The 54,064-nt window shown below is 69.9% G+C and carries 59 protein-coding genes (1 of these 59 only partly in view); 20 read left to right on the forward strand and 39 right to left on the reverse strand.

The features are described from left to right. Nucleotides 1–16 carry the 5' end (the start) of a hypothetical protein gene (locus V6S85_RS17130; RefSeq protein ID WP_334349680.1) on the reverse strand. Its footprint begins 746 nt before the window's first position, so only the first 16 of its 762 coding nucleotides appear in the window; the start codon lies at nt 14–16; the stop codon falls past the left edge of the window. Nucleotides 17–102: 86 nt separating this feature from the next. Then, nucleotides 103–603 (reverse strand): winged helix-turn-helix transcriptional regulator, encoded by a 501-nt coding sequence (locus tag V6S85_RS17135; protein WP_116569605.1) that lies wholly within the window; start codon nt 601–603, stop codon nt 103–105. 125 nt (nt 604–728) lie between these two features. On the opposite strand from V6S85_RS17135, the gene V6S85_RS17140 reads away from it, so the two are divergent. Continuing rightward, the gene (locus V6S85_RS17140; protein ID WP_334349681.1) at nt 729–1,526 is read left to right on the forward strand and encodes an SDR family NAD(P)-dependent oxidoreductase; all 798 of its coding nucleotides are present in this window, start codon (nt 729–731) and stop codon (nt 1,524–1,526) included. Between the two features lie 79 nt (nt 1,527–1,605). Next, nucleotides 1,606–1,797, forward strand: coding sequence for a hypothetical protein (locus V6S85_RS17145; RefSeq protein WP_116488223.1), 192 nt, complete (start codon nt 1,606–1,608; stop codon nt 1,795–1,797). Nucleotides 1,798–1,996: 199 nt separating this feature from the next. On the opposite strand, the gene V6S85_RS17150 is transcribed toward V6S85_RS17145, so the two are convergent. After that, nucleotides 1,997–2,914, reverse strand: coding sequence for a M20/M25/M40 family metallo-hydrolase (locus tag V6S85_RS17150; RefSeq protein WP_334349682.1), 918 nt, complete (start codon nt 2,912–2,914; stop codon nt 1,997–1,999). Nucleotides 2,915–3,104: 190 nt separating this feature from the next. On the opposite strand from V6S85_RS17150, the gene V6S85_RS17155 reads away from it, so the two are divergent. The 5 genes from V6S85_RS17155 (at nt 3,105) to V6S85_RS17175 (ending at nt 5,388) form a co-directional block, all read left to right on the forward strand. Beyond that, entirely contained in the window at nt 3,105–3,341 is a 237-nt protein-coding gene (locus tag V6S85_RS17155) for a BolA family protein (protein ID WP_101718828.1), read from the forward strand. 6 nt (nt 3,342–3,347) lie between these two features. Beyond that, nucleotides 3,348–4,238, forward strand: a complete 891-nt coding sequence (locus V6S85_RS17160; protein ID WP_334349683.1) for an aldo/keto reductase — start codon at nt 3,348–3,350, stop codon at nt 4,236–4,238. A 53-nt stretch (nt 4,239–4,291) separates the two neighbouring features. Continuing rightward, entirely contained in the window at nt 4,292–4,633 is a 342-nt protein-coding gene (gene grxD / locus V6S85_RS17165; RefSeq protein WP_101718826.1) for a Grx4 family monothiol glutaredoxin, read from the forward strand. Continuing rightward, a complete protein-coding gene (locus V6S85_RS17170; RefSeq protein WP_116566477.1) occupies nt 4,630–5,049 on the forward strand; it encodes an acyl-CoA thioesterase in 420 nt (139 codons plus the stop codon). The genes grxD and V6S85_RS17170 overlap by 4 nt, the downstream gene beginning before the upstream one ends. A 63-nt stretch (nt 5,050–5,112) precedes the next feature. Continuing rightward, a complete protein-coding gene (locus tag V6S85_RS17175; RefSeq protein ID WP_334349684.1) occupies nt 5,113–5,388 on the forward strand; it encodes a hypothetical protein in 276 nt (91 codons plus the stop codon). Between the two features lie 5 nt (nt 5,389–5,393). Here V6S85_RS17175 and V6S85_RS17180 read toward each other — a convergent pair whose 3' ends face one another. Further along, nucleotides 5,394–5,768 carry a hypothetical protein gene (locus V6S85_RS17180; RefSeq protein ID WP_334349685.1) on the reverse strand — a complete coding sequence of 125 codons (375 nt, stop codon included), beginning with the start codon at nt 5,766–5,768 and terminating at the stop codon, nt 5,394–5,396. Between the two features lie 53 nt (nt 5,769–5,821). Here V6S85_RS17180 and V6S85_RS17185 point away from each other — a divergent pair, with 53 nt between their 5' ends. Then, nucleotides 5,822–6,958 (forward strand): serine hydrolase domain-containing protein, encoded by a 1,137-nt coding sequence (locus tag V6S85_RS17185; protein ID WP_334349686.1) that lies wholly within the window; start codon nt 5,822–5,824, stop codon nt 6,956–6,958. Here the strand turns inward: V6S85_RS17185 and V6S85_RS17190 are convergent. After that, entirely contained in the window at nt 6,955–7,869 is a 915-nt protein-coding gene (locus tag V6S85_RS17190; protein WP_116566485.1) for an EamA family transporter, read from the reverse strand. The two genes, V6S85_RS17185 and V6S85_RS17190, sit on opposite strands and share 4 nt — an antisense overlap. A gap of 84 nt (nt 7,870–7,953) precedes the next feature. On the opposite strand from V6S85_RS17190, the gene V6S85_RS17195 reads away from it, so the two are divergent. Beyond that, the gene (locus tag V6S85_RS17195; RefSeq protein WP_116566487.1) at nt 7,954–8,436 is read left to right on the forward strand and encodes an Lrp/AsnC family transcriptional regulator; all 483 of its coding nucleotides are present in this window, start codon (nt 7,954–7,956) and stop codon (nt 8,434–8,436) included. Nucleotides 8,437–8,745: 309 nt separating this feature from the next. Here V6S85_RS17195 and V6S85_RS17200 read toward each other — a convergent pair whose 3' ends face one another. Beyond that, complete coding sequence (locus V6S85_RS17200; RefSeq protein ID WP_334349687.1) at nt 8,746–9,918, reverse strand: sialidase family protein; 1,173 nt, start codon at nt 9,916–9,918, stop codon at nt 8,746–8,748. Between the two features lie 156 nt (nt 9,919–10,074). Between V6S85_RS17200 and V6S85_RS17205 the strand changes: the two genes are divergently transcribed. Next, nucleotides 10,075–11,391: a cation:proton antiporter gene (locus V6S85_RS17205; RefSeq protein WP_334349688.1), complete on the forward strand. Its 1,317-nt coding sequence runs from the start codon at nt 10,075–10,077 to the stop codon at nt 11,389–11,391. A gap of 228 nt (nt 11,392–11,619) precedes the next feature. On the opposite strand, the gene htpX is transcribed toward V6S85_RS17205, so the two are convergent. The 6 genes from htpX to V6S85_RS17235 all read right to left on the reverse strand — a co-directional run bounded on the left by htpX (nt 11,620) and on the right by V6S85_RS17235 (nt 15,955). Continuing rightward, a complete protein-coding gene (gene htpX, locus V6S85_RS17210) occupies nt 11,620–12,552 on the reverse strand; it encodes a zinc metalloprotease HtpX (RefSeq protein ID WP_334349689.1) in 933 nt (310 codons plus the stop codon). A 34-nt stretch (nt 12,553–12,586) separates the two neighbouring features. Next, a complete protein-coding gene (locus tag V6S85_RS17215) occupies nt 12,587–12,949 on the reverse strand; it encodes a TFIIB-type zinc ribbon-containing protein (protein WP_334349690.1) in 363 nt (120 codons plus the stop codon). 412 nt (nt 12,950–13,361) lie between these two features. Next, nucleotides 13,362–13,979 carry a 30S ribosomal protein S4 gene (rpsD, locus tag V6S85_RS17220; RefSeq protein WP_101712483.1) on the reverse strand — a complete coding sequence of 206 codons (618 nt, stop codon included), beginning with the start codon at nt 13,977–13,979 and terminating at the stop codon, nt 13,362–13,364. Nucleotides 13,980–14,362: 383 nt separating this feature from the next. Beyond that, nucleotides 14,363–14,779 carry an ExbD/TolR family protein gene (locus V6S85_RS17225; protein ID WP_334349691.1) on the reverse strand — a complete coding sequence of 139 codons (417 nt, stop codon included), beginning with the start codon at nt 14,777–14,779 and terminating at the stop codon, nt 14,363–14,365. Between the two features lie 12 nt (nt 14,780–14,791). After that, a complete protein-coding gene (locus tag V6S85_RS17230; RefSeq protein WP_334349692.1) occupies nt 14,792–15,448 on the reverse strand; it encodes a hypothetical protein in 657 nt (218 codons plus the stop codon). Between the two features lie 114 nt (nt 15,449–15,562). Next, nucleotides 15,563–15,955, reverse strand: coding sequence for a hypothetical protein (locus tag V6S85_RS17235; protein WP_334349693.1), 393 nt, complete (start codon nt 15,953–15,955; stop codon nt 15,563–15,565). Nucleotides 15,956–16,133: 178 nt separating this feature from the next. Between V6S85_RS17235 and V6S85_RS17240 the strand changes: the two genes are divergently transcribed. Continuing rightward, the gene (locus tag V6S85_RS17240) at nt 16,134–16,937 is read left to right on the forward strand and encodes a peptidoglycan-binding domain 1 protein (protein WP_116566504.1); all 804 of its coding nucleotides are present in this window, start codon (nt 16,134–16,136) and stop codon (nt 16,935–16,937) included. On the opposite strand, the gene V6S85_RS17245 is transcribed toward V6S85_RS17240, so the two are convergent. From V6S85_RS17245 to V6S85_RS17260, 4 genes are all read right to left on the reverse strand, one after another. Further along, a complete protein-coding gene (locus tag V6S85_RS17245; RefSeq protein WP_334349694.1) occupies nt 16,934–17,224 on the reverse strand; it encodes a hypothetical protein in 291 nt (96 codons plus the stop codon). The two genes, V6S85_RS17240 and V6S85_RS17245, sit on opposite strands and share 4 nt — an antisense overlap. Before the next feature lie 7 nt (nt 17,225–17,231). Continuing rightward, nucleotides 17,232–17,528, reverse strand: coding sequence for a hypothetical protein (locus tag V6S85_RS17250; protein ID WP_334349695.1), 297 nt, complete (start codon nt 17,526–17,528; stop codon nt 17,232–17,234). A 10-nt stretch (nt 17,529–17,538) separates the two neighbouring features. After that, the gene (fghA, locus tag V6S85_RS17255; protein WP_334349696.1) at nt 17,539–18,372 is read right to left on the reverse strand and encodes an S-formylglutathione hydrolase; all 834 of its coding nucleotides are present in this window, start codon (nt 18,370–18,372) and stop codon (nt 17,539–17,541) included. Nucleotides 18,373–18,529: 157 nt separating this feature from the next. Continuing rightward, nucleotides 18,530–19,639, reverse strand: coding sequence for an S-(hydroxymethyl)glutathione dehydrogenase/class III alcohol dehydrogenase (locus V6S85_RS17260; RefSeq protein ID WP_058350041.1), 1,110 nt, complete (start codon nt 19,637–19,639; stop codon nt 18,530–18,532). 114 nt (nt 19,640–19,753) lie between these two features. Here V6S85_RS17260 and V6S85_RS17265 point away from each other — a divergent pair, with 114 nt between their 5' ends. Then, nucleotides 19,754–20,623 carry a LysR family transcriptional regulator gene (locus V6S85_RS17265; protein ID WP_334349697.1) on the forward strand — a complete coding sequence of 290 codons (870 nt, stop codon included), beginning with the start codon at nt 19,754–19,756 and terminating at the stop codon, nt 20,621–20,623. A gap of 137 nt (nt 20,624–20,760) precedes the next feature. Here V6S85_RS17265 and V6S85_RS17270 read toward each other — a convergent pair whose 3' ends face one another. Beyond that, nucleotides 20,761–23,514 carry a TonB-dependent receptor gene (locus V6S85_RS17270; RefSeq protein ID WP_334349698.1) on the reverse strand — a complete coding sequence of 918 codons (2,754 nt, stop codon included), beginning with the start codon at nt 23,512–23,514 and terminating at the stop codon, nt 20,761–20,763. Nucleotides 23,515–23,681: 167 nt separating this feature from the next. Further along, nucleotides 23,682–24,485, reverse strand: a complete 804-nt coding sequence (locus V6S85_RS17275) for an RNA methyltransferase (protein ID WP_165828786.1) — start codon at nt 24,483–24,485, stop codon at nt 23,682–23,684. Between the two features lie 96 nt (nt 24,486–24,581). Here V6S85_RS17275 and V6S85_RS17280 point away from each other — a divergent pair, with 96 nt between their 5' ends. Continuing rightward, on the forward strand, nt 24,582–25,613 hold the full coding sequence (locus V6S85_RS17280; RefSeq protein ID WP_334349699.1) for a serine hydrolase: 1,032 nt from the start codon (nt 24,582–24,584) through the stop codon (nt 25,611–25,613). 172 nt (nt 25,614–25,785) lie between these two features. Here V6S85_RS17280 and V6S85_RS17285 read toward each other — a convergent pair whose 3' ends face one another. Further along, nucleotides 25,786–26,106, reverse strand: coding sequence for a DMT family transporter (locus tag V6S85_RS17285; protein ID WP_116566518.1), 321 nt, complete (start codon nt 26,104–26,106; stop codon nt 25,786–25,788). A 113-nt stretch (nt 26,107–26,219) separates the two neighbouring features. After that, nucleotides 26,220–28,709: an ATP-binding protein gene (locus V6S85_RS17290; RefSeq protein WP_243410517.1), complete on the reverse strand. Its 2,490-nt coding sequence runs from the start codon at nt 28,707–28,709 to the stop codon at nt 26,220–26,222. A 261-nt stretch (nt 28,710–28,970) separates the two neighbouring features. Between V6S85_RS17290 and V6S85_RS17295 the strand changes: the two genes are divergently transcribed. From V6S85_RS17295 to V6S85_RS17305, 3 genes are all read left to right on the forward strand, one after another. Then, entirely contained in the window at nt 28,971–30,185 is a 1,215-nt protein-coding gene (locus tag V6S85_RS17295) for an NADP-dependent isocitrate dehydrogenase (protein ID WP_058350047.1), read from the forward strand. 124 nt (nt 30,186–30,309) lie between these two features. Next, a complete protein-coding gene (locus V6S85_RS17300; RefSeq protein WP_334349700.1) occupies nt 30,310–30,639 on the forward strand; it encodes a DUF2322 family protein in 330 nt (109 codons plus the stop codon). A gap of 122 nt (nt 30,640–30,761) precedes the next feature. Beyond that, a complete protein-coding gene (locus tag V6S85_RS17305) occupies nt 30,762–31,568 on the forward strand; it encodes a hypothetical protein (protein ID WP_334349701.1) in 807 nt (268 codons plus the stop codon). On the opposite strand, the gene arsC is transcribed toward V6S85_RS17305, so the two are convergent. Genes arsC through V6S85_RS17320 form a run of 3 tightly spaced genes read right to left on the reverse strand, consistent with a single transcriptional unit; the run spans nt 31,558 to nt 33,007 of the window. Next, nucleotides 31,558–31,965, reverse strand: coding sequence for an arsenate reductase (glutaredoxin) (arsC, locus tag V6S85_RS17310; protein ID WP_334349702.1), 408 nt, complete (start codon nt 31,963–31,965; stop codon nt 31,558–31,560). The two genes, V6S85_RS17305 and arsC, sit on opposite strands and share 11 nt — an antisense overlap. Continuing rightward, a complete protein-coding gene (locus tag V6S85_RS17315) occupies nt 31,962–32,636 on the reverse strand; it encodes an MIP/aquaporin family protein (protein ID WP_334349778.1) in 675 nt (224 codons plus the stop codon). Before V6S85_RS17315 ends, arsC begins: the two co-directional genes overlap by 4 nt. Nucleotides 32,637–32,638: 2 nt before the next feature. Further along, nucleotides 32,639–33,007, reverse strand: a complete 369-nt coding sequence (locus V6S85_RS17320) for an ArsR/SmtB family transcription factor (RefSeq protein ID WP_334349703.1) — start codon at nt 33,005–33,007, stop codon at nt 32,639–32,641. A gap of 54 nt (nt 33,008–33,061) precedes the next feature. Between V6S85_RS17320 and arsH the strand changes: the two genes are divergently transcribed. After that, entirely contained in the window at nt 33,062–33,790 is a 729-nt protein-coding gene (gene arsH / locus V6S85_RS17325; RefSeq protein ID WP_334349704.1) for an arsenical resistance protein ArsH, read from the forward strand. Nucleotides 33,791–33,793: 3 nt separating this feature from the next. On the opposite strand, the gene V6S85_RS17330 is transcribed toward arsH, so the two are convergent. The 3 genes from V6S85_RS17330 to V6S85_RS17340 all read right to left on the reverse strand — a co-directional run bounded on the left by V6S85_RS17330 (nt 33,794) and on the right by V6S85_RS17340 (nt 37,034). Beyond that, nucleotides 33,794–34,987 (reverse strand): patatin-like phospholipase family protein, encoded by a 1,194-nt coding sequence (locus V6S85_RS17330; RefSeq protein WP_334349705.1) that lies wholly within the window; start codon nt 34,985–34,987, stop codon nt 33,794–33,796. A 95-nt stretch (nt 34,988–35,082) separates the two neighbouring features. Beyond that, nucleotides 35,083–35,439, reverse strand: coding sequence for a PilZ domain-containing protein (locus V6S85_RS17335; protein ID WP_116566534.1), 357 nt, complete (start codon nt 35,437–35,439; stop codon nt 35,083–35,085). 170 nt (nt 35,440–35,609) lie between these two features. Continuing rightward, complete coding sequence (locus V6S85_RS17340; RefSeq protein ID WP_116566536.1) at nt 35,610–37,034, reverse strand: amino acid permease; 1,425 nt, start codon at nt 37,032–37,034, stop codon at nt 35,610–35,612. Between the two features lie 183 nt (nt 37,035–37,217). On the opposite strand from V6S85_RS17340, the gene V6S85_RS17345 reads away from it, so the two are divergent. Next, complete coding sequence (locus V6S85_RS17345) at nt 37,218–37,790, forward strand: DUF2939 domain-containing protein (RefSeq protein ID WP_334349706.1); 573 nt, start codon at nt 37,218–37,220, stop codon at nt 37,788–37,790. Between the two features lie 12 nt (nt 37,791–37,802). On the opposite strand, the gene V6S85_RS17350 is transcribed toward V6S85_RS17345, so the two are convergent. After that, on the reverse strand, nt 37,803–38,909 hold the full coding sequence (locus tag V6S85_RS17350) for a serine hydrolase domain-containing protein (protein ID WP_334349707.1): 1,107 nt from the start codon (nt 38,907–38,909) through the stop codon (nt 37,803–37,805). Nucleotides 38,910–39,094: 185 nt separating this feature from the next. Then, on the reverse strand, nt 39,095–39,469 hold the full coding sequence (locus V6S85_RS17355) for a glyoxalase superfamily protein (protein WP_334349708.1): 375 nt from the start codon (nt 39,467–39,469) through the stop codon (nt 39,095–39,097). Between the two features lie 133 nt (nt 39,470–39,602). Here V6S85_RS17355 and V6S85_RS17360 point away from each other — a divergent pair, with 133 nt between their 5' ends. Further along, on the forward strand, nt 39,603–41,129 hold the full coding sequence (locus V6S85_RS17360) for an esterase-like activity of phytase family protein (protein WP_334349709.1): 1,527 nt from the start codon (nt 39,603–39,605) through the stop codon (nt 41,127–41,129). 93 nt (nt 41,130–41,222) lie between these two features. Further along, the gene (locus tag V6S85_RS17365; protein ID WP_334349710.1) at nt 41,223–42,158 is read left to right on the forward strand and encodes an AEC family transporter; all 936 of its coding nucleotides are present in this window, start codon (nt 41,223–41,225) and stop codon (nt 42,156–42,158) included. 3 nt (nt 42,159–42,161) lie between these two features. Here V6S85_RS17365 and V6S85_RS17370 read toward each other — a convergent pair whose 3' ends face one another. The 11 genes from V6S85_RS17370 to V6S85_RS17420 all read right to left on the reverse strand — a co-directional run bounded on the left by V6S85_RS17370 (nt 42,162) and on the right by V6S85_RS17420 (nt 53,787). Continuing rightward, entirely contained in the window at nt 42,162–45,173 is a 3,012-nt protein-coding gene (locus tag V6S85_RS17370) for a sensor histidine kinase (protein ID WP_334349711.1), read from the reverse strand. Beyond that, nucleotides 45,170–45,820: a response regulator transcription factor gene (locus V6S85_RS17375; protein WP_334349712.1), complete on the reverse strand. Its 651-nt coding sequence runs from the start codon at nt 45,818–45,820 to the stop codon at nt 45,170–45,172. The genes V6S85_RS17370 and V6S85_RS17375 overlap by 4 nt, the downstream gene beginning before the upstream one ends. A 91-nt stretch (nt 45,821–45,911) precedes the next feature. Next, nucleotides 45,912–46,709 (reverse strand): alpha/beta fold hydrolase, encoded by a 798-nt coding sequence (locus V6S85_RS17380; RefSeq protein WP_165828790.1) that lies wholly within the window; start codon nt 46,707–46,709, stop codon nt 45,912–45,914. Between the two features lie 17 nt (nt 46,710–46,726). Continuing rightward, entirely contained in the window at nt 46,727–47,338 is a 612-nt protein-coding gene (locus V6S85_RS17385; RefSeq protein ID WP_334349713.1) for a helix-turn-helix domain-containing protein, read from the reverse strand. Between the two features lie 144 nt (nt 47,339–47,482). Further along, nucleotides 47,483–48,160 carry a YoaK family protein gene (locus V6S85_RS17390; protein ID WP_116566646.1) on the reverse strand — a complete coding sequence of 226 codons (678 nt, stop codon included), beginning with the start codon at nt 48,158–48,160 and terminating at the stop codon, nt 47,483–47,485. A 2-nt stretch (nt 48,161–48,162) separates the two neighbouring features. Continuing rightward, nucleotides 48,163–49,464 (reverse strand): alginate export family protein, encoded by a 1,302-nt coding sequence (locus V6S85_RS17395; protein ID WP_334349714.1) that lies wholly within the window; start codon nt 49,462–49,464, stop codon nt 48,163–48,165. Next, nucleotides 49,461–49,895, reverse strand: coding sequence for a DoxX family protein (locus V6S85_RS17400; RefSeq protein ID WP_334349715.1), 435 nt, complete (start codon nt 49,893–49,895; stop codon nt 49,461–49,463). The genes V6S85_RS17395 and V6S85_RS17400 overlap by 4 nt, the downstream gene beginning before the upstream one ends. Continuing rightward, entirely contained in the window at nt 49,895–51,769 is a 1,875-nt protein-coding gene (locus V6S85_RS17405) for an amidohydrolase (RefSeq protein WP_334349716.1), read from the reverse strand. Before V6S85_RS17405 ends, V6S85_RS17400 begins: the two co-directional genes overlap by 1 nt. A 52-nt stretch (nt 51,770–51,821) precedes the next feature. Continuing rightward, nucleotides 51,822–52,109, reverse strand: coding sequence for a XapX domain-containing protein (locus tag V6S85_RS17410; protein ID WP_334349717.1), 288 nt, complete (start codon nt 52,107–52,109; stop codon nt 51,822–51,824). Nucleotides 52,110–52,173: 64 nt separating this feature from the next. Then, the gene (locus tag V6S85_RS17415) at nt 52,174–52,827 is read right to left on the reverse strand and encodes a hydrolase (protein WP_165256709.1); all 654 of its coding nucleotides are present in this window, start codon (nt 52,825–52,827) and stop codon (nt 52,174–52,176) included. Nucleotides 52,828–52,938: 111 nt separating this feature from the next. Next, a complete protein-coding gene (locus V6S85_RS17420) occupies nt 52,939–53,787 on the reverse strand; it encodes an alpha/beta hydrolase (RefSeq protein ID WP_334349718.1) in 849 nt (282 codons plus the stop codon). Nucleotides 53,788–54,064: the final 277 nt, after the last annotated feature.

The raw sequence follows: 54,064 nt of genomic DNA on the forward strand, positions 1-54,064 counted from the left end.
CGGTGATGGTGTCCATGGTCGCGCCTCCCCGGCGAAGGCGCTCCCGCCCTTCGCAATCCTGGGAAGCATACAACCTTGCGAAGATTACCCAAAGGCGCCGTTTCAGCCGCGCCCGCGCCGGGCCTCGATCCGGGCGACCCGCTGGCGCACCACCTCGCCGGCGGCGGGGCCGGCCGCGTAGGTGAAGCCCTCGCCGTCGATCGGCCGGCCGCTGCGGGCGTCGACCACGATCGGCACGGCCGCCTCGCCCGTGGCCACGTCCACCAGCTGGCCGGCGATCCCCTCTTCGGCGAAGTGGCGGTTGCCGAAGGCCAGCAGCGCGGTCAGCACCGGCGCGAAGTCCCGCCCCCGCGCCGTCGGCACGTACTCGTGGCGCACCGGCCGCTCCTGATAGGGCCGCCGCTCGAGAAAGCCGGATTGTACTAGTCCGGCCAGGCGCTTGGTGAGGATGTTGGGGGCCACGCCGAGGCTCTTCTCGAACTCGTCGAAACGGGTCAGCCCCTGCAGGGCGTCCCGCAGGATCATCAGGCTCCAGGTGTCGCCGACGCGTTCGAGCGTGCGGCCGACGGGGCACTGTCCGGGGTCGAAGGCGCGCGTGGTCATGAGATGAAGATAGGCGGTCGATAGCAAAATGAAAGCCAGTCACTTGCAATTCGAAAGTCACTAGCCATCTGCAAGTCACCCCGCCACGACGAGCGTGGCGGCCAGCATCCCGAGGGGATCCAGACATGAGCAAGAAGCAGTTTCCCGGCGCGGCCCTGGTCACCGGCGCCTCCACCGGCATCGGCGCCACCTATGCCGACCGCCTGGCCCGGCGCGGCCACGACCTGGTGCTGGTGGCCCGCGACGCGGCGCGCCTAGCCGCCATCGCCGAACGCCTGCGCGGCGAGACCGGCGTCAAGGTCGACATCCTCCAGGCCGACCTGACCAACGCCGTCGACCTGTCCCGCGTCGAGGCCCGCCTGCGCGACGACGCAGCCATCGACATCCTGATCAACAACGCCGGCGCGGCGCTGGGCGGCGACTTCGTCGACCAGGACCTCGACAAGGTCGACAACCTGATCCAGCTGAACGTGGTCTCGGTGACCCGCCTGGCCCACGCGGCGGCCGGCGCCTTCAAGGCCCGCGGTCGCGGCGCCATCGTCAACATCTCGTCGGTGGTGGGCCTGCTGCCCGAGTTCCGCTCGCCGGTCTACGGCGCGACGAAGGCCTATGTGACCTACTTCACCCAAGGCCTGCGCAGCCAGCTGCCGGACGCGGTCAAGCTGCAGGCGGTGCTGCCCGGCGCCACCCGAACCGAGATCTGGGACCGCTCGGGCGGCAGCGTCGACGCGCTGGATCCGTCGACCGTGATGGAGGTCGGCGATCTCGTCGACGCGGCGCTGGCGGGCTTCGACCAGGGCGAGCTGGTGACCATCCCGTCGCTGCCGGAAGCAGGCGACTTCGCCGCCTATGACGCCGCCCGGTTGAACCTCGCGCCCAACCTGTCGCGCGACCGGCCCGCGCCCCGCTACGGCGTGGCCTGAACCCTATGTCGGCGGCGGCCAGATCGCGGAACGAAAGCCGCCGCCGGCCGCTCCCCTTGTGAAGCCCGGGAGGCGCAACATGGCCGTCATCGCCAATCTCGACGAGTTCATCCTGGAGGAGACCGAGCACGGCATCTTCCTGACGCTCACCGCCGACGACGACCAGACCATGCGTGTCAAGGTCACGCTCGACGACCTCGAGGAGATCATGGAGATCATCGACGAAGTGTTCGGCGTCGAGGTCGAAGCCGCCAACGACGAGGCGGAGTGAGAAGATCCTCCCCCTGAAGGGGGAGGTGGCCCGGAGGGCCGGAGGGGGAAGTGCCTGATGAGGTCAGTGCATCCCCCAAATCAGCAATCACTTCCCCCTCAGTCGCTCCGCGACAGCTCCCCCTTCAGGGGGAGCATGTGGGAGGACGGGCCGGAGTGGGGACCTTTTCAGCCGTCCGCTATCCCAGGATCGAGACGCCCTAACGCGCCACTTCCCCCAGTCGCTCGTCGAACGCCCGCGTCGCCAGGACGACCGTCGCCACCGAGGCCTTGAAGAAGGGCTGCGGGATGGTCTCGAAGTCGTCGGTGGGCTGGTGGTACTCGGGGTGGTCCTCCACCCCGAAATAGACCCACGGCACGCCCTTCTCGGCGAAGGCGCCGTGGTCGGACTGGCTGGTCCAGTTGTTGTCCTTGCCGTCGGCGTCGGTGTCGTGGCCGAGCTTCAGCTTGACCGGCGCGGCCTTGGCCACGGCTTCGAGGATCGGCTTGAGGGCCGGCTGCGGCGAAGCGCCGGCGGCGTAGAGCTCGCCCTTGGCGTTCTTGCTGAGCATGTCGAAATTGACGTTCAGCCCGATCGCCGACAGCGGGATCGGCGGCTGGGCGACGAAAGCCCTGGCGCCGCGCAGACCGCCCTCCTCGGCGTCGAGCGCCACGATCAGCACGTCATGCTTGGGCGGATCGGCCCTGAACGCCTCGGCCACCGCCAGCAGGCCGGCCACGCCCGAAGCGTTGTCGTCGGCGCCATTGTAGATCTGGCCGTTCTTCACGCCGACATGGTCGTAGTGGGCGGTGACCACCAGGGCCTTGCCGTCGGGCGCCGTCCCCTTGATGCGGGCCGCCAGGTTGACGCCGGTGATCGTCGCGCCGTCCTTGCGGGTGAAGCGGAACGGCTGCTCGAAGCCCTCCCCGATGGGCGCCAGGCCGATGCCCTTGAAGCGCTCGAGGATGTAGGTCCGGGCCAGCTGCGAGCCCGGCGTGCCCGGCGCGCGGCCCTGCATGGCGTCGGCCGACAGGATCTTCACGTCGTCGAGGGCCAGGTCGCCGGGACCGGCCAGGGCGGGCGCGGCGAGGCTGGTCAGGAAAATCGCCAGGACGCTGGCCACGGACGTCGAACGCATCGCAACTCCCTACCCACGCGCACGGTCTGCGCCGTCACGGAACGTGGCTTCCGCCTGTTTTGATCATCACGACGTTGCGCGCGCAACCGGGCCGCCTCTCGACGATTGCTTCCGGGCGCGACGCCCGCCATATGCGCGATCTTAAGGTTTACGGGGCATACAGCCCCTTCGAGGATCGGAGAATCCGCCCATGCCCATGTCGCCCGACGTGCTCGAAGCTCGCCTGAACGCGGCCTTTCCGGATTCCGAGATCGTGCTGACCGACCTGGCCGGCGACGGCGATCACTACAAGGCGCGCATCGTCTCGCCCGCCTTCCGCGGTCTGACCCGCGTCAAGCAGCACCAGATGGTCAACCGCGCCCTGGCCGACGTTCTGGGCGGCGAGTTGCACGCCCTGGCGCTCGAAACCGCGGCCCCGGCGGAGTAACGCACCTTGCGCTATCGTCCATTCGGCAAGGCGGGCATGGCGATCTCGGCGGTGACGCTGCGGCTCGCCGACCACCCGCGCATGAGCGGCAAGGACTGGCGCAACCTGATCTTCACGGCCCTGGAAGCGGGCATCAACAGCTTCGAGGTCCACGGCTCGTCCAACGCCCTGCTGGAAGGCGTAGGCGAGTCGCTGACCACGATCGAGCGACGGCTGCTGTTCGTCGGCTGGCGCCTGCGCAGCGGCGGCGAGCTCCTCAGCGCCCAGGCGATCCACGGCCTGGTGGACACCGCCATCGAACGCTGCGGCCTGTCCTATGTGGACCTCATCACGGTCGACGACCCGGGCTCGGCCTTCCCGCCGACGGCGATGGCCGCGCTGCTGGGCCTGCGCCAGTCCGGCCTGATCCGCTCGCTGGGCCTGGCCAGTCGCGGCGAGAGCCAGGACCGGCACCTGGCCGGCGGCGTGTTCGACGCCCTGGCCGCGCCGTTCAATCTGTCGTCCGGCTGGGCCGACCGCCACCGCATCCGCAACGCCATGGCCCACGACGTGGCCGTGATCGGCGAGGACTTCTGGCCGCAGAGCATCCGCGAGCGCGAGGCCAAGCCGATCTTCAAGAAGCCGTCGCTGTGGCGTCGTCGCACCGACCCCCTGACCAATCTTGGCGGCTACGACTTCCTCGACAACACCACCGGCTGGACCGGCCAGGAGCTGTGCCTCGGCTACGCCCTGACCGAACCCTCGCTGGCCACGGTGCAGATCATCACCACCAAGCGCGACAAGCTCGAGGCCCTGGCCGCCGTGGTCGAGCGCGACCTGCCGACCGGCTGCGCCGCACAGATCGAGATGGCGCGGTTTTCGGCTGAACAGGCCGCCGGGACCAAGCGCCGCGCTTGACCGGGGGCCTTCCGGCGCCTAGCTGAGGGGTTACCGCCAAGGAATTCCTCCCCATGACCGAAGTCGCCGCCTCCCCCGCCCTCGAATTCATCGCCAAGACGGTGGCCGAACACCCCGTCGTGCTGTTCATGAAGGGCGTGCCCGACCAGCCGCGCTGCGGCTTCTCGTCGGTGGCCGTGCAGATCCTCGATCACCTGGGCGTCGAGTTCGTCGGCGTCGACGTCCTGCAGGACGACGAACTGCGCCAGGGCATCAAGACCTTCACCGACTGGCCGACCATTCCCCAGCTCTACGTGAAGGGCGAGTTCGTCGGCGGCAGCGACATCGTCCGCGAGATGTTCCAGTCGGGCGAACTGAAGTCGTTCCTGATCGAACAGGGCGTGATCTCGGCTTGAGCCGGGTCTTCGTCCCGCCGAGCGACGCCTTCCCCCTGACCTTCGCGCCGAAGGCGTCGGACATCGACGCCAACGGCCACGTCAACAACGTGGTCTATCTGGGCTGGGCCCAGGACCTGGCGATCGCGCATTGGGAGGCCTGGGCTTCGCCCGAAGAGCGGGCTCCCTGGAGCTGGGTCGCCCGCCGCCACGAGATCGACTACCGCCGCGAACTGCTGCCCGACGAGATCGCCACTGGCTACACCTGGGTAGGCGAGCTCAAGGGCCCTCGCTTCGAGCGCTATGTCCGCATCGACGGCCCCGACGGCGAGATGTGCGCCCAGAGCCGTACCGACTGGGTGCTAATCGACATCGCCGCCAAGCGGCCGGCCCGGGTGCTGCCCTGGATGGTCGAGCGGTTCACGCCGAAGGGCTGAAGCGGGGCGTTGACGCGCAACCTCAAGTCGCGCCACATGGCGTTCGACCGCAGGAGGATTGTCTTGCTCGCTTTTGTCGCCGCCGCCGCCCTCGCTGGCGCCCCCGCCGCCGCGCAACCCGCCGACCTGACCTCGGCCGCCAGCGCCTGCAAGGCGCCGGCCTCCTGGCTGTCGCTCCAGGACGACGGTCGGGTCATGCTGAGGACAGACGCCGGCGCCGCCTACAGCCAGGTCATGTGCGTACTGGGCCAGCTGCAGGATCGCGGCATCTACAAGGTCGGCCTTATCGCCAGCCCCGCAAGCCCGCTCCCCGCGAGGGTTACGATCGCGACGAAGTGAGGGGCTCAGCGGCCCAACGGATTGAGCACCCGCACCGCCGGCGCTCCCGCGATCCCGAGCTCCGCCCAGCCGAACCTTATCTCCACCTCGCCCGGCGCGGCCGCCTTGCAGGTTTCCAGCCGCCGCCGCGCGAAGGCGACGTCGGGTATCGCGTCGTTCTGCTCGACGAAGAACCGCAGGTCCTCCTTGCGCACGCAGCCTTGCGACCGAAAGCCCACCACCAGGCCCTCGTGCTCGCTTCTGAGGGCGGTCAGCGGCTCCAGCTCACCGAACCTTTCCGGATCGCCCGGCAGCAGGCGAGGCGGGCGCGACGGAACGGTCGCGCATCCTGAAAGCAGCAGCCCGGCCAGCAGCACGCGGCGGTTGAAAATGACGCCCATGGGCTCCAAGGTCGCCCGGCGCGAGGGTGCGCGCAACTGTGGGGCCTCTGGAAATGCGTGGAAAGTCTCTGGCGTGGGCGGCGGCCGCCTTGTGTCTGGCCGGCGGGTCGGCGCGCGCCGAAAATCCGAAACTGGACGCCGAGGTCGCCCGGTTGATGGCCCTGGGCAAGGTCCCCGGCGTGGCCGTCGCCGTGGTCGAGAACGGCAAGGTCGCGCATGTGACGGCCCAGGGCGTCCGCAACGAAAAGGGCGACCCGCTCAACCCGCAGACGGTGATGTACGCCGCCTCGATCACCAAGGCGGTGTTTTCCTACTACGTCATGATGCTGGTGGACGAAGGCAAGCTCGACCTCGACACGCCGATCGCGACCTACCTTCCCAAGCCCCTGCCCGACTACAAGGCCTATGCCGACCTGGCCGGAAACGAGCGCTGGCGCGCGCTGACGCCGCGCATGCTGCTGGGACACTCGACGGGCTTTCCCAACTTCCGCTGGCTGAACCCCGACGAGAAGCTCGACATCAAGTTCACGCCCGGATCGCGCTACGCCTACTCCGGCGAAGGCATCAACCTGATGCAGTTCGTCATCGAGCAGGGACTTCGGATCAAGGTCGGCGAGGACATGGACCGGCGGCTGTTCAAGCCGCTGGGCATGAGCCGCTCGGGCATGGTCTGGCGCGACGACTTCGCCCCCGACATCGCCGACGGCCGCGAGGAGAATGGCAAGTGGCAGCCGCATGACGACCGGTCCAGCGTCAAGGCGGCCGGCTCGCTGGACACCACCATCGACGACATGGGCAAGCTGGCGGCGGCCATGGCCGGCGGCTGGGGCCTGTCGAAGAAGGCCCGCGCCGAGTTCGCGCGCGGCGGGCTGCCGATCGTCTCGCGCTCGGAGTTCCCGACCTTCACCGATGAGACCAACCCGGACAACGCCCGCATCAAGCTGGCGGCCGGCGTCGGCGTCGTCGCCTTCGAGGGGCCGCAGGGACGCGCCTTCTTCAAGGGCGGGCACAACGACATCACCGACAACATGATGGTCTGCGTCGAGAAGCGCCGGCGCTGCGTGGTGATCCTGACCAACAGCGGCGACGGCCAGCGGATCTTCCCGTCGCTGGTCAGGGCCGCGCTGGGCGAGACCGGCATGCCCTGGGCCTGGGAATACAGCCGGTTGATGCCGGTCGAGGCGCCTTAGGCGCCGGGGCGCTCCAGCTCTTCCGGATCCTCGACCACCGCGTTCTCGGGCGTGGTGGTCAGGATCGCGCCGGCCGAGGCCGCGACGATGCAGGCGATGGCGGCCCACTGCTGCATAGACAGGTGCTCGGACAGAACGAGCAGGCCAGCTATGGCCCCGATCGCCGGTTCCACGCTGAGCATGACCCCGAAGGTGCGCTTGGGAATGCGCTTGAGGGCCACCATCTCCAGCGAATAGGGCACGGCGCTGGAACAGACGGCGACCACCAGGCCCAGCAGCATCAGGTGCGGATCGAGCAGGGCCGCGCCGGCCGAGACGACGCCGAACGGCACGACGATCATCGCCGCCACGCTCATGCCCATGGCCACCGAGCGGCCGCCGTGCAGGTGGCCGATGCGCTTGCCGGCGATGATGTAGAGCGCCCAGCAGACGGCCGCCGCCAGGGCGAAGCCCACGCCGACCGGGTCGAGCGCCGGTCCGCCCAGCTTCAGCGGCAACAGCAGCAGCAGACCGAAGGCGGCCAGGCCGATGCAGAGAAAGTGGCTGACCTTGCGCGCATGCAGAAGCGACAGGGTAAGGGGGCCGAGGAACTCGATGGCGATGGCCACGCCCAGCGGGATGGTCCGCAGCGACATGTAGAAACAGAGGTTCATCACCCCGGTCGCCGCGCCGTAGAAGGCGACGCCCAGCAGGTCCTGGCGCGTCAGGCGGAACCGCCATGGCCGCCAAAGCAGCAGCAGCAGCACGGCCGCGAAACCGACGCGATAGGCCGAGACGCCCTGGGCGCCCACCGCCGGGAACAGGGTCTTGGCGAACGACGTGCCGCCGGCCAGCGTCACCATGCCGCCGAACAGGGCCGCATAGGGCAACAGCGCGTCGAGCGCGGGACGGCGGAGAGCGGCGGCGGACATGAGCGCAACCTAATACCGGATGACCGGCGCTTCTCGCCGAAATTCGTCGTATACCGCTCAAAACAGGCGATATGAGCAGGCCAGATGACGAAATCCGTCACCCTCGACAACTTCGACCGTCGCCTGCTGGAACTGGTGCGACGCGACAACCTGGAACCGGCGCGCGGCCTGGCCGAGAAGGTCGGGCTTTCCGAGAGCGCGGTGCTGCGCCGCCTGCGACGGCTGCGCAAGGAAGGCGTGATCGTCGCCGACGTCGCCATCGTCGATCCGGCCCGCCTCAACGCCGGCCTGACCATGCACGTGCTGGTGCAGATGGAACGCGAGGGCAGCGCGATCTACAACGCCTTCGCTGCCGGCGTGGCCGCCCGCAAGGAGGTGCTCAGCGCCTGGCACGTCACCGGCAGCACCGACTTCGTCCTGCTGGTCACCGTGCCGACCATGGAGGCCTACGAGGCCTTCACCAACGAGGTGCTGAACGACGACCGCCGGGTTCGCTCGTTCACCACCCTGGTCGGCATACGCGAGATCGTGCGCCAGGATCCTTCGCGCGCGCCGCTGGTGGAGTGACCCCAAGGGCGGAACGCACCACTAATTGCCCGCAAGGACTGTCAGGGTCGACGACTGCCAGGCGACCGCCGACGGCTTCCGCTGCCGCGCCGACAACAGCGCCGATCTTGGGATCTGCGGGGCGCGCGTCGGTTGGGTGTATGAGCCCCCTTGCCGCCGACCCGGGCCCCGATGCAGCGCCTCGGCTACGGCTACGAGCCGCAGTGGACCCAGCCGGCTCCCTACATGCTCGATCGGTCCGGCGCGTCGGTCTGGCAGCTCGATGAATTTCCGCCGCCCACCGCAGTAAGGCTGCCTTAGCGCCCGATCTCAACGGCCATCCAGAGCCGATAGCGGAACGCGGGTGACCTGCACGTCCTCCTTGTTGGCGGCGTAGCCCACCCACAGGGCGCCGTTCCACACCACGCTCTTGGGATAGTGGTAGCCCGGCCGCTTGTACCTGCCCGCAAAGCGCAGCGGCTGCAGGTCGCCCTGGCCGCGCAGGCGGAAGCTGCGGTCGAAGGTCCGCCCGTCGGGCGACAGCGTCACAGCCAGCGGCAGGCGCGGCCGGTCGCTGTTAGGCGCGTTGACCAGATAGGCCGCTCCGCCGGGCAGGTTGCCGGCGCTCTGCTTGGCGCGGGCGTCGGGCATGGCGGTCAGGGCCGGCGTCGTCCACGAGACGCCCCGGTCGCAGCTCTCCGACGCCAGTTGCCGAAAACTCAGTTCCTCGTCGCGGAACACCATCACCGCGCAGCCGTCGGCGCGGCGGAACAGGCTGGGCTCGATCTCGCGGCTGAGGCGGCGCTCGTGGGCGGCGGCGGCGTTCGAGGCGTCGCGCGGCAGGCTTTCCATCCGTCCCTGCGTCCAGCTCGACACGCCCAGCGGATCGTCGGTGAAGAACGGCTTGGCGATCATGCCCGGCCGCAGGTGGAAGGCGGTCATCACCCGGCCGTCGACGAGGTGCGGATCCTGCTCGATCACGCCCTCGACCGGCCTCCCGTCGGCGCCCGTCACCCGCCTGGCCTCGCTCCAGGTCACGCCGTCGCGGCTGGTGCGGTACTCGGCGTAGCCGCCCGAACCGGACTGGAAGCCATCGGGCCAGACATTGGCGTAGGCGACCAGCGTCTGGCCGTTCGTCCACCAGCCGCCGCTGGAGCGCATGACCCCGCCCTGTCCGGCCGGCGCCAGCATCCTCGGCGCGGTCCACGTCCGGCCATCATCGCTGACGGCGTAGGCGACCCAGGTGTCGGCCGTGTCCTCGTCGCGGGCCGAGCTCTGCCACTGGGCGTAGAGGCGACCCTTGAAGGGCATCAGGACCACGCCGTTGCTGAACTTGTCGGAGCCCTGCGTGGGCGCGAAGACGGTGAAGGTCTCCGCGCCCGGCGCGGACTTCAGGCCCAGGTCAGGCTCGCCCGTCCGGAACAGGTCTGGGACCACGGTGTAGGGCGCCGCCCCCGCCGTAAAGGCCAGGGCCGCGACGGCCGCCGTCAGGTTCCGGATCATCATCGGGCCTCCCACACGAACGCTTTGAGCCCAGCCTCCACAGTGAGCGGTAACATTCAATTCTGACAACGTTGTCCAGAACGCCGTTCGTTGCTAGCGTCGGCGCAGGGATGAAACGCGACCGCGTCACGCGGCGTATCGAAGGGGGACGGCCGCATGACGACGGCTGAATTGAGCGTAGCCTTTTTCCTGCAGATGGCGGTGATCGTGGCGGCCTGCCGCGCGATGGGCTGGGTGGTGAAGCGGTTCTTCGACCAGCCGCAGGTGGTGGGCGAGATGATCGCCGGCGTGATCCTGGGCCCGTCGCTGTTCGGCCTGCTGGCGCCCGACCTCCAGCACATGCTGTTCCCCAAGGAGACCAAGTCGATCCTGTATGTCGGCGCCCAGCTAGGCGTTGGCCTCTACATGTTCCTGGTCGGCGTCGGCTTCCGCAGCGACCACTTCAAGGCCAACGCCAAGAGCGCCATGGCCGTGTCGCTGTCGGGGATGACCGCGCCGTTCCTGGTGGCGATCCTGCTGACGCCCTGGCTGATGAGCCTGAACCTGTTCGGCAAGGGCGTGCAGCCCTTCCAGGCCACGCTGTTCATGGGCGCGGCGATCTCGATCACCGCCTTTCCGGTGCTGGCCCGGATCATCCAGGAGCGCGGCCTGACCAAGACCCCGCTCGGCTCGCTGTCGCTGTCGGCGGGCGCCATCGACGACGCCGGCGCCTGGACGGTTCTGGCCATCGTGCTGGCCAGCTTGGGCGGCGGCGCGGTGGTGGCCCTGAAAGCGATCATCGGCGGCGGCCTGTTCGCCCTGTTCATGCTGACCCTGGGCCCCAAGCTCCTGGCGCCGCTTGGCCGCTGGGCCGAGCGCGAGGGCAAGGTCACCCCCACCCTGCTGGGCGTGATCGTGGTGCTGTTCATGCTCAGCGCCTGGGCGATGGACGCCGCCGGCCTGCACTCGGTGTTTGGCGGCTTCATCCTCGGCGCGGCCATGCCGCGCGGCCTGCTCACCCGCGAGCTGAAGAAGCAGCTGGAGCCGTTCGCGCTGGCGCTGCTGGTGCCGATGTTCTTCACCTTCTCGGGCCTCAACACCCAGCTGACCATGGTCAACAGCTGGGCCCTGGCCGGCATCGCCCTGGTCATCCTGGCCGGCTCGATCGCCGCCAAGGGCCTGGCCTGCTGGGCCGCCGCCCGCCTGACCGGCCAGGACAACGCCACGGCCATGGGCATCGGGGCCCTGATGAACGCCCGCGGCCTGATGGAGCTGATCATCATCAACATCGGCCTGCAGAAGGGCATCATCGGCCCGGCCCTGTTCTCGATGCTGGTGGTCATGGCGATCGTCACCACGCTGATGGCCAGCCCGCTGTTCGAGATCGTCTATGGCCGCAAGGCGCGGCTGAGCGGCGAACTGGGGGCCCTCAACGAGGACGAGGACGAGGACGAAGAGCCGGCGCGCGGGACGGCGCCGGCGGCGGCGCGGTAGACGCTCCACGTCTTGAGGTCACGAAAGGCCGTCATCCCGGAAAGCCCGCAGGGCCTATCCATGACCCAGGGGCCGGCGCAGAGCGGTAGCGACTGCGTGGGCGGGAGCGCCAGCGCCGCGCCCAGTCTCCTGGGTCCGGCTCTCCGCTTCGCTACGGCCGGGATGACGGCTGTGTTTTGATCGGCAACAGAAAAGGCGGCGGGGATGTCCCCGCCGCCTTCTTCGTTTCTAGCTCCAGGGCCCCGGCTGGCGGCTCGGACCACTGGTCGGCACGGCCGTCCCCAGCCGCTGACGCGTCCCCTGCCCGATCGCCAGCTTCAGCAGGGCCTCGATCCGGTTGTGGGTGGCTGGGTGGGTCGAGAACAGGTTGTCGGCCCCGCGCCCCGCCAGCGGGTTGATGATGAACATGTGGGCCGTGGCCGGATTGCGCTCGGCCTCGTGGTTGACCACGCCGCCGCGGGCATAGGCGTCGATCTTCTCCAGCGCGCGGGCCAGGCCCCGGTTGTCGCCGGCGATCTCCGCCCCCACCCGGTCGGCCTCGTATTCGCGCGAGCGGCTGATGGCCATCTGCACCAGCATGGCGGCGATCGGGGCCAGGATGGCCAGGGCGATGGCCCCGATGATCCCGCCCGGCCGCTCGTCGTCCTGGCGCGAGCCGCCGAAGAAGAAGGCGAAGTTGGCCAGGGCCGAGATCGCGCCGGCGATGGTCGCCGTCACGGTCATGGTCAGGGTGTCGCGGTTCTTCACGTGCGCCAGTTCGTGGGCCATGACGCCGCGGATCTCGTCGCGGTCGAGCATGGCCAGCAGGCCCGTGGTGGCCGCGACGGCGGCGTTCTGCGGATTGCGCCCCGTGGCGAAGGCGTTGGGCTGGTCGCTGTCGATGATGCAGACGCGCGGCATGGGCAGGCCGGCGCGCTGCGCCAGGTCGGCCACGTCGCGGGCGTAGTTCCTGACCAACGGCTCGGGGTGGCTCTCATCGACCTCGACGGCGCCGTAGGCCCGCAGCACGATCTTGTCGGCGTTCCAGTACGAGAACACGTTCATGCCGGCGGCCAGCACGAAGGCGATCAGCATGCCGGTCGGGCCGCCGATCATGTAGCCGGCCCCGACGAACAGGGCCGTCAAACCGGCCAGCAGGGCGAAGGTCTTGAAGTGGTTCATGGTCCTCTTGCGCGGGGATCGTCGGTCGAGATCGTCAGTCGAAGATGTCGAAGAGATCGAAGCGCTTCTTCTTGTGGTGGCCGTGGCGGCGATAGTCGTCGTCGCGGTCGTAGTGCTTGCGGTCGTCGTGGCGCTTTTGGTCGCTACGCCAGCTGTCGTCGTAGCGGCGCGGCTCGGGTCGCTGCTCATAAGTCGGCTGCGGACGGCCGAAGGGCGAGGGGCCGGACGGCGGCGCCGCGGCGCCTTGCGCGTCCTCGCGCTCCATCGCCATCAGCTTTTCAAGTTCGCCGCGATCGAGCCATACGCCCCGGCACTTGGGGCACATGTCGAACTCGACGCCGGCGCGCTGCACGGCCTGCATGGAGCCATCGCAGTTGGGGCACATCAGGAGAGGCATGGGTCGCTCGGGTCCCTGGTCCAAGAATGGAGACGGGGTTCCCGATGTCGGATCCGGCACGAGGGGGAGGGACACCCGGACCCAGACATCGAGAACACCCGATGCGGTCCGACATCACGCGCGTCCTTCGGAGGGGAGGTGAAGACGCTGCGCCAGAGGGGCCCGGCCCGCTCATTGGAGATAGGAGCGGGTTTTGGGGTTTCAAGGGGCGCCAGGTCCTCCTCCTCTGGGGGAAGTGGCCCGAAGGGCCGGAGGGGGCCGTTTTCAGCCGCCGCGACGCGGGCCGATTTCGTAGCCCCTCCCCTCTCCGCCGGCTTCGCGGGCACCCCTCCCACGGGGAGAGGGGCCATAAACAAAAAAGGCCCCGGATCGCTCCGGGGCCTTTTCCGATCTCTTGCGAGTTCGACGCGTCTTACGAGGCGTAGAATTCGACGACGAGGTTCGGTTCCATCTTCACCGGGTACGGAACTTCCGAGAGTTCCGGGGCGCGGACGAAGGTGGCCGACAGGCCCTTGGCGTCGACCGAGACGTACTCGGCGAAGTCACGCTCGTTCGAGGCGACGGCTTCCAGGACGAGAGCCATGTTGCGCGACTTTTCGCGGACCGCGATCACGTCGCCCGGCTTGCAGCGGTACGACGGGATGTTCACGCGCTTGCCGTTCACGGTCACGTGGCCGTGGTTCACGAACTGGCGGGCGGCGAACACGGTCGGCACGAACTTGGCGCGATAGACGATGGCGTCCAGGCGCGATTCGAGCAGAGCGATCAGGTTCTCCGAGGTGTTGCCCTTGCGGCGGGCGGCTTCCTCGTAGGTGCGCGAGAATTGCTTCTCGGTCAGGTTGCCGTAGTAGCCCTTCAGCTTTTGCTTGGCGCGCAGCTGCAGGCCGAAGTCCGAAACCTTCTGCTTGCGGCGTTGGCCGTGCTGGCCGGGGCCGTAGGACCGCTGGTTGACCGGCGACTTGGGCCGGCCCCAGAGGTTCTCGCCCATACGGCGGTCGATCTTGTACTTGGCGCTATGGCGCTTGGACATAGGTCACTCTTTATGTCGATCCGGGCCGGTCCTCCCGAGGGAGGGCGATTGCAACGGCGGCGTCGGGTCATTCCGTCATGAAGCTATCGCGCCGCGCGGCGAGCCGGCGGCGTGAAGGCGCGGTTTATGGCGGAGGGGCGCCGGAGAGTCAACGGACGGTGCGGTGACGCAGCGGATATATCCGCTGCTTCAAGGTCTTCCGCTCTCCAGGACGAGGCGCGGACGCAAGCCGGCGGCCTCGACGGTACGGACCAGGTTGAAGGCCTCGGCATAGGGCTATCGGAGTCGACGCGCACCTCGACCCGGGCCGCCTCCCTGCCCCCGGCGGCCCGTCGCAAGGCTTCGGCTACCTGGTCACGCGGCACGCCCCGCCAGCCTGGCCATCAGCGGATGTCCTCGTTGATGAAGCCGATCGCGACCCCGGCGTCATTCAAGTCCTTCACCGCCAGGGCGACGACTTCGTACCGAACATCAGGGTCCGCTCGAAGCTGGACGCCATTGCCGCCATGTGTCCGGGCTTCATGGATGGCGATGGCCACGGCCTCGCCGATGCTCGCGGCGCGATGCGCGCCCACATAGGTCTGACCGTCGTGCTGGATCGAAATCTGGATCGGCCTTGCCTGGTGAACACCGAGCCAGCCAAGGAAGCAGCCCGGACTGTCGAGCTTCATCGCCTTTTCGAGCCCGACCGAGCCAGTCGCGACCACCGTGAACACCGCCAGCAGCACGCCGATCATCGGCGCCAGGTTCGGCGTCGACAGCGGCCTGGCGTCGAAGCGAGTAGCGAACCGGCTGGTCATGCCCCCTCCCCCTCAGTCCGACGACAGGTTGGCCGGATGGCGGAACCAGGCCTTGCGGGACCGGCCGACGTCGCGGCGACGGATGAAGGCCAGGCCATGCCAGGCGACGAAGCGACCGACAGGCAAAAGCCCGGCGAGCAGAACCGGCCAAACCCACCAAAGGCGGTCAGGTTGGCGCAAGTGGGCGAGCAGTTCGGCGTAGATCGCCTGCCCGTCGGTCCTGCCGTCGGCGACGGCGGCGGCTAGGTTATCGGCCACCAGCGGGAGCTCCGAGGCGGCTTCGGCGGCCGCCCGCTGATGGTCAAGCGCGAACAGGGCCAGCGTCGCGGCGAAGGCGACGGCGATCCAGCCCCAGCGCGGACGCGCCTGGAAACTGAACCCGCCGGCCTTGGCCACGGCCAGGCAAAGCGCGAAGACCACGAGGATTCGATTCCAGCTCCCACCGGTTGTGAGCCCTCCGGACGTCAGGCCCACGAACAGGGCGCAACTGGCCCCCGCCGTGACCGCGCGCGGGACCTCGTCGATCCACGGCCGGCCCATGGGCGCGGCGATCGCGACGCCGATGACGAACAGGCAGAGCGGCGCGGCCAGGCTGGTCCAGTCCAGCAGCACCAAGGCCAGCGCCGGCCAGACGATCGCCTCGATGAGGCGAAGACACCTTGTCCCCAAGGACGGTGGCTGCTTTCCCAAGGATGGTTGCTGCGTCGCCGACGTCGTCATGCGGCCACCCTACAACCGGCGCGGGCGCGTCGCCAAGACGCGCCCGCCAGGCTCGCGGCCCTTTCAGGCCCGCTGCAGCGGATTGCGCACGCGGACCTTGTCGGTGCGCTGCACGCCCATGGCGTCGAGGTCGAAGCGCAGTTCCTTGCCCTCCGGCACGAGGGCGCGGCAGAGGTCGGGGCGCTCGCGGGTCAGGGTGACGGCGACGCCGCTTTCCCGGCGGTCGGCCACGACCTTGAAGTCCTCGGCCTTGGTGCAGCCGTTCGACGACACCCGCGCCACCAGTTCGCCCTTCTCCAGAGCGACGCCGTACAGGGGCTCCAGGGAGTCGTGGCCGTCATTGATCTTCACCGAGACGTCGCGCTTGCCGCCGTCGTCGGCGTCGATGATGACGCAGGCCGAGGTCGACAGGCCGGCGACGACGACCAGGGCCAGGACGGCCAGTTTCTTCTGCATGTTTGAGCACCCCTCAGCGGCCGAACTTGGCCTTGGCGCAGAGGAGCGGCCGGCGGCTGAACCCGGGATGAATTACCGAAAGTTCACAACCGGGGCGCGCTGCACGCCGGGCGTCGCCAGATGACAAAATCCCCCTATGCGTGTATTTTTGAGTTATCGCCGAGGGGGAGATCACGACATGGCCGTCACCGACGCCGAGATCAACGCGGCCGTGGCCGTCACGGGGCGCTTCGAGAACGCGGGCGATCCCTGGCGCGGCGTCACCGGCGACTTCGACGGCATGGGCATCTCCTGCGGCGTGCTGCAGTGGAACATCGGCTCGGCCTCGCTTCAGCCGCTGGTGCTGGCGGCGGGCAAGCCGGTCGTGCTGCGCGAGGCGCCGACGATCGGCCCCCAGCTCTGGCAGGCCTGCAACGGCGGCGTCTCCCAGGGCCTGACGATCGTGCGCCAGTGGCAGACCGGCAGCCAGCTCAAGGCGACGCCCAAGAAGGAACTGGCCAACCTGATGGGTTCGCCCGAAATGAAGACCCAGCAGCTCACCCGCATCCGAACGGTGGCCAACAAGGCCGACGCCCTGGCCACGACCTGGGCCCTGGCGGCCGGCCGGGCCGCGCGCAGCCTGCAGGAGCTGATCTGGTTCTTCGACCTGGTCACCCAGAACGGCAGCCTCAAGGGCGTCGACCACGACGACGTCAAGCAGTTCATCAAGACCTCGACGCCGGGCAAGGCCGACGACGTGGTGTGCGACTGGCTGCTGGCCGCGCCGGCGGCCTGGTGGGGCCGTGTCGACTGCATCAAGAACGCCGGCCTGTGGCGCGACAAGGTCGCGGCCGCCGACCTGGAGCTGTTCGTGCTCAGCTACCTGCGCGCCTCGCTCAGCACCGCCAAGGCTCGGGGCGTGGTGATGAACCGCAAGGGCGCCCTGGCCTTCCGCAAGGGCTGGATCAACGGCCAGCTGTTCGACTTCACCGGCCAGTTCTAGGCGGCGTCGAGCACGGTCGGCGGACGCAGCGCGGGCCGCCTGCGCCGGCTGCCCCGCCGCCAGAGCGCGAAGCCTGCCAGGAAGATCGCCGCCGGCGCCAACATGAAGACGCCCGTTCCGATCCATTCGACCACACTGAGCGGCGAGCCTTGCAGCCGCATCCCGACAACCATCACCGTGCCCGGCGTGGCGACGCCGGTGACGGCCAGGGCCGCCATCAGGGCGTTGCGCCAGCCCAGCCCTGGCCGGCCCTGCGCCACGCGCTCGATGTGATCGCTGACGTCCATTCGGGCTCTACCCGTTCAGTTGCAGCGGCGAGCGAGGCGCGACGCGCCGCCGTCGCCCCATCGCGAGCCACAGCCCATAGGCCAGCACGAACAGCAGCGACGGAACCAGGGTGTAGGCGGCGCAGGCCAGGAAGACGACCAACCGATAGGGCTGCTGCTGGCCATCAGGGCTCAGCGCCACGAACGCCGAGCCGCCGATCCACGGGATGTTGACCCAGGCCAGGGTCGTCCACAGCAGTCGAGCTCGCCGTCTTGGCTTCTCCTCGACCAGGGCATCGATCAGGCCGGGCCAAACCTCTTCCATACGGCGAAGGTTACAACCTTTCAGCGTGCCAGTCGATATGGTCGCCGATGAAGCTGGCGATGAAGAAGTAGCTGTGGTCGTAGCCTTCCTGGCGGCGGACGGTGACCTTCAGCCGGGCCTCCGCGCCTGCCTCTTCCAGCAGTTGCGGCTTCAGCTGGCTTTCGAGGAAGTTGTCGGCCAGGCCCTGGTCGACCAGGATCTCGTCGAAGTCGCCTCCAAAGCCGTCCTCGATCAGGGCGCAGGCGTCGTGGGCCCGCCAGGCGGCTCGATCGGCGCCCAGATAGGCGGTCAGGGCCTTGTCGCCCCACGGGCAGTTCAGCGGCGAGACGATCGGCGAAAAGGCGCTGACCGACTTGAAGAGCTGCGGATTGCGCAGGGCGATGGTCAGGGCGCCGTGGCCGCCCATCGAGTGGCCGAAGATCCCGCGCCGCGCCGGATCCAGCGGGAAGGCGCCGTCGACGGCTTCCAGCAGGTCCTTGGTGACGTAGGAATACATGTTGAAGTGCGGCGCCCAGGGCTCTTCCGTGGCGTCGACATAGAAGCCCGCGCCCTGGCCCAGGTCATAGGCCGGATCGTCGGCGACGCCCTCCCCGCGCGGGCTGGTGTCGGGCGCGACGATGGCGATCCCGTGCCTGGCGGCCCAGGCGTAAGCCCCGGCCTTGGTGGTGAAGTTGTCCTCGGTGCAGGTCAGGCCCGACAGCCAGACGAGGTACGGAAACGGCCCTTCGCCGTCTGGCGTCCAGACGCTGAACTTCATCGGCGTGCCGGTGCTGGCGCTGTCGTGCCGGCAGTAGCGCAGGGTCCCGCCCTGGGTGCGGTGGGTGGCGAGGGTTTCGACGGTCATGGCGCGTCTCTCTCCCTTCCCCCTTGATGGGGGAAGGGTCGGGGATGGGGGTGAACTGCGGCGGCGGACGTCACCACGGCCGCGCCAAATCCTGAAGCGGGGGCTTCACCCCCACCCCTGCCCCTCCCCCATCAAGGGGGAGGGGTAGAGCTAAAGACTAGAACGTCACCACCGTCCGGATGCTCTCGCCCTTGTGCATCAGGTCGAAGGCCTCGTTGATGCGCTCCAGCGGCAGGACGTGGGTGATCATCGGGTCGATCTGGATCTTCCCGTCCATGTACCAGTCGACGATCTTGGGCGTGTCGGTGCGGCCGCGGGCGCCGCCGAAGGCCGTGCCCTTCCAGACCCGGCCGGTGACCAGCTGGAACGGACGGGTGGCGATCTCCTTGCCGGCCTCGGCCACGCCGATGATGATGCTTTCGCCCCAGCCGCGGTGGCAGGCCTCCAGCGCCTGGCGCATGACCGTGGTGTTGCCGGTGGCGTCGAAGGTGTAGTCGGCGCCGCCGTCGGTCAGGGCCACCAGGTGGGCGACCAGGTCGCCCGAAACGTCCTTGGGATTGACGAAGTGGGTCATGCCGAACTTGCGGCCCCATTCCTCGCGGTCCGGGTTCAGGTCGACGCCGACGATCATGTTGGCGCCGACCAGCTTCAGGCCCTGGATGACGTTCAGGCCAATGCCGCCCAGGCCGAAGACGATGGCGTTGGCGCCCGGCTCGACCTTGGCGGTGTTGGTCACCGCGCCGACGCCCGTGGTCACGCCGCAGCCGCAGTAGCAGGCGGTCTTGAACGGCGCGTCCTTGCGGATGCGGGCCACGGCGATCTCGGGCAGGACCGTGTAGTTCGAGAAGGTCGAGCAGCCCATGTAGTGGTGGATGGTCTGGCCCTTGTAGGAAAAGCGGCTGGTGCCGTCCGGCATCAGGCCTTTCCCTTGGGTGGCGCGGATGGCCGTGCAGAGGTTGGTCTTGCCCGACAGGCAGCTTTTGCACTGGCGGCATTCGGGCGTGTAGAGCGGGATCACGTGGTCGCCGACCGCCAGGCTGGTGACGCCCGGGCCGACCTCGACCACCACGCCCGCGCCCTCGTGGCCCAGGATCGACGGGAACAGGCCTTCGCTGTCCAGGCCGTCCAGGGTGTAGGCGTCGGTGTGGCAGACGCCGGTGGCCTTGATCTCGATCAGGACCTCGCCGGCCTTGGGGCCTTCCAGGTCGACCTCGACGATCTCCAGCGGCTTCTTGGCTTCGAAAGCGACGGCGGCGCGGGTCTTCATGGCAGGCTCCGATGGGTTCTCAGGCTCTGTGGTACGCCGATGCGAGGCCCGCGATAATCCCCCACAGGACAAAACATTGTTGCTAAACAGGGACAATGAGCGCACCACCGCCCCATGAGCCGCTGGGACGGGATCGACGAGTTCGTGGCGACGGCCGAGGCCGAGAGCTTCTCTCAGGCCGCGCGTCGCCTGGGCCTGTCGACGTCCGGCGTCAGCCGCGAGGTGGCCAGGCTGGAGGAGCGGCTTCAGACCCGCCTGCTCTATCGCACCACCCGCCGCGTCAGCCTGACCGACGCCGGCCGGGCGTTCCTGGCCCGCTGCCGCGAGCTGATCCACGACCGCGACGAGGCCCTGGCCGCGGTCGGCGAGGAGGACGGCGAGGTCAAGGGCCTGCTGCGGATGACCTGCTCGTCGGCCTACGGCGAACGCTACGTCGTGCCGGCGGTCAACGCCTTCGCCCTGGCCCACCCGAAGCTGTCTCTGCACATCGAGCTGGACGACACGGTGCGCGACATCGTCAGCGAGGGCTTCGACCTGGCCATCCGCTTCGGCCGCCTGACCGACAGCCGCCTGATCGCCAAGCGCCTGGCCTCGCGCACCCGCCGCCTGTGCGCCTCGCCCGACTACCTGACGCGGGCCGGAACGCCGACGACCATCGCCGACCTCGAAGGCCACGCCGGCGTGCTGGGCGCGGCCGACACCTGGCCGTTCAGGGAGGGCGAGCGCGAGATCGCCTTCAAGCCCCAGGGTCGCTTTCGCTGCAACAGCGGCCAGGCGGTGCTGGACGCGACCCTGCAGGGACTGGGGATCTGCCAGTTGCCCAACTTCTACGTCGACCCGGCCATAGCCGAGCGCCGGCTGGTCCCGCTGCTTGAGGACAACACCCCCGCCGACGAGGGCGTCTGGGCGGTCTATCCGCACCTGCGCCTCCTGCCGGCCAAGGTGCGGCTGCTGGTGGAGCATCTTGAAGGCAATCTCGGATAACCTCCCTTCCCCCTTGATGGGGGAAGGGTCGGGGATGGGGGTGGCTGCTGAGCTGGCGACCTTACCCAGGTTCAACCGCCGCAATCACCCCCACCCCTGCCCCTCCCCCATCAAGGGGGAGGGGTCTCTAGTTTCAACTACAGCAGCTTGCGCAGGCTCAGGCGCACGGTCCGCCCCATGGCGTCCATGTAGTCCTCCTGATAGGCCTGCGGCGTGCGGCCCAGGTCGTCGCGGACCTGCTGCTTCTCATCGAACAGGTTGTCGACCGCCAGCGTCACGCGCGAGCCCTTCAGCCAGTCGTAGCGCTTCACCAGGTCCTTGCGCTGCCCGAGATCCGCGAAGCCCGACAGGCTGACGGTCGGGATGTCGGCGAAGAACAGGTCGTCGCCGCGTGGACCGCCGTCGACCCAGGTGGCCGAACGCCAGGCGCTGCGCAGGCCGCAGCCCAGGCCGTCCTTGGCCAGATTGGCCTGGAGATTGACCTCGTGGCGCGGGGTGCCGCCCCGCCGCCCAAGCGAGGCGCCGTCCAGCAGGTCGAGCGGCGCCATGCCGTCGCGGATCACCACCTCGTCCTGCAGCCGCCACAGGTGGTTCAGCGAGACGTTGAAGATCGCCTGCCCCGGGGGGCCGCCCGACCGGATCATCCCGCCAGGACCGCTGACCTGCACCCCGCCGCCGCCGGGACGAGGCGCGCCGGCCGGCCGGGCGCCTCCGGGCGCGACGGGCGGCGGGCCACCCCAGCGAAGGTTGTAGTTCAGTCCCCAACGCAGCTCCTGGCGATCGGCATGGGCGAAGTTCACCGGCCGGGTGTCGACCGAGGTCAGCCGTCCGGTGGCGTCGCGCGAGAAGCGGCTCGGGAAGGCGGCCTCCAGTTCCGGCGAGACGGCCGGGAAGCTGGCGATCTGGTCCTCGACGCGGCTGGCCGTATAGTTGCCCCACAGCGACAGCTCGCGCTTCTCGAACGGCCGATAGTTGAAGCCCAGCTTCACGACCTGGCGGCTGTCGGCGCTAAGGTTGGGATTGCCGCCCTCGATACGGGTGACGCTGACCGTCTGGCTGGTGGCGAAGTCGTACATCGCCACGTTTGGCGTCAGCAGCACGGGGTCGTTGACCTGCTGGGGCGAAGGTTCGCCCTCCTCGGTGCTGTAGTTCAGCGACAGGTTCATGCGCTTGACCGGCGACCATGACAGGCCGCCACCGGCCGTCACCAGGCCGCCGATGTCGGAGAACTGCTCGTAGAGTACGTTGCCGTTCACCGACACGCCGCCCAGGAAGCCCAGCACCCCGTCGCGCTCGGCGATCGGCGCGTCGGCGCTGGCCTGGATCGTGGCCCGGTCGCGGGTCAGGGTGCGCTGGGTGAAGACGCCGGACCGCACGCTCTCGGACTCCACCTTGCGGCTGTCGAGGCCGCCCTTGACCGTGGCCCGCAGGCGGCCGGCCGGCAGCTGCGCCACCGTGCCGTTCATGGTCAGCTCGGCCTTGGCGTTGGTGGTGATGGAGTCGGCCGTGTCCTGAGCGACGTAGCGCAGCAGGCTGCGCGGGATCGGGCCGAACGGATTGACCTGCGGATCGCTGGCCGCCACCGCCGCGCGATAGGCCGTGGTCTCGAGGCCCCGGCCGGTGCGGGTGGCGCTGTCGGTCAGGTCGTAATTGCCGGTGAAGGTCCAGCGCCAGCCGGCCATCATGCCGAGCGCCGTCATTCCCGCCTCGAACTTGTCGGTGTCGGTCTTGCGCCGCAGGCCGTCGGGCACGTCGAGATAGCGATAGAGCGACGTGTCCCTGGCGAAGGGCGAGAACGGGCTGTCGGCCTTCAGCGCCAAGTTGACACCGGTCAGGCCGTTGAAGCTGACGCGGCTGGTGCTCTCGACATTACCGCTGAAGGTGGAGGTCACGTTGCCGAGCGCGCCTAGCACCAGGTTACGGGTGTAGGCGCCCTGGATCGCCCCTTCCTCGCCGCGCGCCAGCAGGGTGCGCGAGGCGGTCAGGTCGTCGGTCGCCGCCGTCCCGGCGCCGGCCACGAAGTCGGCCAGGCTGGGCGCGGCGCCCGCCGCCAGGGTCGGCACGGACGCCACCGTCACCACCGAGCCGACAAGAGCCGACAGGGCCGGATCGAGCTCCGGCCCGGTCAGAGTGCCGACATTGCCTTGGATGTCGTAGGGTGTGCTGCTGGTGCGGACGATGTCGCGCTCGGACTCGTAAAGCGGCGTCTCGCGGCGATAGCGGACGTTGACGGTCCAGCGGGCGTCGGCGTCGACCTTGAAGAGGTTGCCCTTCTGCTCGTTGAAGGTGCGGCCGCCCTCGGTGGCGAAGCGGAACTCGTCCTCCAGGTTCAGCGAGCGGAAGTCCTTCTTCAGGACCAGGTTCACGACCCGCTGGTCGGCCCGGTAGCCGTAGGCCAGGGCGGCTTCCTCGCGCAGGATGTCCAGGCGCTGGACCGCTTCGGGCGGCAGGCCGGCGATCTCCTGGAAGCCCGAGATGCGCTGGCCGTTGACCAGGGTCACCGGCCCCTCGCCGCCGCGTCCGCGCGAACTGACGGTCAGCGGTTCGAGCATGGTCATCAGCTCGGCGACGCTGCCCGCGCCGTAGGCCTTGATGGCCTCTTCATCCAGGGAGATCTCAGGCTCGACCGGACCTTCGGTCTTGCCGCGCGGCGCCGACTGCACGGTCACGCCCTCGACGACGGCGTCCTCGGCCTCGACAACGGGAATGAGGGCGGGCTTGGGGTCTTCCGACTTGACTTCGGGCGACTTGGCTTCGGGCGACTTGGCTTCAGCAGCCTTGACCTCTGGAGCCTTGATCTCGGCGGGCTTGGCCTCCGACGGCGAAACCGTCCCGACCGTCATCGCCGCCGCGAAACCCTGCAGAAGCACGCCGCCCAGCGCCATCACCATGCCCCCTATCCCAAGCCCCGGCGTTCAATCGCCGGCTATCCCACAACCTGGACCATGGTTGCAGATTTTGGCTGGATAGCGGCGTTTGCGCCAGCGCGGAAATTAAAGCGCCGTAAGGTGAGACACCGGTTACTGCGGCGAGCCCTTTCGGTATCCGGACCTCGCCGTCAGTCCTCGCCCTTGTCCACCGCCTTCTGGGCCAGCTTGGCCAGCACCCGGCCGCGCCCCTTCGACAGGGCGGTGATCACGCCGCGGAAGGTGCGCACCTCCTGGTCGGTCAGGCGCGCGCGGGCCAGCGGGACGCGCAGGTTGCGCACCATCGACGGCTTCTTCTCGGGCGGATGGTAGAAACCGGCCTTGTCGAGCTCGGTCTCAAGGTGCTCGTACAGGCCCATCATCGCCGCCTGGTCGGCCGGCCCCTCGACGTTCAGCTCGAACTTCTTCCACGGGCGGTCGTCGACCGTCATCTTCCATTCGTAGGCGTTGATCGACACGGCCTGCGCCAGGTTCAGAGAGCGGAAGCGCTCGTCGATCGGGATCGAGACGATGGCCTGGCACAGGGCGATGTCGTCGGTTTCCAGGCCGGCGCGCTCGCCGCCGAACAGCAGGCCGACCTTGCGGCCCTGCTCGACTTCCTGCGCCAGGTGACCGGCGGACTCGCGCGGGGTGTAGACCGGCAGGCGCGTCTCACGCGGGCGGGCCGTGGTGGCGTAGACCAGATGCAGGTCGGCGATGGCCTCGGCGAGGGTGTCGAACACCTTGGCGTCGTCCAGCGGCCAGCTGGCGCCCGAGGCGCTGGCCCAGGCCCGCTCCTGCGGCCAGCCGTCGCGCGGATTGACCAGCCGCAGTTCGTATAGGCCGAAATTGGCCATGACGCGGGCCACCGAGCCGATGTTCTCGGCCAGTTGCGGGGCGTTGAGGATCACGCAGGGGGGCGTGCGGACGATTTCTGAAGGCGTGTCGGCGGTCATGGGCGTCCCTTTGCCGTCGAGCCACACTTTGACGCAAGTCCGAACCGTCGTCTGGCGCGTTTAGCCTCCACTCACGCTTGGAGGCTTTCGAACCCGATGCATCGCCGCGCCCTGCTCGCCGCCCTCGCCATGCCCGCCCTGCCGGCGGCGCTGTCGGCCTGCCGCGAGCCGCCGCTGGCCGGCCAGGAGGACCCGACCTTCGACCACGAGGCGATGAGTCTCAAGCTGACCGCCTTCGCCGAGCGCGCCCGGCCCGGCGACCTGGGCGTGGCGGTCCAGGACCTGACCACCGCCCAGCGCGCGGCGGTGGCCGGCGAACACCTCTTTCCGCTGGCCGGGATCTGGACGGCGGCGCTGGGCGCGGCGGTGCTGGCAGAGGTGGACGCCAAGGCCCTGTCGCTGCGCGAGACCATCATGATCGAGGACGTCGACCTGTCGCCGCCGCCCAGCGGCGTTGCCGACGCCTGGCCTAGCCGCCGGCGCTGGACGGTCGAGGACCTGCTCAAGCACGCGGTGGCCGGCGGCGACAACACCGCCGCCGACGTGCTGATGAAGCGCATCGGCGGGCCCGGCGCGGTCACCGCCTGGCTGGACCTGAAGAAGGTCGAGAACCTGCGGGTCGACCGCTACGCCCGCCAGCTCCTGCCCGAGCAGACGGGCGCGCAGTCCTTCCGGGCCGAATGGCGCGGGCTAGCCTGGCGCAAGGCCGTTCTGGCCACGCCCGAGACGACCCGGCGCGCGGCCTGGCGCGACTACCTGGCCGACCCGCACGACTCCGTCACGCCCCTGGCCGCCGTGCGCTTCCTCGAGGCCCTGAACCAGGGCGAGCTGACCAGCCAGGAAAACCGCCGCAGGCTGCTGCGGATGATGGAGGCCGCCGCGGGCGAGCGCCTGCGCCCCGCCCTGCCGGCCGGCGCGCGGCTGGCGGCGATCACCGCGGCGACGCCGTGGGACCTGGGCCAGACGGCGGCCGACAACGTTCTGGCCATGGTCCGCCTGAAGGACGGCCGGCGCTTCGCCCTGGCGATCCTGCTCAAGGCCTCGCCGCTCGAGGAAGCCGACCGCGACGCCCTGATGCTGGAGGTCATGCGGACGGTGATGCAGGCGGCGGAGAAGGCGGGTCGCTAAAACTTTCGCCTTCCCCTCACCTCCCGTCATTCCCGCCCTTGTGGCGGGAAACCCTGGATCCGCTGGCGCACAAGACGCAAGCGGCGTGCTGAGCACGCCGCCCCGTCCGCCCTTGCGGCCGATAGAGAGGTTCCCGCCACAAGGGCGGGAATGACGGGAAGATGTGTCGGCGTCAGTGCGACGACGACAGCTTCATCAGGACGAGGCCGCTGACGATCAGCACGGCGGCGATCACGCGCGTGATGCTGAGCTGCTCGCCCAGCACCGCCACGCCGACCACGAACGCGCCGACCGCGCCGATGCCGGTCCAGATGGTGTAGGCCGTGCCCAGCGGCAGCGACTTCATCGACAGCGACAGCAGGCCGAAGCTGGCGAACATGAAGATGATCGTGGCGATGCTCGGCCAGGGCTTCGAGAAGCCCTCCGAGGCCTTCATGAAGTAGGCCCAGACCACTTCCAGCAGGCCAGCGATGATGAGGAATATCCAAGCCATGACGGCGTCCCTTTGCAAGAACGCCGGGCCGTCCCGGACTTAGACCCGCCTAAGGAAGACGGTGGAGGACGTGGCCTCGCTCGGTTGTGGCCGGTGAGATAGTCGCTAAGGCCTCAGCCTTCAAGCCTGGAGGCGACCTCGTGGGCGGCGGCGCGATGTCGCGCCGAGGCCAGGGCCTGGACCAGCAGGCCCGGATTGAGCGGCTTGGCCACGTGCAGGTCGGCCCCGGCGGCGTGGGCGGCGGCGACGTGCTCGTCCATGGCGTTGGCGGTCAGCATGATCACCAGGATCGGGTCGGCGTCGGCCGCCGCCTCGCGGGCGCGCAGCTCCCGGGTGGCGGTCAGGCCGTCCATCACCGGCATCTGCATGTCCATCAGCACGGCGTCGAACGGCTGGGCCTCCAGCGCCCGCAGCGCCGCCTCGCCGTCCTCGACCATGGTCAGGTCGACCCCGAACGGCTCCAGCACGATCTCGACCACCTTGCGGTTGCCCGGATGATCCTCCGCCACCAGCACCCGCATGCCCTCCAGCGACACCGGGCCCTCGTCGTCGGCATGGTCGTGGTCGAGGCTCTCGGTCGAGGGCTGCAACGGCAGCTCGACGATGAAGGTCGCCCCGCGCCCGACCACCGCCCGCGCGTCGATCGAGCCGCCCATCATCTCGGCCAGGGCCGCGCAGATCGACAGGCCAAGGCCCGTGCCCCCGAACTGGCGGGTGATCGACTGGTCGGCCTGGACGAAGCGCTTGAACAGACGCTCGCGCACCGCGTCGTCGAAGCCGACGCCGGTGTCGCTGATGCTGAAGCGGACCAGTTCGCCCACCTTCTCCACCGACAGGTCGACGCCGCCGACGCTGGTGAACTTCACCGCGTTGCCCAGCAGGTTTGACAGGATCTGGCTGATGCGGCCGGCGTCGCCGTCGTAGCGGCCGACGGCGTCCGGCGCGACCGACCACGAGAAGGCCAGGCCCTTGGCCTCGGCCGAAGCGCGGTGCAGTTCGGCCATGCCGGCCACCAGGCCCTCCAGGTCGAAGGGCGCGAAGGTCAGCTGGAACTCGCCGGCCTCGATCTTGGAGACGTCGAGGATGTCGCCCAGCACCTGCTCCAGCAGGCGGCCCGACGAGGCCACCAGCGCGGCCAGCTCGCGCCGGCGGGCCGGATCGTTCTCCTCGGCAAGGCGGTCGCCGACGGCGATGACCCCGTTCAGCGGCGTGCGCAGTTCGTGGCTCATGTTGGCCAGGAACACCGACTTGGCCTGGTTGGCCTTTTCCAGCTCGCGGGTGCGTTCGGCGACGCGGACCTCCAGCGAACGCAGCAGATCCTCGTGCACCTCCCGCTGCTTGCGCAGGGCGCGGGCCAGGGCGCCGATCTCGTCGCCGCGGGCCTCGATGCGGGCGGCCGCCTCGCCGTCGTCGGCGCGGTGCGCCTCGCCCAGGCCGCGCAGGGGCGCGACCACCTCGCGGGCCATCAGCCGGTAGAGCAGGTAGAGCTGGGCGACGACCCCGACCACGCCGAACAGCAGCACCCAGGAGGCCGTCTTGACCGCGTTCCAGACGATCTGGTCCGAACGGAAGGTCATCAGGAAGTACCAGTCGGGCTCCTTCATCCGACCGTAGGCCACCACGCGGTCGCCGCTGCGGTCGCGCAGGGCCCCAACGTCGCCGCCATGCCGGCGGATCTGGGCGACCAGGTCGGACACCCGCTCGCGCGACTGCACCTTGGCCAGTTGGGCCGCGTCGACCACCCCGTCGGCGGCCAGGCCCGGCGCGGCGATCAGGTCGCCGTCGGACGAGACGATCATGTTCTGCCCGCCCGGCAGCGCATCGCCGACGGCCCGCAGCAGGAAGGAGTCCAGCGACAGGCTGGTGCCCCAGGCGCCCACATGCCGCTCGCCGATGTCGAACGGCGTCACGCAGGCCGCGTTCAGCCCCCGCCCGCTGGGATTGGAGATCAGCTTGCGCAGCTTGGTGCACTTCATCACCCGCTGCGGATTGTTGGCCGGCAGGGTGAGCTGGCTCATCTCCTCCTTGGAGATGTCCAGGCTCGGCGGCGCGTCCTGGCGGTAATAGAGCAGCCGGTCCTTGCGCTTGGGCCCGAACATCACCAGCCGGGTCTGCGGCGTGAAGAAGTAGAAGTTGTCGTAGTGGCCGATCTCGGTCTCGCCGGCGTTGGCGACGACCTCCATGGCCGCCACCATCAGCGCCTTGTCCTCGCGGGTCAGTTCCCGGGCCTGCGGCACGAAGCCGCCGATGCCGTAGACGTAGTGATTGCCCGTTCGGCCGCCGTCATAGAGGCGCGGCGCCGTGCGGCGGGTGCCGTCGCCGAACTCGGGGAACAGCAGGTCGAACTGGCCGTCGATGTCGGGCTCGATCTCGCGCAGGCGGCGCATCAGGGCCAGGCTGGCGGCGTCGTGCACCTTGACGAGGTCCGAGAACAGGCGGTCCTCGGTCTTGACCCGCTCGCCGACATATTCGGCCAGGTGCCGCATCTGGGTCTCGGCGGCGCTCTGCTGCACGAAATAGAAGGTCACGGCCGTGACGAGGCCGGTCACGGCGATCGACAGCAGCGCGGCGAAGGCCAGCAGGCGACGGGCCAGGGGCGACATCACGTCCGTATGACGCCACAAGGTGTCCAAACCCGCTCCCCACTCTCGTCCCCACGCGGGACGGCCAGCGCAGCCACAACCCATTAGGGCGGTGCGGGGTCCATGTCGCCTGCGGTGGAATGCCGCGCTCGACCTTCGGACGCCGCACCACGCAGCCTTTCCCCAACCGCCGCAACAGTCTATAGGGCTCGCCGTCCGCGCCACGTTTCGGCCCTGTGCGCCGAGCGTCAGAGCGCGCCACCGCGAGAGGAAGACCCCGCAATGGCCAAGATCAAAGTCGCCAATCCCGTCGTCGACATGGACGGCGACGAAATGACCCGGATCATCTGGAAGCTCATCAAGGATAAGCTGATCTTCCCGTATCTGGACCTGGAACTGGACTACTACGACCTGTCGGTCGAGAACCGCGACGCCACCAACGACCAGGTAACGATCGACGCCGCCGAGGCCACCAAGAAGCACGGCGTGGCCGTGAAGTGCGCCACCATCACCCCCGATGAGCAGCGCGTCACCGAGTTCAACCTCAAGAAGATGTGGAAGTCGCCGAACGGCACGATCCGCAACATCCTGGGCGGCGTGATCTTCCGTGAGCCGATCATCTGCCAGAACGTGCCGCGCCTGGTGCCGGGCTGGACCCAGCCGATCATCGTCGGCCGCCACGCCTTCGGCGACCAGTACCGCGCCACCGACTTCAAGTTCCCCGGCAAGGGCACCCTGACGATCAAGTTCGTCGGCGAAGACGGCGAGACCATCGAGCACGAAGTCTACAAGGCTCCGGGTTCGGGCGTGGCCATGGCCATGTACAACATCGACGAGTCGATCCGCGAGTTCGCCCACGCCTCGTTCGCCTACGGCCTGAACCGCAAGTACCCGGTCTACCTGTCGACCAAGAACACGATCCTCAAGGCCTATGACGGCCGCTTCAAGGACCTGTTCCAAGAAGTCTACGACGAGCACTACGCCGAGCAGTTCAAGGCGCTGGGCATCCACTACGAACACCGCCTGATCGACGACATGGTCGCCTCGGCGCTGAAGTGGTCGGGCGGCTACGTCTGGGCCTGCAAGAACTACGACGGCGACGTGCAGTCGGACATCGTCGCCCAAGGCTTCGGCTCGCTGGGCCTGATGACCTCGGTGCTGATGACGCCGGACGGCAAGACCGTGGAAGCCGAAGCCGCCCACGGCACGGTGACCCGTCACTACCGCCAGCACCAGAAGGGCGAGTCGACCTCGACCAACTCGATCGCCTCGATCTTCGCCTGGACCCGTGGCCTGGCCCACCGCGCCAAGCTCGACGACAACCAGGAACTGGCCAAGTTCGCCGCCACCCTGGAAAAGGTCTGCATCGACACCGTCGAAAGCGGCTTCATGACCAAGGACCTGGCCCTGCTCGTCGGCGACAAGCAAGGCTGGCTGACCACCGAAGGCTTCCTCGACAAGATCGACGAGAACCTGCAGAAGGCCATGGCCGCCTAAGGCGACCGACCTTCCGGTAAGGACGAAGGCCCTCCCTCTCGGGAGGGCCTTTTTCTTTGGCCCGACGTCGACGCGGGGTGCTAAAGGCCCGCCCCGCTCATTCAGGAACTAGAGAAAGCCGGCGATGATCCAGCCCAGCGCGACCTTCAAGGACAACCTTCAGCAACTGCCGTCCATCGACGGCGTGGCGCGCGTCGACCTCGTCGATTCCGCGGGGACCGTGGTCGCCAGCATCGAGAACCAGCCGGGCAAGAAGGGCTCCGTCGCCGTCTACCAGTACCTGAAGCAGGCGTTCGGCGCCCTCGACGCCAAGGCGGCCGAGCACGGCCTGGCCGTCTTCGCCGAGCACACGGCCGACGCCCGCGAGACCCCCGGCGCCCATCCCAATGTCGACCGCCTGCTGGCCATCGCCGCCGGCGGCCCGCCGCTGGACATCGAGGTCGTCGCCGCCTGACGCCGGGGATCGCCCCGTTAGGCCCCATGGCCGCATCGGGGCGGCGTCCGCCACGATCCTGACGCGCTGAAGTGCTCACCTGCACGCTGCGCCGGCGTCCCGGCGCCCGTGACGGACGCCCGATGCCACGACCGCTGATCGACCCTCCGCGACGCCGCACCTCGCGCGCGACGAAGCTGGCGGCCGGCCTGTTCAGCGTCGGGGCTCACGCGGCCGTGCTGGCCGCCGTGATGCTGTCCCAGGGCGAGCCGCGTCCGCCCGAGCCCGAGCCGTTCGCGGTCGACCTTGTCCAGCCGCCGCCACCGCCTCCCCCGCCGCCCGAGCCCAAGCCGCCCGCGCCGGAGCCGAAACCCGACTCCAAGCCCGCGCGGCCGCCCTCGCCCGCCCCGCCGAAACCGGACCCGAAGCCGCCGACCCGCACCGCCCGCCCGGCCGTGCGCCCGCCCGACGTCGAGCCCCTGCCCGCCACGCCCGCCGACACCACGATGATGGCCGCCGAACTGGGCGAGGCGGAACTCGCCGGCGCCACCACGGTCGGCACGGGATCCGGGAACGGGTCTGGCGACGGCGCCAGCTGCGACATGGTTCGCCGCCTGCAGGCCGCCTTGCGCCGCAATCCCCGTGTCCGCAGCGCCCTGGCCTCGGCCCACGGCGAGGCCGCGGCCTCCGGCAAGGCGGTCCTGATCTGGAACGGCAAGTGGCTGCAGAGCCCCAACCAGGTCGGCCGGGGCCTGGCCGGCGTTCGCGAGGCGATCATCATGGAGGTCGGCTTCGCGCCGGCCGCCTGCCGGGCCGACCCGATGCGCGGCCTCGTCGTCGTCAGCCTGGCCGACGGCCCCGGCGCCCCGCGCCTGGCCTTGGGCGACGCCTCCTGGCGCTGGTCGGACCTGCTGTTCGCGCCGGGAACGCGGCCGCCCTCTAGGGGATGACGACCTCGCCGTCCTCCTTGGCGAAGCCGGCGGGACGCTGCTCCAGCAGGTCCAGCACCGCCTCGGACGGCCGGCACAGCGCAACCCCCTTGGGCGTCACCACGATCGGCCGGTTCACCAGTATCGGATCGGCGACCATCGCCTCGAGGATCCGCTCGTCGGATACGCCTTCGGCCAGCAGGCCCAGCGCCTCGGCCGACGTCCCCTTTTCGCGGATCAGGTCGCGCAGCGGCAGTCCCGCCCGCGCGGCGAGGTCGAGCAACTGCTCTCGCGTCCAGCCCGCTTGCAGATACTCCACCACCGTCGGCGCGTAGCCGGCCGCCTGGACCATGGCCACGACGTTGCGCGAGGTGCCGCAGGCAGGATTGTGGAAGATGGTGATCGGAAAGTCGGTCACGATGCGGTCTCCGGTTTCAGCAGCCAGCCGAACAGGCCCGCCGCGAGCAGCGCCCCGACCAGTTGGGCCACGATGAAGGCCGGCGCGCTGGACGGCGCGATTCCGGCGAAGGTGTCCGACAGGCTGCGCGCGACCGTCACGGCCGGATTGGCGAACGAGGTCGAAGCCGTGAACCAGTAGGCGGCGGTGATGTAGAGCCCCACCGCCATGGGCGTGCTGTCCGGCTTGAACCGCACCGTCCCGAGGATCGTGGCCAGCAGGCCGAAGGTCGCCACCACCTCGGCGAAGGCCTGGGAGCTCCCGGCCCGCAGCTTGGTCGAGACCTGGACGATCGGCTCTCCGAACATGGCGTGCGCCGCCCAGACGCCCAGGACCGCGCCGATGACCTGCGCCAGCGGATACAGCGCCGCATGCCGCCAGGACAGCTCCCGCCGCAGCGCCGCCACCAGGGTGACGACCGGGTTGAAGTGCGCGCCCGAGATCGGGCCGAACACACCGATCAGCACGACCAGGGCCGCGCCGGAGGCCAGGGTGTTGCCGAGCAGGGCGATGGCGACGTTACCGCCCGCCAGCCGCTCGCCCATGATACCGGAGCCGACCACCACCGCCAGCAGCAGGGCCGAGCCCAGTCCCTCGGCGACGAGACGGCGGCGCAGGTCGAAGGCGGCCATGGTCAGGCCGGCGACTTGGGCGCGCACGCAGGGCCGCAGCCCTCGACGCGGGCCAGCACGGCGGCCAGGGGCGAGCAGATCTCCGGCGCGCCGTTGCAGCAGTCTTCCATCAGGAAGCCGAGCAGGCCGCTCATCGCGCCGTAGTCCGCCGAATAGATGATCGAGCGCCCCTCCCGCCGCGACGCGATCAGGCCGGCATGCGCCAGGATGTTCAGATTGGCCGACAGGCTGTTGGGCAGCACGTCCAGCGCGCGGGCGATCTGGCCGGCCGCCACGCCTTGCGGCCCGGCCTTCACCAGCAACCGGAAGATCGCCAGGCGCCCGTCGTGGCCCAGGGCCGAGAGCATGTTGACAGCGGATATCGATTCCATATTTCCATTATTCTCGAAATATGAGCTTTTGAATAGCCCCCTCCGGAGACGCCCGTGACCGAGTTTCCCGCCCTCGACGCCCCGTTCCTCGCCAGGATCGACGCCGCCCGCCTGGAGCCGTCGCCGCACGCGTCGCATCCGCCGCGCATCCTGCTGCTGTACGGATCGCTGCGCGAGCGCTCGTTCAGCCGGCTGCTGGTCGAGGAAGCCGCGCGCATCCTCCAGGCCCTGGGCTGCGAGACCCGGACCTTCGACCCGCGCGGCCTGCCGCTGCCCGACGCCGAGGGCCCCGATCACCCCAAGGTCCGGGAGCTGCGCGCCCTGTCGGAATGGTCCGAAGGCCAGGTCTGGTGCAGCCCCGAACGGCACGGCGCGATCACCGGCGTGATCAAGTCGCAGATCGACTGGATCCCGCTGGAGATCGGCAGCGTGCGTCCCACCCAGGGCAAGACCCTGGCCGTCATGCAGGTCAGCGGCGGCTCGCAGTCGTTCAACGCGGTCAACACCCTGCGCCTGCTGGGCCGCTGGATGCGGATGGTCACCATCCCCAACCAATCGTCGGTGGCCATGGCCTACAGGGAGTTCGACGAGAACGACCGCATGAAGCCGTCCGGCTACTACGACCGGGTCGTCGACGTGATGGAGGAACTGGTCAAGTTCACCCTGCTGACCCGCGACCGCGCCGACTACCTCGTCGACCGCTACAGCGAGCGCAAGGCGGGCGGCCGCATCGCCGAGCACGCGGCGCTGGCGACCGAGGCCATGCGCCACGAGACGGCCTGAGCGCTAGCGCCGCGCCGGCGGGGCGTCGATGACGATGAGGCCCGTGGCCGCCGCCTTCTCGGCCTCGGCCGGCTTCCAGTCGCCCCACGCCTTGCCCGAGCGCCCCTGCGCGCGGCCCAGCTCGAACAGGCGACGCATGGCCGCCTCGCTGAAGTCCAGGCTGTTGGCCTGCGCCTCGTCGGGCACGGCGGCGACGCGGAAGGCCAGGCCGTTGCGCTGGGCGAAGGCGGCGTTGGCGGCCAGGTGAGCGCGGGTGGAGGCCTTGCTGCCGCTGTCGTAACTGCGCTTGAGGATCGCCGTCAGCTTGCCGGCGGTGACCGCGTCGCGCCGGCCCAGCTGGCCGTTGACCAGCACGTAGATCGAGCCGCCGCCCACCGCGCCGACCGGACGGCTCCATAGCACCAGGCTCTCGGGCACGGCCAGGAACGGCGTGTTGACCCCGCCGTCGACATGCATCTCCTGGATGATCCGCCCGTCCTTGGCCCGGCCAGCGATCAGCACCGGCGGAAAGACGCCCGGAATGCTGGCCGAGGCGGTCAGCACGTCCTTGAACAGCTTCAGCCCCTGCTCGCCGCCCTGCCTGGCGATCAGGCCCATGTCCCAGATCACCGTCTCCTCGCTGTCGAGGTTGGTGGTCGCCACCAGCAGCCGCCGGCCCTTGTCGTGTTCGGCGGCGATGGCCGCCAGCATCTGCGGCGTCACGGCCTTGTCGACCAGCTTGCGCAGGGCCGAGCTGCTGTAGAGGCTGGGCGAGGCGAAGGTGGCCAATTGCCGCCAGGCCAGGATGTCCTTGGCCCCGCCATCGGAATAGGCGGCCGCCAGTTGCGGGTCCCAGGATGGGCCGAGGAACGCGAAGGGCGCGGCCAGGGCGCCAGTGCTCACCCCCGTGACGATGCGGAAATCGGGCCGCCGGCCGCTCTGGGTCCAGCCCACCAGCACGCCCGCGCCATAGGCCCCGTTGGCCCCGCCGCCCGAGAGGGCGAGGATCGCCGTCGGCCCCTGACCCTGCTCGCCCATGATCTGGCGTTCGAGCAGCCGCACGGGGGCTGCGTCGCTGGCCACGATGCGCGGATCGGCCGTCGGGATCACCGCGCCGGGCGCGACCCGGACCACGCCCTCGGGCGGCCTCGCCATCGTGCCGCAACCGGCCAGCAGCAAGGCGGCGCTCAGGGCCGCCGCACGAAGTATCGCGTTCACGCGCTCACCTTGGCGTCTGTCGAAATCCGACAGAGCCAGCAACGCGCGACTTCAATTCCGGTTGGCTCAGCTTGCCGCGACGGAAGCCGAAAAACCTAGTTTCCGCGGGTTTCCTTCGGCCACGGGCCGACCATCTCGACTACCCGGCCCGCGCCCTCGGCGCCGCCCAGCGGCTCGGTGAAGGCGCGCGACTCTATGAACTGCAGACCCATCTGGCCGTCGCCCTGCCAGACCATGCGGGTCAGGTGGATCATGCGGCGGGCCGGATCGACCAGGTGCAGGATCTCCGGCGGCACGGCGAACTCCGGCGCGGCGATCCGCGCCCCGCCCTTGGCGATGTCGATCAGCCGGCAGCGCAGGGGCTCGCCGCCCACCACGAGGTAGGCTTTGCGCGAGGCGGGGTAGCGACGGTAGGCGCGCTTTTCCATTCCCTGGACTTCGATCTGGGTCATCGCGGCGATCCTAAACCCGACTCGGGCCAAACGATCGCGCAATCGTGCGCGAGACGTCGCCAGCGACCCTAGGTGGCGTCGCGAAGGCCGGGCAAGGCGCGAGACCCTTCCGTCCCCAGGAAGGCGGCCGAGTGTTCGATCCTGACCCAGAATGGACCGCCCGAGCGTCCTCAGGCCAGCTTCGAGTGCTTCCGCGAATAGCCGAAATAGATCACGCAGGCGGCCGCCACCCAGACGCCGAACAGGGCGAAGGTGTCCCATGGCAGGCCGATGATCAGGTAGCCGCAGAAGGCCACGCTGGCGATCGGCAGCACCGGATAGAGCGGAACCTTGTAGCCGCGCGGCAGGTCGGGCCGGGTGCGGCGCAGGATGATCACCCCGGCCGAGACGATGGCGAAGGCGATCAGCGTGCCCATGCTGGTCAGGTTGACCAGCACGTCCAGCGGCACGAAGGCGGCCAGGAAGGCGATGAAGGCCGCGACGATGGCCGTGTTCCAGGTCGGTACGCGGGTGCGCGGGTCGGTCTTCTGGAAGATGCGCGGCAACAGGCCGTCGCGGCTCATGGCGAACAGGATCCGCGTCTGGCCGTACATGACCACCAGCGTGACGCTGAAGATCGAGATGATCGCGCCCAGGCACAAGACGAGCGAGGTCCAGCCCGCGCCGGTCAGGTTGCGCAGAATCACCGCCAGGCCCGCCTCCTGGCCGGCAAAGGCCGTCCACGGCTGGGCGCCGACGGCGGCGATCGCGACCAGCACGTAGACGGCGGTGACGATCAGCAGGCTCAGCACCACGCCCAGCGGCAGGTTGCGGCGTGGGTTCTTGACCTCGTCCCCGGCCGTCGAGACCGCGTCGATGCCGATGTAGGAGAAGAAGATCGACGAGGCCGCCGCCCCGATCCCGGCCACGCCCATCGGCGCGAACGGCGTCAGGTTCTCGGAGTTGAAGCCGGTGAAGGCGATGACCACGAAGAACAGCAGCACCAGCAGCTTGGCCACCACCAGCACGGCGTTGATGGTGGTCGACTCCTTGGCCCCGCGCAGCAGCAGCACCATGCACGAGCCCACCAGCACCACGGCCGGCAGGTTGAACACCCCGCCCGCGCCCGGCGGCTTGGCCAGGGCGTCGGGCAGGCGCCAGCCGAACAGGTCGACGAACAGCTCGTTCAGGTACTGCCCCCAGCCCACCGCGATGGCCGAGGCCGACACCGCGTACTCGAGCAGCAGGCAGGCGCCGACGAGGAAGGCCACGAACTCGCCCAGCGTGGCGTAGGCGTAGGAATAGGACGAACCCGACACCGGGATGGTCGAGCCCAGTTCGGCGTAGCACAGGGCCGTCAGGGCCGCGGTGATCCCGGCGATGACGAACGAGACGATAACCGCCGGTCCGGCCAGGGGCACGGCCGTGGTCAGGGCCACGAAGATGCCGGTGCCGATGGTGGCGCCCACGCCCAGCATGGTCAGTTGGAACAGGCCGATCGAACGTTCCAGCTCGCCGGATTGGGGCGGCAGCTCGTTGGGATTGTCGTCGCCCTCGGCCGCGATCGCCCCTACGGGCTTGCAGCGGAAGAGATCGGCGATGCGCGAGCCGGCCATGGGCGCTCCGGGAATTCCTCAGGGGCGGCGAAGGCTTAGGACCGCGCCGTAAGCGGCGACCCCATAAAGCCGTCAAGCTCTCCGGGAAAGCGGATTCCACTCATGGAACCCTTCCTGAGCGAACGCCCTTGCGGAGGGGGCATGAATGCCCATTCTAGGCAGCGTTAACCGTGCGGGGGCGCAATGACTTTGCAGAAGCGGATCTGGGACCTGCTGGTCCTGGCGATCTTCATCTTCGCCGCCGTCTTCGCCACAGCGCCTTGGTTCGCCTTCCGCGCCCTGAAGGCCGCGGCCCAGTACGAGGACGTGCAGGCGCTGGGCGAACTGGTCGACTTTCCAGTCGTGCGCCGCAGCCTGACCGGCCAGCTCGACGAGGAGGCGCCCGCCGCCAAGCCCGAGGCCCCGTCGCTGTGGACCAACCCGATGGGCGTCTTCAAGCGCGCCATCGAACCGATCGCCCCGCCCGAACCCAAGGTCGACCGCTACCTCACCGTCCAGGGCCTGTCGGCGCTGACCCGCGGCTACGCCCCCGCCGCCGCCCCGCCGCCGGCGGCCCGCCCCGAGACCGTGCTGGGCCGGATGCAGGCCGTGGTGCGCGGTCCGTACCCGACCATCGCCTACTGGGATCCCAACCGCGTGCGCATCGCCGTGCGCCGTCCAGACGACAAGGCCAAGGCCACGATCTTCACCTTCCAGCGCCGCGAACTGTTCACCTGGAAGCTGGTGCACATCCGCCTGCCGGCCGACGAGCGCTAGGACCCCCAAACCTCAGGCGACGTACGCGCCCTGAAACTGGTGCAGCAGCTTGGTGGCCGCGCCCTTCGAGGCCTCGGGCCCGGCGTTGCTGGCGGCGATGATCGCCACCCCGCGTCCCGGGGCGATCATGATCACCTCGTGCCACATGGTGTTGGAGCCCTCGTGGACCAGGAGCTTCCCACGGCTCCACGGGCGTCCAGGAACCACCAGCCAGCCCAGCGCATAGATCGCGTCGCCGACCGGCGTGGTCATGTGCTTGATGCTGTCGGCGCTGAGGAAGGCGTTGTCCTTCAGGAACAGCCGCGCGAAGCGGGCTTGGTCGGCCAGGGTCATGTGCACCGTGCCGGCCGGTCCCATGGCGGGCGGATTGTCGGACGGACCGGCCGGATCCACCGGCGTCAGCCCGCCGCCCGGCTTGGGCAGGTGCCCCCAGGGCGCGGCGCCCTTCGGCGCGCCGAACCCGGCGGTGGTGATCCCCAGAGGCTTGAAGAGCAGGGCGTCGATCACCTGCTCCCAGGGCTTTCCGGTGATGGTCTCGATGGCGGAACCGACCAGTATGTAGTTGAGGTTGGCGTACTCGTACTTGCCGGGCTTCGCGGCGGGCGGCGCGGCCAGGATCTGCGCGGCCAGCTCGGCCCGCTGCACGGTCAGCGGCCGCTTGTCGGCATGGGCGCGCGCCAGCCAGCCGGCGGCCATCACCGGCTTGTCGCTGATCCCCGACACGTGGCTCATCAGCCGCTCGATCGTCGTGTCGTTCCACGCCGGGTCAAGCTTCACGCCCGGGAACAGCGAACCCAGGGTCGCCCCCCACTTGGCCTTGCCGGCCTCGACCAGCCGGGCATAGACGGCCGCGGTCATGGCCTTGGTGTTGGAACCGATATGCCAGGGATCCGAGCTCTCGACCAAGTCGGGCGCGCCGGCGCGACGCACGCCGGCCTGCTTCTGCACGATCACCTTCTCGGGGTCGGTGACCAGGCCGGCCACGGCCGGCGCGCCCGTCTCGGCCAGCACCGCGGCGGGGTCGACCGTCGGCAGGGCCATGATCTGCCGGGCCAGCGCCGCCGACGGCGCGCTCCCGGTCACGGCGGCGAGCGTGAGCAGGCGACGACGATGCAGCATGGAAACGACCCTCACTTGCAATGAAGCGTCACTTCAACCGTATGCGGGGGGACGCCGCAACTGAAAGTTATGTAAGTAGAGAGATCGGCAGGCTGTGAAAGCCCGACGGCGATGGCCGGGACGGAGAGCCGCGACCGAGCTCCGGCGGACGGCGCGCTCAGCCCGCTGAAGGGCTACGGCGGGCTCTACTCGCGCTCCTCGCAGAAGCGGATGCGGTTGCCGAAAGGATCGTGCACCTGCATCACGTCGCCCCACGGCTGCGCCTCGACGCCCGGCCGGCCATAGCCGTAGTTCTTGCCGATCAACTCGGCCTGGTAGGCGTGGACGCCCTTCATCGGCGCATAGACGGTCGAGCCGGGCGCGGCGTCGCCGTGATGTTCGGACAGGTGCAGGACGAGGCCCGCCCGCTCGACGCCCATGTAGAGCGGCATGCCCGGCTCGAAGCGGTGCTCGAACTGCACGGCAAAGCCCAGGAAATCGAGATAGAACTCCCGCGCCTTGCGCTCGTCGAAGCTGCGCAGGATCGGGACGGCGCGGAGGAAGCGGATGGCGTCGCTCATGCCCCATCCTGATCCGCTTTTCGCCGGCCGCGCAACGCTGTCACCGAACCTTCAAGCGCCGCTGCTAGGCACCGCCCAGCGTCTGGAGCGGTTCGGCGTCCGCCACGTTCCGGATGGTCTGGGGGAAGCCGTCATGAAACCGTTCGCCTGCGCCGCGTCGTTGCTGGCCCTGTCGCTCACCGCGCCGTCCTTCGCCGCGCCGGCCGTCTACCTGACGCCCGATACGGCCAGCCCGAAGATGGTGACCCTGGGCGGCGCCGGCTTCGTCAACCACGGCCTGGTCGGCGCCGGCCGGCTGGCGGCCAGCACCCGCGACTTCCAGGGCGACACCCTCGGCTCGTTCTCGGGCATGGCCGTGACCGAATGGCGCCGGACGGCCGACGGCGGCTACGAAGGCAAGCTCCTGACCCTGCCCGACCGCGGCCCCAACGGCGTCGGCACGGTGGCCGGCACCACGCCCTACGACAATCGCGTCCACGCCTTCGAGCTCGCCTTCCGGCCGTTGGCCGACGGAGCTTCGGGCGGCGCGGATCAGCTGACCTTGACGCCAACCGGCGGCTTCCTGCTGAAGGACGACAAGGGCCACGCCTTCACCGGCATGGATCCGGGCGACGGCGTCGTGTTCTGCGGCCGGGCCGCGTGCCCCAGCGCCCTGACCGGCCCCGGCGGCTTCCGCATCAGCCTCGACGGCGAGGCCTTGGCCCGGCTGCCGGACGGCGGCTTCTATGTCGGCGACGAATACGCGGCCAACATCTACCGCTTCGACGCCCACGGCGCGCTGAAGGGCGTCATCGCGCCGGTGGCGGCCGTGTCCCCGCGCAAGGACGGCCGCCCGGCCCTCTCGAGCGAGATCAAGCCCCAGTCCGGCCGCCGCCCGAACCAGGGCTTCGAGGGCGTGGCCGTCTCGCCCGACGGCAAGCGGCTGTTCGCCCTGTTGCAGAGCGCGGCCGTGCAGGACAGCGGCGACGGCGACGCCGAGCGCGCGGTGAGCCGCCTGTTCGTCTACGATATCGAGAAGGACCCGACGCCCGCCGCCCCGATCGCCGAATACGCGCTCGAACTGCCGGTGCTGCGCACCAAGGGCGACGGCGGCGCGCCCGACAAGGTGGCCGCGCAGTCCGAGCTCCTGGCGCTTTCCGACCACCAGTTCCTGGTGCTGGCCCGCGACGGCGCGGGCCTGGGGTCCGGCTCGGCCAGGCCCACCGTCTACCGCTCGGTGCTGCTGGTCGACACCGCCGGCGCCACCAACCTCGCCGGCGCCAGGAACGACGCGACAGGCGCGGCCATCGCCCCCGGCGGCGTCCTGGCCCAGGGCGTCGTCCCCGCCGGCCAGGCCCAGCTCGTCAACCTCGCCGACCGCGCGGGCCTGGCGCGCGTAGGCGTCAACCTGGACAACGCCGCGCCGAACGCCGCCACCCTGCCCGAAAAGCTGGAATCCCTGGCCATCGTGCCGGCCCTCGACCCGGCCGCGCCCAACGACGTCTTCCTGCTGGTCGGCAGCGACAACGACTTCCAGACCGCCAGGGGCAAGGTCGGCGACCTGGCCTTCGACGCCGCGCCCAAGACACCCGAGGGCGCGCCGACCGCCGACAACGACAGCCTGGTGCTGGTCTATCGCCTGACCCTTCCCGCCGATCTCGCCGCCCAGCGCCGCTTTTGACCCCGGCGCGAAGGCGGTGCTATCCAGCGACCCGCGTTTTCCGCCGAGGCCCCCGCGCATGACCCTTCCCTCGCCCGCCAAGGCGTATCCGGCGTGATCGCCCTGACGCTGGAGGTGCTGGCGCGCGCCCTGCCGTTCTTCCTGCTGGTCGGGGCGGGCGTGACCCTGGCGCGGCTGATGCTGCTGGACGGCCGCATGGCCCAGGGGCTGTCGGCCTATGTCTACTGGATCGGCTTTCCGGCCCTGCTGGTGCACTCCCTTTCGCGCATGGGCCGGCCCGACCACGACCTGACCCTTGGCCTGGCCGCCTATGCCGCCTGCCTGGCGGCGATCATGGCCCTGATGATCGGCGTCGGCCTGGCCCTGCGCTGGAACCGGGGCGAGCGCGCCGGCGCGGCCATGGCCGCCGGCGTCGGCAACAGCGCCTTCCTGGGATTGCCCGTGGCGGCCGCCGTGTTCGGACCCGAAGTGGCCCGCGTCGGCGCCGGCATGGTCGCCATCGACTTCGTGCTGGCCACCGCCCTTGGCGTCGCCCTGCTGGGCTGGGCCGGCGGTCGCTCGGTGTGGCGCTCGACCATGCAGGCGTTCCGCAATCCGATCGTCGCCGCCGCCCTGTTCGGCACGGCCCTGGCGCTGCTCGGCCTGCAACTGCCCGGCGTCCTCGACCGCGCGGTCGGCGCGGCCGCCGCCTCGGGCAGCCCGGTGGCGCTGGTCGCGCTGGGCGTGGTCCTGGGCCTGCCCGCCGAAGCCGACGGGGCCCCGCCGCGCTGGAGCCCCGTCGCCGTGGCCGCCATCGCCAAGCTGCTGGTCCTGCCGGTGCTGGTCTGGTTCGTGGTCGGGCTGACGCCTGCGCCGGCGACCTTCCACCTGGCCGCCACCCTGCTGGCCGCGACCCCGACGGCGGTCAACGTCTTCATCCAGACCCGCGCCTACGGCGTCTTCGCCCGCGGCGGCGCCCGCACCGTGGCCCTGACCACCGCCATCGCCTGCGTGACACTGTCGGCCGTGGCGGTATGGCTGAAGGCCTGAGCCCTACTTCTTCCTGCCCAGCCGCGCGAACCACGGCTGGGTCGGATAGGCGATCGAGCCGGCGACGCTGAGCGCAATGGTCGTGCCCTTGCCCGCGGCGCTCTCGATGGCCAGCTGGGCGCCCATCTTGCCGGCCCGCTCATGCATGCCGATCAGGCCATAGTGGCCCTCGCGGCTGGCCCAGGCCATGCGGTTGGCGCCGATGCCCACCCCGTCGTCGCGGATGGTCACCTGCAGCTGCCGCACGCCGTACGAGACCTTGACCAGCACCTGGCCCGCCTTGGCGTGGCGGGCGGCGTTGAACAACGCCTCGCCGGCGATGCGGACGATCTCCTCCTGCACCAGCGGCTGCACCGGACGCGGCGTCCCCTCCGCGGCCAGCTCGACCTTCACACCGCTCTCGAACGGCTGCTCGGCCATCAGTTCGCGCAGCACGAGGTCGAGGCGCCGAACCTCGGCCCCGCGCAGGTCGCGCACGCGGTCGCGCCCCTCGACCAGCATCTGGTCGGCGCGATCGAGCGCCTGGTTGATCACGTCCCTGGCCGGCAGGTCGTCGGGGATCTGGTAGGCCACCGACTGGAACCGCATGATCAGGCCCTGCACGCTCTGCAACAGGGTGTCGTGCAGTTCGCGGGCGATGCGCTCGCGCTCGGCGGCGCGCTGCTCCAGCCGGTCCTTGATCTGGGCCGAGACCCGCCGCAGGCGCAGGGCGTAGACGCCCCACAGCGCCAGGGCCACGGCCAGCACGCAGGCGGCGCGGAACCACCAGGTCTCCACCAGCGTCGGCGGGATCTCGACGGTCAGGGTCGCGCCCTGCTCGTTCCACACGCCGTCGCTGTTGGCCGCCTTCACCCGGAAATGGAAGGTCCCCGGATGCAGGTTGTCGTAGATCACCTCGCGACGGTCGCCCGCCTCGATCCAGTCCCCGTCGACGCCCTCAAGCCGGTACTGGAAGCGCACCCGGTCGGGCGCGGGGAAGCTCAGGGCGGTGTAGTGGATGCGCAGGCCGCGCGTGCCGGCCGGCAGGCGCAGGGCGACCGGGTCGCGGAAATGCTGGTCGCCGACCATGACCGCGCGGATCGCCACCGGCGGCGGCAGGGTGTTGACGCTCAGCCGGGCGGGATCGACGACGACGACGTTGCGGCGGGTCAGGATCCAGATCCGGCCGTCGCCGCCGGCGGCGATCTGCTGGCCCGGCGACTTCTGGACGAAGCTGTTGAGGCCGTCGCGGAAGTCGAACACCCGCCGTGGGAGGGGCGCGCCCGGCCTGTCCAGGGCCCGGTCGAGATCGGACGAGCGCATGCGCACCACGCCGGCGTCGCCGATCGTCCAGGTGTCGCCGGCCGGGGTCTGGACCAGGCCGTTGACCGAGGCCAGCCACGGATAGCGCTCGGCGTCCAGGCTGGCGGTCGCCCCGCCGCGCAGCCTGGCGAAGCCCTGTCCGCCGCTGAGATAGAGCGCCTCGCGTCCCGGCAGCAGGCCCTCGATCTCGCCGATCGGAAAGCGCGCCTTGTGGATCGGCTCGAACGGCGGACGCCCTTGCAGCGTCGGGGCGTTGCGGAACAGGATCGCCGCCCGGCCGTCGGCCTGCGACGCGGCGTTGGAGGCGATGCCGAGCCCGCCCGGCCAGCGGTTCCAGGCCCCGCCCTCGCGCCAGTAGAGGCCCTTGTCGAGGGCGGCCATCCACAGGCGTCCGTCCTCGTCCTCGGCGCAGCCATAGGCGCTGGCCTCGGCGGGCTTGGTGAAGGTCTCGACCTTGCCGCCCCGCACCAGCAGCACGGTGTCGCGCAGCGTCACCCAGACGGCGTCGCCCGTCCCCGCGCACAGCGAGCCCGCCGACCAGTCGGTCTTCAGGACGGGCTTGGGCGCCTGGCCCGGCGCGATGGCGTAGAGGGTGTGGGCGTCGGCGACCCAGACCTTGCCGTCGGCCGTCGAGGTCATCCGGTAGCCGCGCGCGGAGTTGGGCGGGATGGCCTGCTCGACCGTCACCGCCGCCGGCCGCATCATGTCCAGGCCCAGCTCCGTGCCGAACCAGATGTTGCCCTCGCGATCCTCGAACACCGCGTGGGTCTGGTCCGAGGTCAGGCCGTGCACGGCCTTGTAGGACTGGATGCGCAGGGCGCCGGCGTCGGCGCTGCGGGCCGCCACGCCCGGCGCTGGAATATGGACGACGCCATCGGTCCAGGTGGCGCCCCACAGGTCGCCCTTGCGGTCGAACAGGATCCGCGAGGCGCCCACCTCGTCGCGACGCGGATAGGCCCGGGTCAGGGACGAAGCCGCCGGCGCCTCGCCCCGCAGCAGGCGCGTGCTGGAGGAATCCGACAGCCACAGCCGCCCCAGGGCGTCCTCGGCCAGGCTGGCCCTGCGCGCGACCTTGGCGCCGGTCGGCGAAAAACGCGTCTCGCCCGGCGCGCGGCGCAGCACGGTGTTGGTCAGCACCAGCCACTGCACGCCGTCGCGATCGAAGAAGACCTGCCAGATCTCCTGCTCGGGAAGGCCGGCCTCGGGGCCGAATTCCCGCCAGCGGCCGTCGTGCCAGCGGGCCAGGGTGGCGCGCTTGCGGCCGCCCCGCGCGACCCAGATCCCGCCCTCGCGGTCCTCGGCCAGGCTGGTGACCTCGCGCGAGGGATCGGGCATGCGGGCGTCGATCAGCCGGCCGTCGCGATAGACCGCCACCCCGCCGCTGCGGCCAAGGCCCACCCACAAGGCGCCAGAGCGCGCGCCCAGCACCTGCGAGACGTTCAGCCGCCCGGGCTTGGGGCCGTCGCGCTGGATCGGTTCGAAGGCCACGCCGTCGAAGCGGAACAAACCATCGACGCTGCCGATCCACAGATAGCCGTCCCTGGACTGGCCGATGGTGTTGACCCGGCTGGGCGCGCCGCCCTCGATCGACCAGCTGACGCGCTTGTATTCGGCCAGGGGCTCGAGCGCCGGCGCGGCCGCCGCCGTGCCGGCCAGCGCCAGGGCGAGCGCCGCGCCCGCCAGTCCGCTCCGAAGCCCCCCCGCCCGGCTCAAAGGTCGATGATGCCGCGCTTGGCGGCGACGGTCACCGCGTGGGTCCGGTCGTTCACGTAGAGCTTGGCGAAGATGCTCTTGATGTTCGACTTGATGGTGTCTTCCGACAGGTTCAGCTCGCGGGCGATGTGCTTGTTGGAATTACCGTTGGCGATCAGTTGCAGGACGATGATCTCGCGGGCGTTCAGCGGCTCGTCGATGGCGTGGATGGCGATGCGCTCGGCCACCTCAGCCTGCAGGTGCCGGCGGCCGGCATGGACGCCGCGGATGGCGTCCAGCAGGTCGCGGCGCAGGCTGCTCTTCAGCAGATAGCCCGCCGCCCCGGCGCGCAGGGCGTGCAGGGCCTGGGCGTCGCCGGTGAAGGTGGTCAGCACGATGATCCGCGCCTCGGGGTGGGCCCGGCGGATGGTCTCGATGGCCACCACGCCGTTGCCGGGCATCTGCAGGTCCATCAGCGTGATGTCGGGACGCAGCCGCTCCCAGCCGGCGATCGCCTCGTCGCCGGTGGCCGCCTCGCCCACCACCACCATGTCGGACTGGGTCTCGAGCACCGCGATCACCCCCTCGCGCAGCATGGGGTGGTCATCGGCGATCAGCACGCGGATACGGTCGTCGCCGGCCTCGATGCTGGCGGGGTGTTGGTTCATTCGGCGACGTCCGGGGACCGGTCCTTGCGCATGGAACTCGTACAATTGGCCTGTTCCGCAAGCCACGACCATACACGAAAGCGGCGCACGATTACCCTTTCGGGGCTTGACCCGGAAGGGCCGCCCGTCCGTTGGCCAGCGCCCAGTCTAGGGCGAAGTCGGCGACGTCCTCCCAGCCCGGCTCGTTGCACAGCCAGTGGGATCGCCCCGAGAAGCACTGCAGGTCGGTGCGCGAGGCGGCCCGGCGCTGATGGCGGGCGGCGGCGGCGACCATGGCCGGTGGGGCCATGCGGTCCTCGTCGCCAGCGATCAGCAGCAGGGGCGGACGGCGGCGGGTCGCCCTCGCCGCGCCGCCTCCGGGTCCCAACAGGGCCTGGCGCACCACGCGGGCGGGCGCGGGAACCACGTGCTCGACATAGGCCAGGCGGCGCTCGTCCTCGGGCAGGGTCTGGGCGAAGAGTTCGGCGAAGCCCTCGGGCGGCAGCAGCGTCGCGCCGCTCCAGCGCGCCGCCAGCCGCCGCAGCGCCCAGGCCGCGCGCGGGCGGGCCAGCAGCCCCAGCGGTGGTGTCGAGGCGATGGCCACCCCGCAGGCGCCGCAGCCGCCGTCCAGCAGGCGCTGCACGATCAGCCCGCCCAGGCCGTGGCCGATCAGGATCGGCGGCTCGACCATGGCCACCGCATGGGCGGCATGGGCCTCGACCACCGCGTCGAGCGTCAGCCGGCCCAGGGTCCGGGGCGACAGGCCGCGCAGCTCTTCGGCCGGCGCGTCCAGCAGCGGCCAGGCCGGCGCGACCACCGTCAGCCCCCTGCCCTCGTATCGGGCCTTGAAGCGGTCCCAGGCGCGCGGCGTCAGCCAGGCGCCGTGGATAAGCATGACGGCGGCGGTCACTGGTCTTGTCTCTCCGTTCAGCCGACCGCGACCGTCGGCCATTCGGCCTCGGTCTCGATGGGCTCGGACGCCCCGCCGCTCAAGCGACGCCAGACGCTGGGCGACATCCCTTCGAAGCGGCGGAACATCCGGCAGAAGTGCGCCTGGTCCGACAGGCCGCAGGCCAGGGCGATGGCGGCCAGGGAATCGCCGCTCTCCAGCATCATGGCCTTGGAGCGGGCGATGCGGCGGCGGTTCACATAGGCCTTGGGCGCGTCGCCGAAGCTGATGCGAAAGGCGCGCGAGAAGTGGCTGGGGCTCAGTCGGGCGGCCGCCGCCATCTCGGCGCTGGAGATCCGGCCGGCCAGGCGCGCCTCGACCAGGGCCTTGATCCGCAGCACCTGCCAGGGCGCCAGCCCCCCGCGCTGCATGACGGGGGCGGCGAAGGCCTTGGGCTCGGACGCCGGCGACGCTTCGATCTGAGGCAGCAGGCGCACGGCCACGGCGATGCAGCGCTCGGCGTCGGCCGGATCGGTGGCCAGGGCGTGGCGGGCCTGCATCAACAGCAGGCGGATCTGGTCCCTGGCGGGCTCCGGGGCGGGGGCTAGGGCCGGTTCGGGAACGCGGGTCGACACGGTCAGGACTTGCATCGTCGCTCTCTTCGGCTGGGCTTCGGCGCGCCGGCGCGAGGACGGCGTGTAGCGAAACTCGACCAAGGAGAGCCCCGCCGCCATTCCCGCCCGGGTGAACCTCGCCTACCCAGGCGGGTGAAGCCCGCGGCTCGAATGGGAGCGTTATCCGCGCTGGCTACGGGCCTCGGCCGAGAACAGCGACAGGAAGGCCAGCACGGCCGACAGCGAGAACGCCCACGTCCCGCCGAACGCGAAGGCCAGCGCGCCCAGGCCGCAGCCGGCCGCGAACAGGCCCACGGCCGCCGACAGCTTCCTGATCCGCGCCACCGAGGCCGCGCGGTCGGGACCGCCGCCGCGGATCAGTTCGGCGACGTCGAGCATGATCTGGGTGGTCGAGCCGGTCATCAGGGTGGTCGGCGGCGCGGTCGGGATGTGCACCCGGTGGGCGGCGTTCTGGATGGCCATGGCGCAGACGAACAGCACCGCCACCAGGATCAGCTGCCAGCTGTCGCCCTTGGCGAACGGCGCCAGCAGGACGGCCGCGACCGAGCCGGCGATCAGCAGCACGGTCTTGACCGCCAGCATGATCCGCAAGGTGGGCAGGTTGGCCGCCTCCAGCTTGAAGGTGACCAGCCGGCTGATCACCACCGCCGCGCAGAACACCGGCAGCACCAGCAGCTTGGCGATCGCCCCGTCCGCCCCATGGATCATGGCCGCGCCGAAGGTGACGAAGTTGCCGGTGACGTGGGCGACGAACACGCCCTGCAAAGCCAGGAAGCCGACCGTGTCGAGATAGCCGCCGTTGAAGCTCATCAGCTGGGAAAGGCTCGGAAATCTCATGGTCACCATCCGTACTTGAGCTCGACGCCGAGATAGTCGCTGTCGTCCCGGCCCGAGGCGCGCAGGGCGCTCCCGGCCTCGTAGTGGACGGCCTCGATGGTCCCGGTCAGGCTCGGGTTGAAAGCATAGTCGGCCCGCAGGTGGGCGTAGGCCCCGGTCCAGCGTCCGCCGCGCCCGGCCGTGCCGGACAGGGGGATGAAGGGCTGGGCGTAGATCGCGTCGGTCGTCTCGCGTCGCCATTGGCCCGCCAGGGCGGCGGTGACCGCCAGGCCCTTGGCGGGCGTAACGGTCACCGACGGCTTGACGTGCACGAGGTTGGCGTAGCCGGTGTAGGCCGCGCGGGTGAAATAGGCGGCGTTGGGATAGAGCGGGTCGAAGGTCCCCACCCGCCCGTCGCCCGAACGCGCATCACCGCTGGCGGTGTCGACCTGGAAGCCCAGGCGCGGCTTCCAGGCCAGCGCCTTCAGCGTCCAGCCGATCCGGCCGCCGGCGGCCCAGGCCCGCGCCTCGCTAGCCCCGACCTCGCCGCGCTGGACCATCGCCTCCAGGTCCCAGTCCAGCGCCCCGGCCGCGCCGAGATAGCGCAGGTCATAGGCCTGGCGGTCCTCCTCGCCGATCGCGTCGACATAGCGGGCGGTCGAGCGGGCGAACCGGGCGGCATAGGCCGACACCGACCCGCCGGGCGCCTTGCGCTCGACCCGGAAGAGGTCGAGCCGCACGGCGCCGCTGGACGTATCATCGAAGGCCTCTCCGTCATGATACTGCACCGGCTGGCTGACGAAACCCGCCAGCTTCCAGTCGCCGCGCGACCAGTCGGCCCACACCGCGTCGAACGACTGGCGCACGCCGGGGCCGTCGCGGGCCGACAGGAACCGCTGCTGGTCGATCGGAAAGTCCTGGCGACCGACACGCACATTGGCCTTGCCGCCCCAGATCTCGGTCTCGTAGCCGACGAAGGCCAGGCGCAGGTCCAGGCGGTTCTGGTCGGCCGGGCCGATGTCGCGACGGCCAAAGGCGCGCACGTCCTCGATCTGCACGAAGCCCTGCCAGCCGCCCTTGCGGGCATCGGCGTGAACCTGCAGGCGCTGCGACAGGCTGGTGTCGGTAGGTTCGCCGCCGAAGCTGGCCGCGTCGCCCGTCTCGATCCGCTCGCGCAGGGTGAGGCCGAGGGTCAGCGAGGCATCCGGCCGCTCCTCCTGCCAGCGGTTGACCTTGATCGCCGGGCGCTCGGCCGCAAGAGCCCCCCTTGTCTCGGGGATAGGGGCCGCGGCGAGAACGAGCGCCGCGGCCGCCAGCGTCCTCATGCCCCCGTCTCCGAAGCATGGTCCTTTGGTTGCAGGTCGTGCCAGGCCACCAGCAGGAAGCCGCCGACCAGGCCCAGGTGTTCGAAGAAGCCGTTGGTCGCGCCGAAGCGTTCGGGCGGCGCCATCTCCCAGAAGCGGTTGGCCATGAAGGTCGCGCCCAGGGTGAAGGCCGCGAGCGCCAGCGCCCCCAGCCAGCGCAATCGGCCGGAGAGGATCATGAGCGAGGCGACGATCTCCAGGACGATCACCACGACCGCGAAAAAGGCGGCGGGCGACAGGCCGAAATGGTGCATCTCGGCCAGGGCGCCGGGGAAGTCGAAGGCCTTGGTCAGGCCGCCCTGGATGTAGGCGGCGCACAGGCCAAGCAGCGCGATCCAGCGCACCGCCGGCGCGAGGAAAACCCCGCGCAGGCGTTGGACGGGCGTGCTCATCAGACCGCCCAGCAAGCGCAGCCCAGCGCGCCCCAGAACGATTTCAGGTCGGCGATCGGCAGGCTCTTGGTCCAGGCCGTGGCGTGGTCGTGGCCGTGGACGCCGCAGCTGTTGGCGCAACCGCACGAGGCGGCCGCCTGGCGGCGCAGGGTCTTGTCCGTCTCGGGCTCGGCCCAGGCCGCGTAGCCGCCGAAGGTGCGCACCGGCGACCAGTCGGGCATGGCCGGCGGCACCTCGTTCTCGTCCAGCTTTGAAAAGTCGCCGGCGCCGTAGACGATCTTGCCGCCGACCATGGTCAGGTCCGAGGTCATGTCGGCGATCTCGTCCTCGGGCACGCCGAAGAAGTCGCGGTCCGGCACGATCAGGTCGGCCAGCTGGCCTTCCACGATCCGGCCCTTCTTGCCCTCCTCGTTGGAGAACCAGGTGACGTTCTCGGTCCACATGCGCAGGGCGCTCTCGCGATCCAGGCAGTTGCGCTGCGAGTAGAGGCGCGTGCCGCCCACCGTCTTGCCGGTGATCATCCAGGCCAGCGAGACCCAGGGATTGTATGAGGCCACGCGAGTCGCATCCGTGCCGGCCGAGACCTTCAGGCCCTTCTCCAGCATCTTGGCGATCGGCGGGGTCGCCTCGGCGGCGGCCGGGCCGTAGCGCTCGAGGAAGTATTCGCCCTGGTAGGCCATGCGGTGCTGCACGGCCACGCCGCCGCCCAGGGCGGCGATGCGGTCGATCGACTTCTCCGAGATCGTCTCGGCGTGGTCGAAGAACCAGTTCAGGCCTTCGAGGGGCACGTCCTTGTTCACCTTCTCGAACACGTCCAGCGCCCGGTCGATGGTCTCGTCATAGGTGGCGTGCATCCGCCAGGGCCAGCGGTTCTGGGCCAGGATGGTGACCACCTCTTCGAGCTCGCCTTCCATCTGCGGCGGCATGTCGGGGCGCGGCTGGCGGAAGTCCTCGAAGTCGGCGGCCGAGAACACCAGCATCTCGCCGGCGCCGTTGTGACGGAAATAGTCGTCGCCCTGCTTGTACTTCGATGTCTTCGTCCAGTTCAGGAAGTCGTCCTTCTCGCCCTTGGGCTTCTGGGTGAAGAGGTTGTAGGCGAGGCGGATGGTCAGCTGGTTCTCGTCGGCCAGCTTCTGGATGACCTCGTAGTCGTCCGGATAGTTCTGGAAGCCGCCGCCGGCGTCGATCGCCCCGGTCACGCCCAGCCGGTTCAGCTCGCGCATGAAGTGGCGGGTCGAGTTGACCTGATAGTCGAACGGCAGCTTGGGGCCCTTGGCCAGGGTGGCGTAGAGGATCTGGGCGTTGGGCTTGGCCAGCAGCAGGCCCGTGGGGTTGCCCTGGCTGTCGCGGATGATCTGGCCGCCGGGCGGTTCGGGGGTGTCGCGGTCGTAGCCGATGACCCGCAGGGCCGCTTGGTTCAGCAGCGCGCGGTCATAGAGGTGCAGGATGAACACCGGCGTGTCGGGCGCCACGGCGTTCAGCTCCTCGATGGTCGGCAGGCGCTTTTCGACGAACTGGTGCTCGGTGAAGCCGCCCACCACGCGCACCCACTGCGGCGGCGGCGTGATGGCCACCTGGCGCTTGAGCATGTTCATGGCGTCGGCCAGCGAGCGCACGCCGTCCCAGCGCAGCTCCATGTTGAAGTTCAGCCCGCCGCGGATGATGTGCAGGTGGTTGTCGATCAGGCCCGGCAGCACGCGGCGGCCCTTCAGGTCGACGACCCTGGTGTCCGGGCCGGCCAGGGCCATGACCTCGGTCTCGGTCCCGACGGCGGAGAAGCGCCCTTCGGTGACGGCGACGGCCTCTGCGTTCGGATTGCCGCGGTCCAGCGTGGTGAAACGGCCGTTGCGCAGGATCAGGTCGGGCGAGGTCATGGGCGGAACTCCGGGGGAAACTTGGGCGCCAGCGAACTGGCGGGACGCGTCTTCAGGCCTTGGGGGCGGCCGGCGGATCGTTGTCGGCCAGCTCGGTCGGCTTCTGGCCGCAGGGCAGCGGGCCGAACATGTGCGGCCCCACCTGATGCTTCAGCCACGAGACGGCGGCCGGCCTGCGGACCATCCATCCCTTGACCAGCGGCGGGATCTGTTCGCCCACCAGTATGCCGAACAGGCCGACCAGGGCCACCACCGGCGGCGCGGGCGAGCGCACCTGCAGCAGGCCGTAGAACACGCCGACCGCGAGGCCCGCGGCGAGCGACAGGATGTAGATCTTCATCATGGGGACGCCTTGCAGGGGCGCGCCGCGCCGGCCCGGGAACGAGCCGGCGCGGGCGGACTGGTTAGCCTTCGTGGGCGTTGAACATCGACTTGGCGTAGATGATGCCCAGGCCGTAGCCGCCGCCATGCACCTTCGCGATGCCGGTGGTCATGTCGTAGGTCTCGGTGCGGGCCCAGTCGCGCTGCATTTCCAGCAGGTACTGCAGGGCGGTGATCGGACGGGCGCCGGCCTGGATCATGCGCTCGACGGCGCGCTCGTGGGCCTCGGCCGAAACGTCGCCGCAGGCGTCGGTGATCACGTAGACCTCATAGCCCTGGGCCAGGGCCGACAGCGCCGGACCGACGATGCAGACGCTGGTCCACAGGCCGGCCAGCACGATGCGGTCCTTGCCGATCTTGTTGATCTCCTCGATCACCGGGGCGTCTTCCCAGGTGTTCATCGAGGTGCGGTCCAGCAGGGTCTTGCCCGGGAACGGCGCGGTGACCTCGGCGAACATCGGGCCCGAGAAGCTCTTCTCGGCGACCGTGGTCAGGATGGTCGAGACGCCGAAGCCGGCGGCGGCGCTGGCCACCAGGCCGGCGTTGTTGCGCAGGGTGATCGCGTCGATCGAATGGGTCGCAAACGCCATCTGCGACTGGAAGTCGATCATGATCAGGGTGTGGTCGGTCGGCGTCAGCAGCTGCGGGCCGGGGGTCGGGGTGGCCTTGATCGGCATCGACTTTGTCCTTGGATGCGGAATGGAAGAAGTCCGCGGAATGTGTCGACGCCGACAAAAACAGTCTTGTTCAGTCCCCCTGCGTTTTGGCCAAGCGGGCCATCGGAGCGTCTAGAACGGCGCCAGCCGCACATGGGCCGGCAAGGCCACCTTCGCCGTCGCCTCGCCGCTCTCGACCTTGGCGACGATCGCCCTGAGCACCATCGCCAGCGTCGCCGAATCCGGGCCGTGGCCGGCCCCGCGCACCGTGAACAGCGCACCCGTGCGATGGGCGGCGACCGCTTGCGCCCGCAACGCCTCGCCGTGGGCGTAGGGGATGACCTGGTCGGCGTCGCCGTGAATCAGGAACAAGGGCTCGTCCAGCGAGGCGATCGCGCCCTTGTTGTCGTAACGGTCGGTCAGCAGCGGACGGGCGATGGCCGGGGCCATGGCCGACAGGCGCGTGAAGGTCCCGATGGTGACCAGGCCGTCCAGCTTGCGCCGGCTCGCCAGGCCGAAAGCGACGCCCCCGCCCAGGCTGTGGCCGACGACGATCAGGGGTCCGGCGCCGGCGACGACCCGCGCCCTTTCGAAGAACGCGTCGGCGTCGGCCGCCAGGCCCTTCTCGCTGGCCCGGCCGGGATTGCCGCTGTATTCGCGGTATTCGGCCGCCACCACGCCGTAGCCCTCGGCGACCAGGGGCGAGAGCCAGCGCACCGAGTTGTTGGCGGTCGACCCGTTGCCGTGGAAGATCAGGAAGGTCGGCTTGCCGTCGCGCGGCGCGACCTCGACACCGCGAAGGGTCAGGCCGTCGGCGGTCGTGACCGTGACCATCGCCGCGGCCGGCGGCAGGCCCGTCAGGTTCAGCGGCGCCTTCGGAGCCGGATAGACCCGCTCGTGAATCTGCGCCCTGGCCTGTCCCGTCGCGACGGGACCGAAGACCAGGAGCACGGCGGCGGCGATGCTGGCGATGCGTTTCATGCGGCGATGTTATCGCCCCGGTGGCGCCCGGCAAGGCGCTCGCGTGGCGGCGGTCCGACAATCCCGGACCTGCGGCTCAAATGGGGTTGTCGCCTCGCGTCAAAACGCTAGGACGGACGCTTCGTGTTTCATGTGTCGCGGACGTGACGCCGGGGGGCTGCCGGCGTCTGGCCGCTGCTTTCCTGCGTACGGACGGCCAGCCTGACCAAGTTCCTGAAGACCTCGCAGTTCACCTTCCGTCGCCGTCGCTGGACGGTCGGGCGCATTGCGGCGGCGG

Source organism: Caulobacter sp. CCNWLW153 (assembly GCF_036889365.1).
Lineage (GTDB): Bacteria > Pseudomonadota > Alphaproteobacteria > Caulobacterales > Caulobacteraceae > Caulobacter > Caulobacter radicis.

Coding starts and splice junctions, on each gene's coding strand:
- V6S85_RS17240 (WP_116566504.1), top strand. CDS start 16,134: ATGGCCGTCACCGACGCCGAGATCAACGCGGCCGTGGCCGTCACGGGG.
- V6S85_RS17145 (WP_116488223.1), top strand. CDS start 1,606: ATGGCCGTCATCGCCAATCTCGACGAGTTCATCCTGGAGGAGACCGAG.
- V6S85_RS17235 (WP_334349693.1), bottom strand. CDS start 15,955: ATGCAGAAGAAACTGGCCGTCCTGGCCCTGGTCGTCGTCGCCGGCCTG.
- V6S85_RS17280 (WP_334349699.1), top strand. CDS start 24,582: ATGCATCGCCGCGCCCTGCTCGCCGCCCTCGCCATGCCCGCCCTGCCG.
- V6S85_RS17150 (WP_334349682.1), bottom strand. CDS start 2,914: ATGCGTTCGACGTCCGTGGCCAGCGTCCTGGCGATTTTCCTGACCAGC.
- V6S85_RS17215 (WP_334349690.1), bottom strand. CDS start 12,949: ATGCCTCTCCTGATGTGCCCCAACTGCGATGGCTCCATGCAGGCCGTG.
- V6S85_RS17415 (WP_165256709.1), bottom strand. CDS start 52,827: ATGCCGATCAAGGCCACCCCGACCCCCGGCCCGCAGCTGCTGACGCCG.
- V6S85_RS17290 (WP_243410517.1), bottom strand. CDS start 28,709: ATGTCGCCCCTGGCCCGTCGCCTGCTGGCCTTCGCCGCGCTGCTGTCG.
- V6S85_RS17405 (WP_334349716.1), bottom strand. CDS start 51,769: ATGACCTCGCCCGACCTGATCCTGCGCAACGGCCGTTTCACCACGCTG.
- V6S85_RS17275 (WP_165828786.1), bottom strand. CDS start 24,485: ATGACCGCCGACACGCCTTCAGAAATCGTCCGCACGCCCCCCTGCGTG.
- V6S85_RS17300 (WP_334349700.1), top strand. CDS start 30,310: ATGATCCAGCCCAGCGCGACCTTCAAGGACAACCTTCAGCAACTGCCG.
- V6S85_RS17265 (WP_334349697.1), top strand. CDS start 19,754: ATGAGCCGCTGGGACGGGATCGACGAGTTCGTGGCGACGGCCGAGGCC.
- V6S85_RS17395 (WP_334349714.1), bottom strand. CDS start 49,464: ATGAGGACGCTGGCGGCCGCGGCGCTCGTTCTCGCCGCGGCCCCTATC.
- V6S85_RS17205 (WP_334349688.1), top strand. CDS start 10,075: ATGACGACGGCTGAATTGAGCGTAGCCTTTTTCCTGCAGATGGCGGTG.
- V6S85_RS17285 (WP_116566518.1), bottom strand. CDS start 26,106: ATGGCTTGGATATTCCTCATCATCGCTGGCCTGCTGGAAGTGGTCTGG.
- V6S85_RS17315 (WP_334349778.1), bottom strand. CDS start 32,636: ATGGCCGCCTTCGACCTGCGCCGCCGTCTCGTCGCCGAGGGACTGGGC.
- V6S85_RS17195 (WP_116566487.1), top strand. CDS start 7,954: ATGACGAAATCCGTCACCCTCGACAACTTCGACCGTCGCCTGCTGGAA.
- grxD (WP_101718826.1), top strand. CDS start 4,292: ATGACCGAAGTCGCCGCCTCCCCCGCCCTCGAATTCATCGCCAAGACG.
- V6S85_RS17180 (WP_334349685.1), bottom strand. CDS start 5,768: ATGGGCGTCATTTTCAACCGCCGCGTGCTGCTGGCCGGGCTGCTGCTT.
- V6S85_RS17135 (WP_116569605.1), bottom strand. CDS start 603: ATGACCACGCGCGCCTTCGACCCCGGACAGTGCCCCGTCGGCCGCACG.
- V6S85_RS17245 (WP_334349694.1), bottom strand. CDS start 17,224: ATGGACGTCAGCGATCACATCGAGCGCGTGGCGCAGGGCCGGCCAGGG.
- V6S85_RS17305 (WP_334349701.1), top strand. CDS start 30,762: ATGCCACGACCGCTGATCGACCCTCCGCGACGCCGCACCTCGCGCGCG.
- V6S85_RS17190 (WP_116566485.1), bottom strand. CDS start 7,869: ATGTCCGCCGCCGCTCTCCGCCGTCCCGCGCTCGACGCGCTGTTGCCC.
- V6S85_RS17390 (WP_116566646.1), bottom strand. CDS start 48,160: ATGAGATTTCCGAGCCTTTCCCAGCTGATGAGCTTCAACGGCGGCTAT.
- V6S85_RS17350 (WP_334349707.1), bottom strand. CDS start 38,909: ATGCTGCATCGTCGTCGCCTGCTCACGCTCGCCGCCGTGACCGGGAGC.
- V6S85_RS17375 (WP_334349712.1), bottom strand. CDS start 45,820: ATGAACCAACACCCCGCCAGCATCGAGGCCGGCGACGACCGTATCCGC.
- V6S85_RS17320 (WP_334349703.1), bottom strand. CDS start 33,007: ATGGAATCGATATCCGCTGTCAACATGCTCTCGGCCCTGGGCCACGAC.
- V6S85_RS17340 (WP_116566536.1), bottom strand. CDS start 37,034: ATGGCCGGCTCGCGCATCGCCGATCTCTTCCGCTGCAAGCCCGTAGGG.
- V6S85_RS17400 (WP_334349715.1), bottom strand. CDS start 49,895: ATGAGCACGCCCGTCCAACGCCTGCGCGGGGTTTTCCTCGCGCCGGCG.
- rpsD (WP_101712483.1), bottom strand. CDS start 13,979: ATGTCCAAGCGCCATAGCGCCAAGTACAAGATCGACCGCCGTATGGGC.
- htpX (WP_334349689.1), bottom strand. CDS start 12,552: ATGAACCACTTCAAGACCTTCGCCCTGCTGGCCGGTTTGACGGCCCTG.
- fghA (WP_334349696.1), bottom strand. CDS start 18,372: ATGACCGTCGAAACCCTCGCCACCCACCGCACCCAGGGCGGGACCCTG.
- V6S85_RS17345 (WP_334349706.1), top strand. CDS start 37,218: ATGACTTTGCAGAAGCGGATCTGGGACCTGCTGGTCCTGGCGATCTTC.
- V6S85_RS17385 (WP_334349713.1), bottom strand. CDS start 47,338: ATGCAAGTCCTGACCGTGTCGACCCGCGTTCCCGAACCGGCCCTAGCC.
- V6S85_RS17200 (WP_334349687.1), bottom strand. CDS start 9,918: ATGATCCGGAACCTGACGGCGGCCGTCGCGGCCCTGGCCTTTACGGCG.
- V6S85_RS17360 (WP_334349709.1), top strand. CDS start 39,603: ATGAAACCGTTCGCCTGCGCCGCGTCGTTGCTGGCCCTGTCGCTCACC.
- V6S85_RS17260 (WP_058350041.1), bottom strand. CDS start 19,639: ATGAAGACCCGCGCCGCCGTCGCTTTCGAAGCCAAGAAGCCGCTGGAG.
- V6S85_RS17225 (WP_334349691.1), bottom strand. CDS start 14,779: ATGACCAGCCGGTTCGCTACTCGCTTCGACGCCAGGCCGCTGTCGACG.
- V6S85_RS17270 (WP_334349698.1), bottom strand. CDS start 23,514: ATGGTGATGGCGCTGGGCGGCGTGCTTCTGCAGGGTTTCGCGGCGGCG.
- V6S85_RS17355 (WP_334349708.1), bottom strand. CDS start 39,469: ATGAGCGACGCCATCCGCTTCCTCCGCGCCGTCCCGATCCTGCGCAGC.
- V6S85_RS17295 (WP_058350047.1), top strand. CDS start 28,971: ATGGCCAAGATCAAAGTCGCCAATCCCGTCGTCGACATGGACGGCGAC.
- V6S85_RS17410 (WP_334349717.1), bottom strand. CDS start 52,109: ATGAAGATCTACATCCTGTCGCTCGCCGCGGGCCTCGCGGTCGGCGTG.
- V6S85_RS17185 (WP_334349686.1), top strand. CDS start 5,822: ATGCGTGGAAAGTCTCTGGCGTGGGCGGCGGCCGCCTTGTGTCTGGCC.
- V6S85_RS17335 (WP_116566534.1), bottom strand. CDS start 35,439: ATGACCCAGATCGAAGTCCAGGGAATGGAAAAGCGCGCCTACCGTCGC.
- V6S85_RS17155 (WP_101718828.1), top strand. CDS start 3,105: ATGCCCATGTCGCCCGACGTGCTCGAAGCTCGCCTGAACGCGGCCTTT.
- V6S85_RS17140 (WP_334349681.1), top strand. CDS start 729: ATGAGCAAGAAGCAGTTTCCCGGCGCGGCCCTGGTCACCGGCGCCTCC.
- V6S85_RS17420 (WP_334349718.1), bottom strand. CDS start 53,787: ATGAAACGCATCGCCAGCATCGCCGCCGCCGTGCTCCTGGTCTTCGGT.
- V6S85_RS17250 (WP_334349695.1), bottom strand. CDS start 17,528: ATGGAAGAGGTTTGGCCCGGCCTGATCGATGCCCTGGTCGAGGAGAAG.